We start from the raw sequence: 41449 nt of genomic DNA on the forward strand, positions 1-41449 counted from the left end.
TTTTCAGCCGGCATTTTATTAATGTTTGTCTATTGTTTTTTATCTGTATTAATGAGCTCGGCAATGCCTCGGTTTTGTTACTTTTTGATGCCAAAAAGTAAGAGCCCTTCGGCGGCGGTAAGCCGAGGCAAGACTGGGCTGTATGGCATAAGTAATTAGTTACGTCATTTATATTGATTTTTATACAATAAATTATCCCTCAGGATGGCAAATATAATAGGTAATTATTTAGGCTCCCATAGTTCAATCTTATTACCTTCTGCATCCATAATATGGATAAATTTTCCATAGTCATAAGTGGCAATTTCATCGAGTATCGTTACACCATTTTCTTTAAGTTTTTCCAATAGCGCTTCAAGATTTTGAACGCGGTAATTAATCATAAATTCTTTTTTTGAAGGAGAAAAATATTCATCACCTTTTTTAAACGGACTCCATTGAAGCGAATCGACTTCATCAGGGTTATTGATATTCCGGGAATCAAAACTCACAGCACCCCATGCATTGATTTCAACGCCCAGGTTCTTGGCATACCAATCTTTTATTTCCTTAGGATTGTCCGATAAAAAGAAAATGCCGCCAATTCCTGTCACCTTTGGTGAGGTGTCGCGTGTTGTAGTCTGGTTTTCGGTGTCTTCCATATTTTTGTCGGTTGAGGTTTTTTGGAAAATATTTTTTGTAGCCCTAAGGTAGCAGAAAATCGTTTTTATTGTTTACCATATTCAATAATATATCCGAAATTGCTAACGAAAATCAAATTTTAATGTTCGGTAAAATAATCAGGTTTATTTTCTTTGGAAACTACTTTGTAGGAATCCTGGCAGTAGCCCTTACGCTTGAGGCTACCCTTCAGTTAAGGCTCCCATTTAATTCTCTCAATTATTACCTGTTGCTGTTTCTTGCACCCACCATTTATTATACTTACGCTTACAATAAGGTCTCTACAGCGCCCTCCACTACCAATCCGCGTACCCAGTGGTATTTCAAACATAAAACTTTTATTAACTGGAGTCAGGCTGTACTTTTTATTATTTGCATGCTGCTGGCCATTAACTTGCTCGATCAGAACTTTCAGCATATTCTGGCCCTCCCGCTGACTTATTGGTTAGCCATAATTATTATTGTTATTGCAGGCGGCTTGTATTATGGTTTACTCCCGAAATCTTTTATTAAGTTCAATCTCCGAAATACCGGTTGGCTTAAAGCTTTCGTTATTGGCTTTGTATGGGCCTGTTGTGCCAATGTACTGCCCTTAATTATGCTTAAAATTGAAACGGGAATAGGTTATCACGATTCGGTATTGTGGACCTGGTTGTTTGTTAAAAATTGGATGTTTTGCACTGTAAACGCCATCATTTTCGATATTAAGGATTATCCTACCGATGCAAATAAACACCTGCGGACATTTGTGGTACGTTATGGTTTACGAAGGACCATTTTTAATATATTGATTCCGCTTTTAATTATTGGTTTAATCTCTTTGGGCGTATTCGCCGGTTACAAAGGTTTTGGAATACCACAGGTTTTATTCAATGTTCTCCCCTTCATATTGACGATTTATATTGCTTATTCCATGCATAGAAGGAAAAATATCCTGTATTATCTGATGGTAATTGATGGACTGATTTTATTTAAGGCCATATGCGGAATAATAGGAATGCAGTTTGTAAGGTAGGGGTTAACTGATGAAATTGTTTAACTGGTTAATTGATGGTTATATTCAGTTAGGCAATTTGTGCCTTTAAACAAATAACTCTATGAAGCTAATGTCAGACTCAATTAACCAATTTCAACGATTAAGCGATTAACCAAATGAACAACAACTACGATAAAATAGCCAACCATTACGATACCTTAAGCCGTTTGGTGTTTTTTAAATCGCAGGTTAATGCTCAGGTCGATCAACTTCATCATATTCCAAAAAATAGCGAAGTTTTAATTGCAGGTGGCGGAACAGGATGGATTTTAGAAGAAATTGCCAAAATACATCCAGGCGGCTTAAAGATTGTTTACGTGGAGATTTCAGCTAAAATGCTGGCGCTTTCTCAAAAGCGGGATTATAAAAACAATCAGGTGGAATTTGTGAATCTGGGTATTGAGAATTTTAACACCGATGTATTGTTTGATGTCGTTTTAACTCCATTCCTTTTCGATAATTTTGCTGAACAACGGGCTGCGAAAGTATTTGAACAATTAAATTCGTATTTGAGAGGTGGCGGACAATGGTTAATAGTCGATTTTTCGCTTGATAAAGGCGTTGGGAACTGGTGGAAATGGTTGCTGCTTAAATCGATGTATAGCTTTTTTAAATTACTTGGAATTGTAGAAGCCAATCAACTCATAGACATGGATCCTTATTTTTTGAACAGGGGTTATCAAATTTTGGAACAGCGCTTTTACTATCGTGATTTTATAAAAGCAGTTATTCATAAAAAAATAAAATGACATTAATATAATGCATCAATGTTGCATTTGGTATTTGAATGCTGATCTTTGTTTTAAAAGATAAGCGTATGGATTTTGATGTAATTATAATTGGCGGCAGCTATTCGGGTTTGTCTGCCGCATTAACTTTAGGGCGTTCCACCCGGAATGTTCTCGTGATAGATGCTGGTAAGCCGTGCAACCGACAGACGCCGCATTCCCATAATTTTTTAACACACGATGGCGATCGGCCTGCTGATCTTGCCAAACGGGCAAAAGAAGAAGTGTTGAAGTATCCGACTGTCAGGTTTTTGGAAGGAGAAGCCATTTCAGCTGTGCGCATAGTTGGAGGGTTTAGTATTGAAGTAGAAAGTGCGGGAAGTTTTACGGCCAGGAAAATCTTACTGGCCACAGGTTTAAAAGATGTGTTGCCTGATATTAAAGGATTGGCAGCGTGCTGGGCCATTTCGGCAATACACTGCCCTTACTGCCACGGCTATGAGGTTAAGAATGAAAAAATAGGTCTGTTAATGAATGGTGAGCATGCTTTCGAAATGGCTAAAAACCTTCATCTTTGGAATAAAGATTTAACCATTTTAACTAATGGCAAATCACAATTAAATACAGAACAGACTGAAAAACTGAAGTCTAAATCGATTACGATTTTGGAAGAGGAAGTGATGGAACTGGAACACCACAACGGTCAGCTTGAAAATGTTGTTTTCAAAAACGCAGAGAGATTAAACTTGAAGGCAATATATGTAAAGCCCGATGTTGAACAGCACGTAAACTTTAGCGCACAACTTGGATTTGAATTAACAGATTTGAAAACTATAAAGGTAAATGAGCAGCAGCAAACCACTGCCGAAGGCGTTTATGCCGCAGGAGATTGTACTACCCTGTTGAGGTCGTTGTCTATCGTTACAGCTGCCGGAACAATGGCTGCAGTAATGATTAATAAAGAATTGATTTCTGAAGATTTTTGATCAATCATCGGAAATTAAAATAGTATGGCACCAATAATTGTGACAATAAACATCACTGCCATCACAATTCTATCCGCAGTAATCCATTGATCTCTGGTAAGTGGTGTGGCAACTTTTTTGATGGTTTCAGCTTTATGCCTCGAAAGCCTGAAAATCGATGTGTCTAATTTAATAATCATGGGATGATGTTTTTAATAGGTTCGATTTTATTAGGACAAATCCCAAGCCAATATCTAAAAGAAATGTTAAAATGTGGAAAACTAATAATTTTTCTTAATGAATTGATATTTATATGGTTGTAAATACAGCTCATCATTAATGAGGTCAATCGGGCTGTTGGATATTGCCTACATCCCGATTGATCCATGTGTATAGTAAATGTTTTTATTGCAGGTCTTTGTCCGGTTTTTCTGCATGATTCAATTTACTGTGCTGTTTGCCATAACCAAAGTAAATGGCTAAGCCGATAATCAACCAAATGGCAAGTCTTAACCAGGTCTCCCAAGGTAAAAATACCATCATGGCGATGCAGGTTAAAATGCCCAAAATTGGGATTAATGGCACCAAAGGAACCTTAAATGGGCGTTTGGCTTCAGGATTTGTTTTTCTTAAGATCAGGATGCCTACACAAACCATTAAAAACGCCAGTAAGGTGCCGATACTGGTCATTTCACCTACCACGTTCATCGGTACAAATGCAGCAAAGAGGCCGATAAATAGACAAAGGATAATATTAGATTTATAGGGTGTTTTAAATTTTGCATGCACATCAGAAAACATTTTTGGTAACAATCCGTCTTTGCTGATGGAATAAAACATCCGGGATTGTGCCATTAAATCGATCAGGATTACGGACGTATAACCGATCAGAATGGCCAGAATAATGGCCTGGCTTAACCAGGCATACGGTGTTTTTTCGATGGCTATGGCTACCGGTGCACCACTATTGGCAAATTCTTTATAATTAGCCAGCCCGGTCATTACATGTCCGAATAATCCAAACAAAACCGTACAAACCAACAGCGAGCCAATGATACCGATGGGTAAATCGCGCGCCGGATTTTTGGTTTCCTGTGCGGAGGCCGCAACGGCATCGAAACCGATGAATACAAAAAATACCAAACCTGCACCGCGTAAAACGCCGCTCCATCCAAACTGACCAAAGGTTCCGGTATTTTCTGGAATGTAAGGATGATAATTTGTGGGATCGATATATTGCCAGCCCAAAGCGATAAAAACCAACACTACGCCCACTTTAAGAAAAACAATAATCCCATTTACAATTGCAGAGCCTTTTGTGCCGCGAATCAGTATGGCCGTCATCAATACCACAACCAATGCCGCGGGGATGTTGATGATGCCATGAACGGTAGAACCGTCAGCAAGTTTAGCGGTTTCAAAAGGGGAAAGGGTTAGCTGTGGAGGAAGATAAATATGCAGGCTGGCTAAAAACCTGGTTAAATATTGCGACCAGCTAATGGCTACTGTAGCGCAACCTACAGAGTATTCCAGTACCAGATCCCAGCCGATAATCCAGGCGAAAAGCTCGCCCATGGTGGCATAAGAATAGGTATAGGCGCTGCCTGCCACGGGAATCATAGAGGCAAATTCAGCATAACATAATGCTGCAAAACCACAGCCTAAAGCCGCAATTACAAATGATAAGGTTACCGCTGGACCGGAATGATTGGCTGCTGCTAGGCCTGTGATGGAAAATAAACCTGCACCAAGCGTTAAGCCTACACCAATTAAAATCAGGTTTATTGGGCCTAAGGTTCTTTTAAGCGTTCCTTCGCCGCTTTCATTCGCCTCGGCAACAATGCTGGCAATAGATTTTTTCATGAAAATAAGTTAAGAAGCTGCAAAATTATTAAAATATATTAAATCTATAGTATTTATATGTTTAATTCCTGTAAACCTAAAATCAGATATGCACCGGCTAACTTTAGAGAACATAAAGCAGTTTTTGAAAATGTACGTGCTGTTTTTCATAGGTACTGTAGTCCCGCCATCGCTTGTAGTCCTCGTTACGCTTTGCTTCACTGTGGGCTACCCGCTCTGTCGGGTTTATCTACAAGGGGCTGTTCCAAAACCCAAAATAATAATATCAGCCCTCTCCAACTAAACCTGATAGAACCAGATAGCTCCCGATTTTATCAAATATTTTATATTTAAACCGGTATCTAAATCGGGACTATAGGTGATAGCAGGACTGCAGAAACCAATATATTACCAGACCTTGCTTTTCAAAAAAAAATCGAAAATTCTTATATTCTACTAATTTTTTTCCAAAACACAAAATTTTAACTAAAATTATTTATCTAATAATCAGTTATTTATGATTTAATTCTGAATTATTTTAGTACTATGTATTGCATGGTAGTGTACAAAACATATATCTTTGTTATATGATAGCAGAAAATACGCAAACGCAAATGCGGAAAGGGATTCTGGAATACTGTGTTTTATCCATCATCTCACGGGGCGAAATATATGCTTCGGATATTATTGCCGAATTAAGATCGGCAAAGCTGTTGGTGGTTGAGGGCACCTTATATCCATTATTAACCAGGCTTAAAAACAACGGTTTGTTAAGCTACAACTGGGTAGAATCTACCTCAGGCCCACCGCGTAAATATTATACCTTAACCGAAGATGGTCGGGGCATTTTATCACAATTAGATCAAACCTGGCAGGAGCTGGCTTATGCTGTAGGTGTTTCACAAAAAGGAGCCAATTCATAATTAGTAAAAACAGAAATGGAAAAGACCATCATCATCAATATAGGAAACACGATTATTCACATTGAAGAAAGTGCTTACGAGCTCTTAAAAGCATACTTGAACGAAGTAAAACAATATTTTGCCAACCATGCCGACGACCTCGAAATTGTAACGGATATTGAAAACCGGATTGCCGAACTGTTGACTGAACAACTGGAAGAACAGAAAAAACAGGTAGTAGATTCAGCCAATGTAAATTCGGTAATTGCACAAATGGGCAGGGTTCAGGATTTTGACAATACAGCAGAAGGTGGGGAAGAACCTATAATCGATAACCACTATCAATATCAATATACAGAGAAAAAACTCTACCGCGATATGGACGACCGGGTGGTAGCGGGTGTTTGCGCGGGTATTGCACATTTTGTAAACGCAGATCCGAAATGGATCAGGTTAGCAACAGTACTGATCAGCTTAGCCGGGGGATTCGGCTTATTGGTTTATGCCATACTGTGGATCATTATGCCAAAAGCCAAATCGCGTGTAGAAAAAATGGAAATGAAGGGCGAACCTGCCAACCTTCAGGGATTTCAAAAGAACCTGGATGAAGAACTACAGGCTGTTAAAGAACGTTTAACTGAAGTAAATAAACATGCACAACCTTTATTCGCACGTTTCGGGATTTTTATCGGCGAGTTTTTCGAATGGTTTGGCCGTTTTATATCAGGTACCGGAAAGGTAATTTTTAAAGTAATCGCTGGTCTGATCGTCGTAGCTGGCGTACTGTTTTTACTGGCATTAATTATTGGTACAGCAGTATTCCAAGGGTTTTGGGATGCAAGCATTTACGAATATTTCCCATTCTCCATTGTTAATGAAAGTAATAGAGGGATGATTTTGTTAGGTGCATTTGTCGTATGTTTTGTACCGGTTTTGGCTTTGGTGTTATTCTCGATCAGAATTGCCTTTAACAAACAGATAACTAATAAAACACTTTCTTTTGCCTTGTTGATTATCTGGTTGGGAGGTGTGGCAGTTACAGGCTACCATGTCGCAAAGATTTTATCTGAATTTAAACAGCATGCGGAGTTAACACAAACAACCGACCTGAAATCTTTTCCTACTTATACTTTGAACATCGATAAAAGCAAATATTTCACTAAAGAAGACAGCTTAGCTTACCACATTGATGCCAACAACCGCCATCAGATTGTGGTTGATGACATGGAAGACGGACCATTTGTTTCGCCAAGCCGGATCCGTATCGATATCAACAAAAGCGAAAACGGTATTACCCGTTTAACACAAAAATATGAATCGCAGGGCAAAACCTTTCAAAGCGCCTTGCAAAATGCACAGAACATCAGCTACAATTATATAATGAAAGATTCGGAGCTGGTTTTTAGTCCGAGGTTCCAATTGAGAAAGGGAAGCATTTGGAGAAACCAGGAAGTACGGTTAACTCTTGAAATCCCCGTGGGAACCAAACTAATTTTAAAGCAGGATATTTATCGCTACGTGAATAACTACTGGGCCTGGGAGTGTAACGACAGCGAAAATGACCAAAATGATTACAGTGTTTGGGTGATGACGGATGATGGGCTGAAATGCGTTGCGAAATTAAAAGAAGAAGCATTAAAAAGGCAAAAGCTAAAAGGGGAATTATACGATTTAGAATTGTTACAAAAGAATAAAACTGATGATGTGATTTATCAGGATTCCGTTTCAAACAGGATCAGGGAGGTTAAAGGAGAGTTGGGGATAGCGCCATAATAATATTCGTCATTTCGAGCGGAGTGCAGCGCAGCCGAGAAATCTATTTAAACAGATCTCTCCCCGCCTGTACGGGCAGGCGTTCCGTTTCACTTCAGTCGAGATGACGTAAAATTTAAAAAGAAAAAACCATGAAAACATTATTAACGCTAATGGCATGCCTGGTGGTGTGTGGGGCTTCTTTTGCCCAAAAATTAAATAAACTTTCCGGAAAAATTGTAGATGAAAAAACGGTCCCGGTGTCGTTTGCGGTGGTTCGGGTGCTGAATTATCCGGATACCACTATTGCCAAAAGTGTATCAACTAATATAGACGGTGAGTTTAGCGTCGACGAGTTAAAAAGCGGCGATTATGTTCTCTCCATATCTATGGTAGGTTTTAAAAGCAAAAAAACGGATCGCTTTTCAATCAACGAGGATTTAAAATTACCTGCTATTGGTATAGAAAGTCTAACCAAACAGTTAAAAGAAGTAAGCGTTCAGGGCAAGAAACCATTTATTGAACACCAGATTGATAAAACGGTACTAAATGTCGAAAATAGCATTACAGCAACAGGTAGCACTGCTTTAGAGGTTTTGGAAAAAGCACCTGGTGTGCAGATCGACCGGCAGAATGATCAGATTAAGCTGAACAATAAAAACGGAGTGACAGTGATGATCGATGGCAAATCCAATTTCCTTTCCGGTGCCGATATTACCACGCTATTGAGTAATATGAGCAGCGATCAGATTGCTACCATTGAGCTGATTACCAACCCATCTGCCAAATATGATGCCGCGGGAAATGCCGGGATCATCAACATTAAGCTTAAAAGGAATAAAGCTTTTGGTACAAATGGTACGCTGGCACTAAACACCGGTCAAGGAATTATGCCTGATTCGCCGGGTGATCTATTTCGCGCAGGTGTAAATTTAAATTTAAATCACCGCCAGGGCAAATGGAATATTTTTGGAAATGGCGCAATGGTACGCAAAGCCCAGTTTAACAATACGTTTCTAACCCGTACCACTTTATCGGATGGTTTGGCCAGTTCATTAACACAAAATTTCGACAGGAGAAACAAGGGGGTTGGCTTCCAGGGGAAACTGGGTACAGATTATTATGCTTCGGAAAAAACGGTTTTTGGGGTCATGTTGGATGCCAATACGGTAACGACTAAACTCAGCAACTTGAGCAATACAAATATCAATGCAATGCAAAATGGCACTTCGAGTCTGAATTATATTTTACAGGATGCCAATTCGCATTCGCCGGTGGCCAATTTAACGGCTAATTTTAACATCAAACACGACTTCGATAAAAAAGGAAAGAGTCTTACTTTCGATATGGATTACTCGCGTTTCAGCAATAAAAAAGATGAAAACTTCCTTGCCAATTATTTAAATGGTAGCGGCAACCCCACCAACCAAACCACCTTGAGGAACAATACGGATGCAGAAATAAACATTTATGCAGCAAAAACAGATTTTACCTTGCCGATTTCGAAAACGATGAAACTGGAAACAGGCCTGAAAAGTAGCTATGTAGTTACCCATAACAACTTTATCTCCGAACAGTTGATCGGAGGAATATGGCAGAATGACCTGGGCAAATCGAACAATTTTGTGTACAAAGAAAACATCAATGCCATTTACGGAAGTTTCTCCAAAGAATGGAAGGTATTTCAGGTTCAGATCGGTTTAAGGGGCGAACACACGCACTCTAATGGTACTTCGGTTACCGACCAAAAACAGGTAAACCGCAATTATTTTTCCTTGTTTCCAACAGTATTTGTAAATCAAAAGATCAGTGAAAACCACAATATTCGTTATTCATATGGCAGAAGGGTTGATCGTCCGAATTACCAGCAGTTGAATCCCTTTGTATTTTATATGGATCCACTGGCGGTTGATCAGGGAAATCCTTATCTTAAACCTCAATTTACGGCTAATTATCAGATCAGTTATAGTTTTAAAGAGCTTTCTTTCTCGTTAAACTATTCTGATACGCGCGATATGATTACGCAGATCAGTAAACAAGACGATGCCACAAGGATTATCAGTGTGATCCGCGAAAACCTGGGGCGCTCGCGGTATTATTCGGCCGATTTATATATTCCGGTTAAAGTAACCAAATGGTGGAATATGCAGAATAATATCAGTGTATATTATAACAAATTTAACGATGGCAATATAGAAGGTGCTGCTTATAGCGCAGGTAAAGCGGCTGTGAACCTTTTTACTTCTGATACCTTTACGCTTCCACAGAACTTTAGTATTGAAGTGAGTGCCTGGTTAAATTCTCCGCGGGTAAACGGGGTAGAGCAAACAACCATTTATCAGGGTGCTTTAAATGCCGGGATCCAGAAATCTTTAATGGATAAAAAGCTTAAACTGCGCTTAAGCATGGATGATATTTTACTCACTAACCATTGGGAAGGAAAATTGGTTTATCAGAATGTTAACATGAATGTGGTAAACCATTATACCAGCAGAAGAGCAAATTTTAGCATCAGTTATAACTTTGGAAACCAGAATGTAAAATCGGCCCGATCAAGAAATACCGCTACAGATGATATTAAGAACAGAGCGGGAGGGTAAGGGAGTTTGGAGTTGGGCGTTCGGAGTCGTGAGTCTGAAGTCTAGGGTCTTGAGTTTTTAGTCCGGAGTCCGGAAAGTCAGAGGTCAGAAGTTTGGGCGGTAAAGCCTCAGTTAACCAATAACAATGAAAAATATCTTTTACAGTATCGCAATTTTATTTACCGCTTTAAGTTTTGGGTGCCATAGTAGTGGAGGTTATTTATCAGTAAGTACGATAGACAACCAGTCTGACTTTAAATTTGAGGCAAATTATGCCGACAGTAAAACGGATAAGCTGGAGAAATATCTTGATAGTGCATTGAACAATGAACTTCCATTAGATCAGAATATTGATCTGTTTGTAAACTTAAATGGTAGTGATAAATTTAATCTTAAAGCCAAAAAGGGCTGGCTCGAGATCAACTTTGATAAAAGGAACAGTACAGCCGCAGGTTATATGAAATTGAAAAAACTTACTGAAGGGATTAAAAAGAAGTTAACGAAGTAGTCGTGTTTTAACCGCAAAGGACGCAGAGATAAGGCGCAAAGAATGCAAAGCCTTGGGGTTATCTTTCGGACCTTCCACTTTTCAACACAGAGTTGCACGATTATTTTTTCGCACATTATCTTCTGACTTTGGTCTCCCGACTTTCGGACTTAACCTTAAAGCAATCTTTTATGAAGCATTGCAAAAAAAAATACCTATTACATTTACCCATTATTGAATTACAAAAAAATCATCCATCAATTCGCCAGCAGTTGTAAAGACCAATTTGTAATAACCAATTTTATTATTGTTTTGATGGACTGTACTTTTAAAAGTTATGGTATTTAAATCACCTACTTCAGCCTCAATGTTTTCGGTATCAACTGATATATTTTTATCTGTTATATCTAAAACTTCACAAGTATTTTGATCCAATAGTGATTTAAAAGATTGAATGAAAATATGATGGATGTTATGGGCTGCTACAAATTTTTTTATATGTAAATTGTTTGACATTTCATTTATGATCATTACAGGTTAATATTTTCATTCGCAATTCACTAAATCTTATATCTGTATTAGCAGTTGCGTTAGATTATACAATTATTTAACAACAATGCTATCAACCCATTTTTCTCTACCGCCTTCATTCATCGAAATTATGCTGGCAGATAGATGAATGATATGTTTATTAGGTTCGTAGCTAACTTTTATCTCTGGATAGGTAATTACGTTGTAATATTCCTTTTGGATTATTTGGTATTCGAAAACAGGTAACCATGCAACAGTTTTATAAATTTCTACACGTTTGCCCCTGTAATCGGAAATGACATTGCCGATGGAATGTTCCCTATAAATAATACCATTGCTCAATTTTTTTTCTGCATCGGATTCGAAATCTGCGACAATAAATCCTACTCCCAAAATACCAAGTGTACCCGAAAGATAACCTATTCCAAAAGTACTTATCATTAAAAAGGTGCCGATAATTTTTAAGAATTTATTCGGCTGAAATTGCGACCACCACAATATAAGCGATAGGCTTAGGTAGAAACCCGAAACTAATAACCAGTTTAGAGGTACCGATATAGTTGAAACTTTAAAAAGTAAAGCAAGAGTAGTTGAAACAGTTAATGCAATTGAAATGCTGATCGCCCATTTCCTTGTTTTTGGTTTCCTTTTAGTTAATGCAAAAAAGATTAAGCTTAAAATAGGATAGGTCCAAAGCGCTGTTAAGGTAATAGAAAATGGATTCATGGAGCGTTAAGGTTGATTGAGTTATGGTATCATTCCAACGGTGATAAGCGTTAGGCATACCTTGTTTTCTTTAGTCATTTATTAAACCAATCATTTCGCTAATTCTTCTCTCAGCTTCCTGTTTTGTAATTCCTCCATAATAATCCTGAACAAATTGATGCTCAAAATCCTCATGTGGAATAACTAATGGACGATTATTGCCTCGCTGGGTGTAAACTGTTGTAGGAATACTCAATGTGTCCTGGTAACCTGGTATGTTGTTGCATAGCCAACCGAAATAACTTACTTCGTAGTTTTCGTTGTTAAAATTTTGCTTGTAAGCTTCGAAATTCTTTTCACTTAACGATACCCACAAACCGTATTGCAGGTCTTCACAATGATCGTTAACAGGTTGGTATAAGGTGCAGCGGATAAATCTGTCAATATCTTCGCCATGCGCTATCGTGCAAAAATCTGAGCTTAAAGTTGCAATAGCTTCTTTATCCTGATCATTTAGTTCATTATAATGCATAGGAGAATTGAAAGCCAATGCGGGCCAATCATTATGTATTTCACCACAGGTATGGCATATATAAGTGGAGCGCTGACTCATTAACACATTAATTTAAATTGACTGAAAGATATGCATTATGCGTAACAGTACAAAGCAGTAGATATAGATTATGAAATGATTTTAGAGTTTGATGAGGTCGATTTATAGGAGAATTGATCTAGAAATGAACGCTTTGGCTCTCGAACCCAACTTCATCAGACTTGTTTCTTAAGTCACAAAAAACGCCCATACATTTCTGCATGAGCGCTAGTTGTTGTTTATTATTTTTTAGTGTTTAGCATCAGCTGGCGCATTGGTAGTCGAATCGGCTACTGAATCGGTGCTGGTACTATCCACCACCTTATTGGTATCGGTGTATTTATACATGCTGTCGGCATTTTCCTGATCGGCTTTTTTACCACTACATGCTGACAACGCTAAACCAAATGCAGCCATTAAGATTATTATTTTCGTTTTCATATCTGATGTTATTGGTGTATTTATATAATAATCCTTTTCCATTAGAATTGTTTTGGAAATTGTTGAATTAGTCCGGTGTCGGATGACCGAGGTCGGAAGGTTTAGGCAGCTTTTTTAACCGCAAAGAGCGCGAAGAAGGGGGCGCAAAGATCGCAAAGTTAGGTTGATCTTATATTAAGCTCCAGTTGTTCGTCATCCGATAGTTATCGGATCTCGCGCATGCGGGAATCTTAATGGTATTACGTTTTATCGCCAAGAGTACGAAGAGTTGATCGTCATCTCGACTGTAGCGCAGCGGAATGGAGAGATCTTTGAACTATGGTAAAAGATTTTGCTGCGCAGAGCCTTCGGGTTCTCCACTGCGGTCGAAATGACGATGCTTTGAGACTATGCTCGCGCAAGTCTTAGTTTGGTTATTAATAATTAACTTGCCTGCTTCGTCCTTGCGAACGGAAGGGCAGGGCAGTTGTGATGGCGTGAAGCAATCTTGTTAGCAGATATTGAAGGTGATCGTCACCCTGAATTTATTTCAGGGTCTATCCGGTAGTTAATATATCTGTATACAAATTTAATTCTTCTTTTAGTTTGTTTTTAGCAGCTTAATTACAAATTTTTGCTATATTTATATCGCGAACACAGTTGGGCATGTATTTAATTTTTTTAAAATGCACCTAACAAAAAATCAAATTACTTTAGCTAAACTGGAGTTTAGTTATCGCAGACTCAAAAGGCCTTTTAATGTAAACCTGGTCCAAAATTCAATTCAATTTTTAAAACAGCTCCGCGGCAAACCATCATCTGGTAAAGAATGCGATTGGTATGTGCTGTTTGTAAACCAAAACCACGAGGTTTTTTGCTGGCACAAACTCAAGCAACAGGCCAAACCAATTAACTGCATACAGCAACTGGCGGGCTTGGCTGTTGCCTGTAATGCTTATGGTGTACTGGTGGTAAACTATTGCGATGTGAAAAGCATTAAGGTTAACCCCCTCGATGAGCTTTTTGTAAGCACCTGTTTTACTACCTGCTCAAAGCTAAACATCGAAATTATTGATTATGTAATCTGTAATGCACAAACGCATTATAGTTTTAGAGATGGGTATAGGGATTAAAATACTACTGGGCTGTTGAGAGACAGCCCAGTACATGTATGTTTGTTTATAAGTTATTTGTCGGCCAATCGTCATTGCGAACCGAAGGGTATGGGGATTAAGGTGGCGTGAAGCAATCTCTTAGAATGCGATATCTTATGAAAATTAGCTTATTAAAGGATGAAATTCGAGGAGGCTTTGTAATGCAACTCGTGGTATCCAAGGTGTCTGAATTTTTATGTTTAGCAATTGAGATTTCATAGGCATATGAGTGCGCTTGCAGAGGATAATACCCACTAATATCCATAGTTTGCTAATTCAATCTATTTTTTTAGCAGATGCAATCGCTTCATTTCTTCGTTTTATTTCATCGACTTTTTTATCGATATATTCCCTATTTACTTCTATCTTATTGGCTATATAAGTAAATTTTAATCTTAATTCTGGATCTACAAACCATACGTCAGAATGACTGACATTATATGGTTTTCCAATTTCTTCTTGGTTTTTTGGAATAGGTGTAAAATTAATTGAGGACACTCCTTCAATCATCTTTATATCTTTTACATTTAAACTTAGTAACTCAAAATCGGAATGATTTTTAAAATCGGTTTTACCTGTTTTGTAAGTTAATCCGACGCGAATAATACATTCATCAGGTGAGGTATATTTATCCCAATCTACAGACATTCCCCCTTCGAAGGCAAATGCTCCGGCATTAACCATGCCATCTCTAATAAATTGCTTATGGTAGTTTCTATAAAGATTGCAGTTATTTGTAAAATCGCCGTTTAATATGAGAGTTGTTACTTCAGATTCTGCATCCATTTCATTAAATGTTCATAAACTTTATCAGTGGGGACATTCCCCTTTATTGGAATCTCGTTATTTTGTAAATCTCCATAGTAGTGTCCTAATATTCTATTTTGAACATACTTGAAGTTGATAAGCATTCTGGCATTATTTAGTCTCCAAGTAAAATCAATCGAGCCATCACCTACTGGATCAATAGATGGCGACTGTATTACAAAAAATTTATCATTATAAACAGCTTCAATGTAGTCAGATATACATTTGCAAGCTCTATTAAACAATATTGGGTCTATAGGACTTGCAATGTCTCCATCCCAACCTTCTTCGAGATCGAGCATATATTTAGCTTCCTCGATAACTATATTGAATGCTTCTAGTGGTTTGTATCCAAAAGATAGAGTAGTCCAAAAATCTGAATAATTTTTCCCTTTACTTGATTTCCTCGGAAAGGCCTTTGTCCTATCAAATAATTCAATTTTATCACCACTTCTAATTTTGAAATAATCGACTTCAGATGGGGAAATGAATTTTATTTGGGTGCTTTCTGCAATAGGTCTTCCGAATTTCTGATGGTCATCGTAATTTTCGTTTAGATCATATTTGGGCGCAAAAGGATGTATAGCACAATCTGTACTTTCATCTTTTTTTGTTAATCTTAAAATTTGATTCGACATATTAATCTCCTATTTCTATAATATTAAATACTTCAGAATAGTCGTTTTTTAATATTTTTTCTTTGCTAATGGCTCTATCAATTTGATCGCGTAGGCTTTCCAAATCTTGTCTATCTGCATTAACGTATAGAACTTTTTCTTCTCCGTTTTCCGAATAAACAAGTTTTATTTGTTGTGATATTATTGCATTCCTACGTGCATCACTTATGTCATCTGCAAAAACCATTCTGATATCACAAATGATGTTAGATTCTCTGAATATATTAGGCACATCAGTAGCAAGTGTCATTGCCTTGTAAGAGATTTTGACGTTAACAGCACTGATGAAAATGCTCACTAATATAGTAATGTAGTGATTTTCTTTATCAGGATTTGCATTATTATCTTCATCAGCTAAATAAGACTTAACAAGTCCATTTGCTATATCTTCAATATTCTTCGACCTATCGATTAATATATTTCCGAAACTATAAATCGTTGAAGCAATCTCATCGATGTTTGCAATAGGTAAATCATGAAGGAAGTCTACTAAGCTATAATGGCCCCCTCCAATAGGAAAGTTTGAAAGCCTATTAGTTAGTAATTCGAGAGATGCGTTATCGAGTTCAATAAGGCTATTGAAGCCCGATCGAAACCTCGCAGGAATGTGGTATCTTGCCATTTTTGGGTAAAGATTTAAATCTTCAATTATTGCGTTTGTTGATGATCAACAAATCGTATTAAAAAATTTAAATAATGTTCAATTATAATACTTTTTTAGTAATTGGTTATTGTACAACACTAATATAATACAAAAATACTTAAATATCGTTAATTTGGAAACATTCTAGATTATCCCTTATTTAACACCATTCTTAGTAGATTGGATATTAGAGTAGGTTGACTTGTGCTTTCCAGAATTTGGATAGATAGATTTTTACCTTAGAGATTATTTTAAAGCACATTAAGTCCTTAGCACCTACCTGAGACGCTAAGGCTAAATTGAAGTTATTAATATTAATGCCTCCTTGGAGCTGACCTTGTATGTGGACTTACATAAGTTCCGTTTTTCCGCGTATAACCTTTTACATGGACGGTTCCTCCTGATGAGTTACTTGATCTACCCGTGGAAATGGATGATGAAGATACGCTTGATGGATTATTTTTGATTAGTTTACCATATCGATATTGTATAACAGGTATTCCATCATACACGTAACCATACTCATTCGTAAATGTAAGATTGTCAACTTGTTCTTTAGATAGCTTCTTTAATTTCTTCCAGGTTCTAAGTTTCGCGCTATAGCCAGTGATGAATCCATATTTTATAAATGCATTTTTTGTACCGCTTACGTAAACAAAAGCTTTGCCCGGCGCTATCGACGATGATTGATCTATTCCATCTAACGCACTGGATATTGGAGTTTCTGCATCAGAAACAGTGAGGCAGTAATTTGTTGTACAGCTTGACAGCATCAGAAATGCAGCAAAGAATAAGAGGTTGAAGTGTTTCATATTAAATTAGTTATTATTAAGTCCACTAATGTAAATACCAAAAAGAATGCGACAATACGGGAAACCGTACGCCGCATTTTCCCTTTCCCTCCACACCCTCCTCTCCGTTGTGTTCAGCGCAGCGTCACTACGGAGTAACACATAAGATTAAGTTATGAACACACAATTACTCTTCTAAAGTCCAAAGAACAAAACAGTATCTGGTTTTTACAGTCATTTACTATGCATGCATTGTAAATCTATTATCTTTGCGGCTTTTATCAATTATCCGCATTCATTAACACATTCATGGGCAAAAACAGCATCGGCTCTACCATTTCGTATTTCTTTTTAGGTGAGTACTTTTCTGATGCCCTGCGCACCACCATTACCGTGGTATTGCCCATTATTTTATTCTTTTACCTGGGTAACCCTGAGGCAGCAAAAGGAATAGGGGTTGGGACTTTGCTGATCAGTCTGACCGATTTACCCGATAACCGGCTGAATAAACTGAAAACTGCCCTGTGGAGTATCATGGTCTTTTTCGCGACTACGCTGGTGGTTTCATCCGTTTTAGATGACGTTTACCTTACCGCAGTTGTGGTGGTCATTGCTGCCTTTAGCTTTTCGATGCTGGCCGTATACGGGCAGAAACTCTCGCTCATTGGTACCATGGCGCTGATTGTGTGTGCTTTTGTGATGGGGCTTCATCCTGCAAATCCACTTTATTTTAGCAGTTATATGCTGGTGGGCGGGGTTTGGTATTATATGATCAGTTTAATCCAAACTTTACTGCGGCCTTACCGCTCGCTGCACCATGCCATTTTCGAATGCCTGATGAGCAGCGCGGTATTTTTAAATGCCAAAGCCAGAAATTATGATGTGGATGTGCCGCTCGATCTGCAGCAGAAAGAGGCGATAAAGCTGCACATTAAGGTGAACCAGAAACATGAGCTGATCCGCAATTTGTTGCTCACCGATAAGTACGCCATGGACCCCGATAATCCCAAAGGCCGGCTGTTGTTGGAGCGGGCCAGGTTACTGATTGATTTATATGAGCAGTTGAATGCGGTGCATTATGATTATTCGCTGGTACGCAAAACTTTGGCTACTGGTTCGAGTCTGAAACTAATTGCCAGCCTGATTAAATTACTGGCCAAAGAGCTGGAGCAGTTGGGCAGGCACGTGCGTTCGGCAAAGGCTTATAAAGGCGAGGTAGCCACCAACATCGAATACCAACAGCAACGTGTGTTGTTATTGCAAGAGATGGAGCGTTTAAACGAAACGCAACGTAAAATTGTACTCAAGGTGCTTTCTAACATGAACGACATTGTGCGGATTATCGAAATGATCAGGGGCAACGAGCGCGTGCCGGAAAAGGAGCAGCAAGAGTTAAGCGGTACCATCGCTTACCCGCTGTTTATTACCGGCGACCGTTTTTCCATTAAGGAACACCTGACTTTAAAATCGCCTATCTTCAGGTTTTCGCTGCGGCTGGCCATCTGTTTCCTGTTTGGTTTTTTGCTCATTGCGCAGCTGGAACCCAGCAAATACAGTTACTGGCTTTTTCTTACGCTGGTGATCGTCGCGCGGCCCAAATTCTCCATCACCTGGAAACGGAATTTACAGCGTTTAAAGGGCAGTATGGGAGGGGTGGTTATTGGTTTGGTACTGGTTTACCTGATTAAAAGCCCGGCGGTACTGTTGTCTTTCTCGGTTGTTTTCTTATTGGGTTTTTATGCCTTTAACCGCTTAAATTATACCATTAGTGTGCTGTTTATTACCCCTGCGGTAATTTTAACACTCGGCAGTTACCAGGGGCATTTCGATCATATTGTGCACGATCGGATTATTTTCACCGTACTGGGCTGCGTAATTGCGATTTTTGCCACCTATTTGTTTCCCGTTTGGGACAGCCAGCAGCTAAAGGCTAAAATGATGGATGCCGCTAAAGCCAGTTTGAATTACCTGCAGGTGGCCATTCAAAATCGCACCGATAGGGATGAAAATCAATCGCGCATGGCGCGGAAAAACGCCAATTTAAGTTTATCGGCCTTAAGCGAAGCCATTGATTCGGCCAGTCAGGAACCCATGCGGAAACACATCGATTTTAACGGGCTTTATGATGTACAGGCTATTATTTATCAGATCAATGCGATTATCACTTCCATATATCTTTCTGTTAATCATACCGAAGGTCAGGCCGATCACTTACTGGTTAAACAAATTTTAAGTAATCTAAGTCATGAAGTGACACTTAATGCATTGTCAGGGATTGACGGCATGGACGTTAATCATGATGATCATTCTACCGGGCAGAAACTGGCGCACATCGCCGCTTTATCGTTTGAATTTAAAAGGTTGAGTGCTGGTTTTTAAGGCTGAGTTTGATGGCTTGTCAGTCTGAGCGGAGTCGAAGACCGTATCGGTTGTTAATTTTCAAAATGTATTTACACACAAAAGATCCTTCGACTACGTTCAGGATGACAGATTTCTATAGAAAGCTCCGTCATTGCGAGGCACGAAGCAATCTTAATGCGGACGCGAGGTAGCGATCGTTGTAGGATTGCTTCGTCGGCTGAAAAAGCCTTCTCGCAATGACGATTTTTTTCTTTGGAATCTGTTAGGTTTTGAATAACAGGGCGTAATAAATTTGATTGAAATGGTCTTGCAAAATAGTATATCGCTATATTGTGAGCCTTAATCTTTATTCGTATGAAAAAATTATTTCTAAGCTTCTTTTTGATTGCTTTTTTAGCCATAACCGCTTTTGCCCAAAAGAAACCCAACTTCTGGGAGGATGTACAGGTGATAAAGAAGTACGACAAAATGTATAAACCGCCTGTAAACCCTGTGCTGTTTGTGGGGAGTTCATCTATCCGCAAATGGGATGATTGCATGCAAATTTTTGCCAAATACAACGCCTTAAACAGGGGGATTGGCGGTGCCGTTGTTAACGATATCACCTATTATTTAAATGATATTGTTTTTCCATATCAGCCAAAACAGATTGTACTATATGTGGGCGAAAACGACCTGCCAAATGAAACGGTAACACCCGATACAGTTTTAAACCGCACCATCAAGTTATACCAGGTCATCAGGGCCAAACTGCCAACTGTGCCAATTGTGTATATCTCTATTAAACCGAGCCCAAGCAGGGATAAATTTAAGGAGAAAGCAGTAGCATCTAACGCATTGATTAAAAAGTTCCTTGCCGGAGAGGCCAATACAACCTTTGTTAATGTGTATCCTTTAATGTTAACCAAAGATGGAAAATTAAGGCCCGAACTTTTTGTAGAAGATATGCTGCACATGAATGCCAAAGGTTATGCGATCTGGAGGAAAGCGGTTGAACCGCATTTGTTGAAGTAGATTTTAGTCGGAAGTCCGGTGTCAGCGGTCAGAAGACTAAAGTTGAATACCAAACAAAAATCCGTCATTTCGATCGAAATACAACGATGTGCCCGCCTATGCGGATAGGCCCGCCCGTACAGGCGGGGAGAAATCTACGGTAAGGATATTGAGATTAAAATTCATTTGTAATAGGTAACAAAGTGTATTGGAGTAGTATACAATGCAATCGTTATGTTATATGCACGCGTTGGAAACGCGCGCAAGCCTGTTGATATAAAGACTAAAGCTGAAAGACCAAAGCTCAGCTATTCAACAATGTTTTGGGGTGATAAAAATATTGTTTCGCCTAAAACGATGCAATCGTTAAGCTATTGATGCACGCGTTAGAAACGCGCGCAAGCCTCATTAGGAATTCCAAAGCCATATTTATTTCTTGCAGATAAGAAGTTAGCTAGCCCCGATTGAACGGAAAGCCCGGAGCGTAGCGAGGACTTGCAGGGAAAGCGGGACCGAACCTATGCCATTAACCACAGGTAGTGCGCTTCAAAATAATAGGAAGACTAAAGCTGAAAGACCAAAGCAAAAAGATTAGATGTTCAAAGATGTCTTTACAAATGGTGCGCATTAAAACATACAATCGTTAAGCTATTGATGCACGCTTTTGAAACGCACGCAAGCCTGAACCAACCGCCAAAAGATCCCTATCAATTTTACCATGTAAGACATATAAGAACATATAAGCTTACATGCTCTTAAATTTCTTATATGGTTAAAAAACTTTTTTTGCACATGGCTTTGAAAAAAGTAACCTTTTTTTCTCAACGCCTTATAATACTTAAGTATTAGTTTTTTCGCCTTTTGCACAGCTAAAAGGAAATTAGCTAATAGTTGTATACAAGGTTAACCGGAATTAAAATTATATATTTATCATTGCGTTTTAACCTTCACTAAACCAAATGAAGAGACCTTTACTGGCTATATTATTCCTTTTAATCGCTTATTCTACCCATGCACAGGTGCTATTAGGCATTCCACAGGTGGTTAATTACAATAACGAGCAGTATAATGGTGGCATTCAGAACTGGGATGTAGAGCAGGATAAAAATGGCATCCTTTACTTTGGTAATAATGAGGGGCTGCTTACTTTTAACGGACGTTACTGGAACCTGTTCAAGTTACCCAATCGTACTTCCGTACGCTCGGTAGGGATCGATTCTAAAAACCGCATTTATGTAGGCGGACAAGATGAGTTTGGTTATTTCTACCCCAATGCGCAGGGCGTTTTAAAATATACCTCGCTGTTAAACCTATTGCCCGAAAATATGCGGAAACTGGCCGATATCTGGGGTGTTTCAATTGTTCGGGATGAGGTATTTTTCAGGTCTATACATGCTATTCTACATTATAAAGATGGGGTAATTAAGAGTTATAAAACCAATACTAACTGGATGTTTATGGGTACTGCAAAGGGCAAAATCTTTTCGCAGTCGTCTGATTCGGGCCTTATGATTTACGATCATGGTATGTGGAAACCATTTTGTAAGGATAGTATTTTAAACCGTTCCGGTATTACCGCTGTATTGCCCTATAGCGGCGATACTTTATTGGTTTCGATGTTAAAAAAAGGATTATTCTTACTTATTAATCATCAACTAAAACCTTTAAGTGGCAGTTTAAACCAGGTTTTTTTAAATGAACGGATTTATTTTGCGACCCAGATCAGTTCAGATTTATATGGTGTGGCCACCACTTCAGGTGGGGTGTACATCATGAATAAAAAGGGCGATCTGGTACAGAAATATAACTACAAAGAAGGTTTGCAGAACAATAATGTAAGGGGTATACTGCTGGATAAGGATAAGAATATGTGGCTGGCTCTCGATGATGGCATAGCTTATGTGGCCATTAACAGTGCGGTAAAAAGCATTTCTCCCGATCGCAATAAGCAGATTACCAGTTATGCTTTCCGCAAATATGGCAAATCCATTTATATTGGTACCTCTAACGGTTTGTACCATGCCAAAATTAATACGGCAATGCCCGATTTAAGCTATTCTCCCGCCAATTTCGAAGAGGTAAAAAATAGTAAAGGGCAGGTATGGGGACTGGATGAGATTAACAACCAGCTCCTGATGGCGCATGAAGATGGAACTTTTCTAGTAAAAGAAAATACCGCCACTCCGCTGTACAGCTCAATTGGCACCTGGATGTACCAGCCCATAGATCATGTTTATCCGAGCAAAGAGGTAATAGCGGGTACTTATGCCGGATTGCAGGAAATCACTTACGAGGGAAGCCGATTTATAAATGGTGGTAAAATTGCCGGTATTAACGAAACGCTGCGTTTTATTGTAGCTGATAATAATAATCCTGATCAGATCTGGGCTTCGCATCCTTATCACGGTGTATATAAAATAGAACTCAGGCCTGATCATAAAAGCATTTTACGTACTACGTTGTTTTCTGATCGGGATGGTTTACCAACCAAGCTTTATAACTATGTATTTCATATCAAAAACAGGGTTGTCATTGCCACTACAAGCGGGATTTTTGAATACAATGCCTCAAGCAAAAAGTTTAGCCGTTTTAAATTATTCGGCGCTGCCCTTAACGGTATACCTATTCAATACCTCAAAGAAGATAATGATGGAAACATCTGGTTTATAACCAATAAAAAGGTAGGTGTAATTGATTTTCATAGACCCAGTGGGAAAAATCCATTCAGTATTTTATACCTGCCCGAGCTAAATGGCAAAGTGGTTGGCGGTTTCGAATCGATATACACACCCGATAGCAAAAATATATTTATCGGGGCCAATAAAGGAGCTTACCATATCAATTACCAGAAATACATTCAGAATATTACCCGGCCAAATGTGGTATTGGGGACCGTAAAATTAATGGGGAATAAAGACAGCGTGGTTTTTGGAGGCTATTTCGTAGACAAAGAGAATATTGTGTCTAAGCAGGATTTGCACGAAATACCAGCGTATGAATACAGCTTAAATTCGATCCATTTCGAATATGCCTCTACGCTTTTTGAACATGATAAGAACATCAAATTCAGTTATCAGCTTGCCGGCTTTGATAGTGAGTGGTCTGCCTGGGGCATTAAAAGCGAAAAAGATTACACCAATTTGCCTGCCGGAAAATATACATTTAAGGTTAAGGCGAGTACCGGTATCAGTAACGAGTCGGAAGTAATAAGTTATACTTTTGTGGTGTTACCAGCCTGGTACAATACCATTTGGATGCGAATTGTTTACCTGATTGTAATTGTAATGAGCTTGAGATTCATTATCAGGTGGCAAAAAAAGAAACATATTAAGGAGCAGGAACGCATGAGTTACCTGCACCAGCTGGAACTTGATCGAAATGAAAAAGAAATTGTGCGATTGCAGAATGAAAAGCTTGAAGCCGATGTAAATTATAAGAATAAAGAACTTTCTACCATGACCATGCACCTCGTACAACGTGGAAAGGTGCTGGCCAAAATTAAGGAGGTCATATCTGCGGTAATTAAAAACCACGACCTCAACGAAAGTTCGCCAAGTTTCAGGCACCTGATCAGGCTGATTAAGGATGTTGAAAAGAAAGACCAGGAACTAGATCACATGAGTGTGCATTTTAATCATGTAAATACAGAATTTTTTAGCCGTCTTAAAGATCTTTATCCAGACCTGAGCCAGAATGACCTGAAATTCTGCGCCTATTTGTCTATGAACCTTTCTTCAAAAGAAATGGCCCAGCTGATGAACGTGACGATTAAAGCAATTGAAGTAGGCCGTTACCGCCTTCGAAAAAAACTCCAGCTAAAACCAGAAACTAACTTATACGAATTCCTAATTGAAATTGCACGGCAAAAAATGCCTTAAACGTATGTTTTTGTTACAAAAGCGTTTATTTCTGTTGTAAATGTTTAAATATCTTTAATACAGCACTTTATAACTATCCTGTAGGGCTTATGTAGGCCTATTCTTCTCATTATTTGGCCCTTTTTAAGGCTGCTGTATGGTTGGTGTAGTAGTAGTAAATTCTGCTATTGTGTAACACGTGTATAGATTTGATTCATGAAACAGCAACCAGTAAGACTGTATCATGAACTAACCAAATTCATTAACTTAAAAGTAATTTCTATGAGAAGAAGATTTACGTTCGTATTCTTCATTTACTGTATCCTCGCATTCCCGTTGGCCTTATTGGCACAAGACATTCCCGTTACAGGAAAAGTGACAGAACAAAACGGTAGTCCGTTACCGGGCGTAACCGTTCGGCTAGAGGGCACAACAAAAGCTGCATCTACTGATGCCAATGGTGTTTTCAGTATTCAGGCGCCTGTAGGTGGAAAATTAAACATCAGTTTAATTGGTATGACCACACAAACGGTAACGGTTCCTGCTGATGGCCGTGTTAATGTATCGCTGTCTGCCAATTCAAAAGATTTAACAGAGGTAGTAGTTGTGGGTTACGGTACACAGAAAAAAGCACTCGTAACCGGATCGATCTCCAGTGTAAAAGCGAAAGACCTGGAATCGATGCCCATTAACAGAGTAGAGCAAGCCTTGCAAGGAAGAACATCGGGTTTAACGATTGCCAGTGGCAACGGACAGCCTGGTTCTGCCTCAACAGTTAGGGTAAGAGGTTTTACCTCTTTTGCATCTTCTGGCAATAATGATCCGCTTTGGGTAGTGGATGGTGTAATTGTAGATAATGGCGGTATTGGCTATTTAAACCAATCAGATATTGAATCTATTGAGGTTTTAAAAGATGCAGCCTCGCAAGCCATTTACGGTGCCAGAGCAGCCAACGGTGTAATTATTGTATCTACCAAAAAAGGTAGAGAAGGTAGGTTATCTATTAATTACAATGGATTTTACGGTACTCAAGCACCTGCTAAAAAGTTAAAACTGTTAAATGCTACCGAATATGCTACCATCAGGAATGAAGCTTATGCAAACAGTTACAACGCAGCAACCGACGGCACTTTTACACTTCCATATGCCAATCCATCTGCTTATGGTGAGGGTACTGATTGGCAATCGGTTGTTTTTAATAACGATGCCCGCAGACAAACCCATGAGTTTAGCGTTTCAGGCGGGACCAATAAATCAACCTTTTATACTTCCTTCGGTTACATCGATCAGGAAGGTATTGTATCCACGCCTATCTCTAACTTTAACCGGGCAAACATTCGTCTGAATTCTACATTTAAGCCTGCCAAGTGGATCAGCTTTGGCGAGAATTTGGGTTACAGCCATTCGGTTAATAAGTCTTTAGGTAATACCAATAGCGAGTTTGGTGGTCCTTTAAGTTCCGCTATCCACTTAGATCCAATTACTCCGGTTATTCAAACCGATCCGAGCCTGATTAGCAAATCTCCTTATACCATAGCCAATATTATAAGAGACCCCGCAACTGGATTTCCTTATGGTATATCTGGTCCCGTTGGTCAGGAAATGAGTAATCCTCTAGCCTACAATCAAACCAGACTAGGTAATTATGGTTGGGATCATAACATTGTTGGTAATGCTTTTTTGGAAATTGAGCCTATCGAAAATTTAAAATTCAGGTCATCATTAGGAACTAAAATTGCTTTCTATGGTTCTGAATCTTACACCCCTTTATTTTGGTTAAGTCCTTCCAATACCAACAGCAAGGCGAATTTCTATCGCGAGATGAACATGACTTTAAATTATAACTGGGAAAATACCATTAGCTATTCTAAAAGTTTCGGTAAACACCACGCTTATGCTATTTTGGGTCAGGGGTATTACATGGATAACAATAACCGTGGTTTAAATGTAAGGTTTAATAACATCATTGCTCAGGATTTTTATCAGGCCAACTTAAATTATAAGCCGGCAACTGCCGATATTCAGGGTGATGGTAGCGATGCTACCTTGCATGTGGTTAACTCGTTATTTACCCGTGTAACTTATGATTACGATGAAAAATATCTATTTACGGGTATTATCCGTCGTGATGGTTCTTCACGCTTCGGTACCAACAACCGTTTTGGTTATTTCCCTTCAGCATCGGTGGGCTGGGTGCCTTCAAAAGAGGCTTTCTGGAAAGAGAACAAGGTGGTTAACTTCTTAAAATTGCGTGGTAGTTATGGTATTACCGGAAATGATGCCATCGGCGATTTCAGTTACGTATCATTGGTTAATAGCGGACGTAACTATACTTTTGGTACCACTGATGTAAGCACCATTGGATGGAGTCCGGCTGCCTTATCAAACCCAAACCTGAAATGGGAAGAAACCCATCAAACAGATATCGGTTTAGATGCCACCTTGTTTAATGATTTTAGTTTGAGCGCTTCTTACTTCAAAAAGAAAACCATTGGCGTATTGCAAACCCCATCCATTCCACTTTATTTGGGTGCAGCAGGTGGAGCCGCAGAAAATGTGGGCGATATGCAAAATACGGGTATAGAATTCGAATTGGGTTATCGGAAAAAAATCGGAGAACTTAATTTAGGTATTAATGCCAATATCTCTACCTTGAAAAATAAGGTAACCAAGCTATTGCCTGGAAGAGAATTTATTGAAGATAACGCACAAAGCTTTCAAGGGATGGGCAACTTTACCCGTACCGGACTTGGACGCGCATTTAATGAATTTTATGGGTATGAAGCGCTGGGCATTTTCCAGTCGCAGGCAGAAATTAACGCTTACAGAGGTCCGGGAGGCACCATATTGCAACCAAATGCAAAACCAGGAGATGTTAAATTTGCCAATCTTGATGGAAATGAAACGATAAATGGTAGCGATCGTACCTATTTAGGCAGCCCGCTTCCAAAATATACTTATGGTATTACCATTAACCTGGCTTATAAAAACTTTGATTTTGTTGCCTTCGGAAACGGGGTAGGCGGAAACATGATTTTCCAGGGTTTAAGACGTTTGGATGTAACTTATGGAAACTGGCAACAATCCATTCTGGACAGGTGGACACCAACTAACACCGCAACCGATGTTCCTCGTGTTGCAGACAAAGATCTTAATGGGAATTATACCAAATTCTCTAAAAACTATCTCGAAAAAGGTGATTATTTCCGATTAAAAACCCTTCAGGTAGGTTATAATCTTCCGGAAAATGTGATCAAAAAAATCGGCGCACAAAAAGTTAGGGTGTATCTGATGAGTGAAAACCTGTGGACCATTACAAAATATACAGGTTACGATCCAGAAATCGGCGGAACGGTATTGGGTGTAGATCGTGGCGTTTATCCGCAGGCACGTTCGTTTATGGTAGGTTTAAATGTTGGATTCTAAGAAAAATTAAAAATGAAAAAGAATATTTTAGCTATTGCAGCCCTTTTAACCGCTTCTCAGCTTATCGTTTCTTGTCAAAAACAGCTTGAGGTAAATCCAAGAGAGCGTATATTGGAGACAAATTATTATCAGACGCAACAACAGGCATTTACAGGTTTGGTAGCGGTTTACGATCAATTGGGTAATCAATCGAGCGGTTACCTCACTAAACTTAATTTATTCAGCTCCGCATCAGATGATCACTATGCTGGTGCCGATTCTCCATCAGATTTGGGAGATATGCAGGCCATGAATAATTATACAGTGAACTCTTTATCGGGTGCCCCAAGTTATTTATGGAGTAAAGGCTTTACCGGTGTTTATCGTGCAAATGTGCTATTGAAAAAAATAGAAGGCATTAACATGGATGCTTCAACCAAGGCAAGGTATATTGCTGAAGCTAAAGCATTAAGGGCTATATTTTACTTTGATTTGGTACGTATTTTCAAAAATATACCGCTAATTCTGGCGCCGATAGAGCCTTCTGCTATGTTCGATGTTACGCAAGTTGCGCCGGCAGATATATACAAACAGATCGAACAGGATTTAAAAGAGTCGTTACCGGCTCTTCCGGTAACCATCCCTACAGCAGATGCCGGACGTTTAAACCAAGGTGCAGCACATGCGGTTTTAGGCAAGGTTTATTTATGGCAGGAAAAATGGGCACTGGCGGCGGCAGAATTTGCTGAGGTTAATGGTACAGCACCCGGCGCAAGCACCTATGGCTATAAATTATTGCCAAAATTTGCCGATTTGTGGAACTGGAAAAATAAATTTAATTCAGAGTCGATTTTAGAACTTAGTTACAATACCACCTCTAACATGGGTTGGGGTAACGTTGGCAGCCGTGAAGGTAATGTGATGGGCATCTTGGTAGGGCCTCGTAACTATGTACCGGTGATTGCTGCACAAGCACCGGATTATGTATCGGGCTGGAGTGTAATGCCAATAACCAAAGAATTATTTGATTTAATTCATTACGATCCGCGTAATAAACCTACGGTGGCCAATTTAGATAGTTTGGAGAAAGCTGGTATTGTAACATACAAGCATGCTAATGATAATACCGGATATTTTGTTGAAAAATATGCTGGCAGGGTTTCTACAAAAGCTGCTGTTGGTCAGTTGGAATTAAACTTTGGTCAGAATATGTATGAGATCCGTTTAGCCGATACCTATTTAATGGAAGCCGAAGCTTTGTTGAGAAGCGGTGCTGCAGTTGGTGCAGGTACCCGGGCCTATATTTTCTTTAATGCTGTAAGGGCACGGGTAGGTTTAAATCCTGTGGCGGTTACCATGGATAATATCATGAAAGAAAGACGTCTGGAGCTGGTAGCCGAAGGCCAAAGATGGTTTGATTTGGTGAGATGGGGACTGGCGCCTACTAAACTGGCCTTTAAAGGATTTCAGGCCAATAAAAATGAAACCTTGCCTATCCCGCAAGCGGAGTTAAACAATACCAAAATTGTACAAAGTAAAGAGTGGGGTGGCACTAAATAAATAACTAGCGTCTGTATATCCTTAAAGTTTAATTGTTACAGGGAGAGAGCGAAGTCTTTCTTCCTGTTTTTTATCTGCTTATTTTTCTTATATGCTATTTATCAAGTCCGTTGGACTCTTAATGGGTTGTGCTTTTACTTTTTCGGTTATGGCGCAAAGCCAGCCACAAGTGTGGTTAACCAAAGCCGATCGTACAGCCTTGTTTACCCGTCAGGCAACAGGTTTAAAGTTGTCTACAATTCAAAATAAACAACCTGTAATTGCAATAAACGATAAAAAAATTTTCCAAAGTATAGATGGTTTTGGCTATGCATTAACCGGGGGTAGCGCGCAGCATATTATAAAAATGTCGGCGCCGGCAAGGGCCGCATTGCTTAAAGAACTTTTTGCAACCAATGGCAATCATATTGGTGTAAGTTACATCAGGTTAAGCATTGGTGCATCTGATTTAAACGAAAAAGTATTTTCTTACAACGACCTTCCGGAAGGGCAAACCGATTTGGAACAGGCTAAATTTGATTTAGGACCTGATAAAGCAGATGTTATTCCGGTAATGAAGGAGATCCTGGCCATTAATCCTAAAATTAAAATCATGGGTTCGCCATGGTCTCCTCCCTTATGGATGAAAACGACATATGATGCCAGGGGCGGGATGCTTAAACCAGACTATTATGCAGCTTATGCCAAATATTTTGTGCGTTATGTACAGGAAATGAAAAAGGAGGGAATACCTATCGATGCAATCACGGTGCAAAACGAACCTTTGCATCCTGGTAATAATCCCAGTTTATTTATGGCTGCACCTGATCAGGCGCTATTTGTAAAGAAATTTTTAGGCCCTGCTTTTGCAAAAGCCAACATTAAGACGAAAATTATTGTTTATGACCACAATGCCGATCGGCCAGATTATCCGATCAGTATTTTAGATGATCCGGAAGCCAAAAAATATGTCGACGGATCTGCTTTTCACCTTTACGGTGGAAAGATTGAAGCGTTAACCGATGTACATAACGCCCATCCCGATAAAAATATTTATTTCTCTGAGCAAATGGTGGTAGAAAAGCCTGGTGCTACAACCATTGATATCATCAATCCGGTATCGCGTTTAATTATCGGTGCCACGCGCAACTGGGCCAAAAATGTATTGGAGTGGAACCTTGCCGCAGATCCGGAAAATAAACCTTATACCGATAGGGGAGGTTGTTCCATGTGCCAGGGGGCAGTTACCATTAATGGAGATGACTACAGCCGTAACCTGGCCTACTTCTCTATTGCCCATGCCTCAAAATTTGTAAGGCCGGGCTCCATGCGGGTTTTTTCTAACGAGCCAGATGCTTTGGCCAATGTTGCATTTAAAACACCCGATGGGAAATACGTACTTATTGTGGCCAATACAGGCAAAACAGCTGCAGCATTTAACATCAGCCTGAAAGGCAAAACCTACGCTGCAGCGCTCGATAAAGGTTCAGTAGCTACTTATATCTGGTAAATTCAATCCATTTAATTATGTTTTTAAAAAAATCACTCTTATCTGTTTTTTTGTTCAGTAGCATTTCGTTAGCCGGTTTTGGTCAGGGGTTTTTAAAAGCATCGGGCACAAAAATTATTGACGGTAAAGGCCGGAACGTATTGTTGCGCGGCATTGGCCTGGGTGGCTGGATGTTGCAGGAAGGCTATATGCTCAAAATCAATAATGAATCGCAACAGTACCGCATCCGCGAAAGGATCACCGACCTGATGGGACCTAAGCAAACGCAGGAGTTTTACGATGCCTGGCTGGCCAACCACATGCGTAAAATTGATGTTGATTCGATGAAACGCTGGGGTTTTAATTCTATCCGATTGCCCATGCATTATAATCTTTATACCCTGCCGGTTGATCAGGAACCGGTAACGGGTAAAAATACCTGGCTTGAAAAAGGTTTCGCCTTAACCGATAGCTTGCTCAATTGGTGTAAAGCCAACAAAATGTACCTCATTTTAGATTTACATGCCGCACCTGGCGGCCAGGGGAACGATTTAAACATAGCCGACCGCGATCCGTCGAAGCCCTACCTCTGGGATAGTGAGGCCAACCAGGAGAAAACCATAGCCCTATGGCGTAAGCTGGCCGAACGTTATAAAAATGAACCCTATATTGGCGCTTATGATATTATAAATGAACCCAATTATGGTTTCAGTAATCCAGACGAAGATAAAAACGGTACTAAAGAAAAAGTAAACGCTCCCTTAAGAAAATTGATGGTGGATATCACCAAAGCTATCCGTGAGGTAGATCAGCAGCACCTTATCATTATTGAAGGTAATGGATGGGGCAACAACTACAATGGTATTTTTCCGCTGTGGGACAAAAACATGGCCTTGAGTTTTCATAAATACTGGAATTATAACGATCAGGCTTCGATAGCACACATCATTAAAGCCCGCGATGAGCAGAACGTACCGGTTTGGCTGGGCGAAAGTGGCGAGAACTCTAACGTTTGGTTTACCGATGCCATTCACCTTTTGGAAAAAAATAACATCGGCTGGTCGTGGTGGCCTTTAAAGAAAATCGGAGTCAATAACCCGATGGAAATTAAATCGAACCCCAATTATGAGGAGCTGGTTAAATACCTGAACCAGGGCGGCAATAAACCTAAAGATAGCAATGTGTATAGCGGCCTGATGGAGCTGGCCATTTATTCGAGATTGGAAAACACCATCATCCACCGCGATGTAATTGACGCAATGATCCGCCAGCCTTTTAGTAATGAAACCAAGCCTTTTAAAGCGAATATCATCCAGAACAAAAGCATCATTTACGCGGTTGATTATGATTTGGGAAAAAACGGATTTGCCTATTTCGATCATGATACGGCTGATTACCATACGGTAACCAATAAGCGAACGGCCGGAAACCGTGGCATGATTTACCGTAATGACGGTGTAGATATTGCGAAAGATTCACTTCAGTACGAAAAATATTATGTAAACCATATCGAACAAGGAGAATGGCTGCAATACACGGTTAATGTTGCTCAAAAAGGTAACTATACTTTAAAAATTAATGCAGCAGCCGATCAGGCCAACGGGCGGATTACCATTTTAATTGATGGTAAAACCATTGCCGGCGAAGTAGTGGTTCCCAATACCGGCAGCATGAAAAAATTTGCCACTTTCGAAATTAAAAATGTGCCTTTAAATGCAGGGTGGCAAAAAATCAGGCTGGTGACTGCTAATGGGGGTTATAATTTTAGTTATATTCAGTTCATAAAATAAAGGATAAACACATTTTGAAAGGTATAAATCGGATCCTGATTATTTTAGGTTTGGTTGTAGGAGCAGTCATGATCCTTTCAAGATGCATGAATGTGGCCGATGCATTACCAAAAGATATTAGGGGTGAAGCGTACACCGGTGCGGCCACCTGCATAAAGTGCCATCAGCAGATTAAGCTATCTTTTGCGCATAACGCACATGGTTTAACTTCTAAACCTGTGTACGACCAGGAACTGTTAAAGGTTTTTCCCCCTGATGCTAATGTTTTTAACTTTGATGCGCATCAAAAGGTAGTTATTGAGAAAAGGGCTGGTGGTGTTTTCCAGGTTGCGTATGTAGACGGGAAAGAAGTACGCGCCGAAAAGTTCGACATGATATTCGGTTCGGGCGAAAAAGCTTATACCTATGCTTATTGGAAGGGTAAAAAGCTGTATGAGTTACCACTTTCCTATTTTTCTGAAATCCGTAACTGGGCCATTAGTCCGGGTTTTACCAATCAAACCTTTTATTACGACCGTCCCATCGGCAGCCGTTGTTTAGAATGCCATGCTTCTTACGTAGATAAAAAGATAACCCAAACTTCAGGCATTACCACTGATGAGGAAATGGAGCGTGGTGCTTTGCTTTATGGTATTGATTGTGAACGTTGCCATGGACCGGGCAAGCAACATGCGGTTTTTCATCTCGAAAATCCAGCTGAGAAAACCGCTAAGTTCATCACCATTTATAAAACATTAAGCCGTAAACAAAAGATGGATGCCTGTGGCGTGTGCCACTCCGGAAATGCCTTGGTTGCTCAGAAATCGGTTTTTGGTTTTACTCCAGGTGATAATTTAGATGACTATTACGCACAGGATTTTGTGGGTTTTGGCGGCGGCAATCCGGATGTACATGGTAATCAAAACACTATGTTAATGGGAAGCAATTGTTATCGGAAAAGCAAAGACATGACTTGTCAATCTTGTCACAATACACACGAAAATATTAAAGGTAATTTAAAGATTTACTCGGAACGCTGTATCAGCTGTCACCAAAGTACAAAGCACAGTGAAGTTACTTTGGCAAAGGGATCGCTCAGCACAAATTGTATCGATTGTCATATGCCTAAAGAACCTTCCGAATTAATTACCTTTCAACAGGCGGGTAAGGCTCATTTGAGCCCGTACCTTTTACGTTCACACCGTATTGCTGTTTATCCCTAGATTAATCTATAAAATCCCAAAATTTATTAAGAAATCCTCCATTATCTAATAATAGGAGTTGAATTTCGTACATTTGGTTTCTACCTTAAAATTCAGATAGTAGCCGATATGCCCATAAAATACTTAGCATTATTCTCTTTCCTTTTTCTTGCAACCTCTGTTTTTGCTCAAAAGAAATTTACCCTGAGTGGCACCATCCGTGATGCAGGTACCGGCGAAACCTTAATTGGCGCAACGGTAAGGATTTCCGGTACTTCCAATGCAGCTACTTTAACCAACAATTATGGATACTTTGCTTTAACACAGACCGAAGGAACTTACACTGTCGCGGTAAGTTATACCGGCTATACCTCAATTGTTAAAACCATTAATTTAACAAAAGATACCAAGTTAAATGAGGAATTACGAAGTGCAAACGATCTGGCTGATGTAACTGTTAGTGCCAATAACCGTAAAAATGAAAATGTGAAGAGTGCGCAAATGGGTTTGGAAAGAATTGATATGAAAACGCTTAATTCCATTCCCGTATTGTTAGGCGAAAAGGATATTTTAAAGACGATTCAATTGTTGCCAGGTGTAAAATCAGGTGGCGAAGGAAACACCGGTTTTTATGTTCGTGGTGGTGCCGCCGATCAGAACCTGATCATTTTAGATGAGGCTGTGGTTTACAATTCTTCACACTTGCTGGGCTTTTTCTCTACTTTCAATGCTGATGCGATTAAAGATGTCAGTTTATACAAAGGCGGCATGCCCGCGCAATATGGCGGCCGTTTGTCATCCGTTTTAGATGTTAAAATGGATGATGGAAACAACAAAGAGTTTAAATTTCAGGGCGGTATTGGTTTAATAGCTTCGCGTTTAAAAGCAGAAGGGCCGATTGTAAAAGACCGTGGCTCGTTTATGGTCAGCTTTCGTCGTACTTATATTGATCTGTTTTTAAGGGCTTCGCCAGATTCTTCTGTAAATGGAAGTACCTTAAATTTTTATGATATCAATGCCAAGGCGAATTATAAAATCAACGATAAAAATACCATTTATATTTCGGGTTATTTTGGTAAGGATAATATCGGGGTGAAGGATCTGTTTGAGAATAACTGGGGCAATGTAACCACTACCATCCGCTTAAATCACATTTTTAACGATCGCTTATTTTCAAATACCTCATTGATCTATAATAATTACAATTATACCGTTCGTTTGTTGAATGATGCGACTAATTTTAAGGCCACCTCACTAGTTCGGGATTTTAATTTTAAAGAAGATTTTCAGTATTTCAGCAACAAGCATATCCTGAGGTTTGGACTAAATGCCACCCAGCACCGCATTTCGCCGATAGATATTGACAGTGATGTTGCCTCACAGGTAAATTCCCTTACGCAAGAGCGTCGTTATGGAATAGAATCTGCTGCTTATATTGCTGACGAATGGAATGTAAACGAGCACCTCAACTTTTTATATGGTGTAAGGCTGGCTGCTTTCTCTTTAATGGGGCCTGGTAATTTTAACACCTACAATGCGTCAGGCGAAATTACTTCCACAGAAAATGTAGCCAAAGGCAAATTCTATAAAAACTATTTCAACCTCGAACCCCGTTTTTCAGTGAGTTACCTGCTAAATGAACAAAACTCAATTAAAGCATCATACAACCGCAATACACAGAATGTTCACATTTTAACCAATGCCACTTCCAGTTCGCCCACCGATCAGTATGTGTTGAGCAGCAATAATATCAGACCTGAAATTGCCGATCAGGTGGCGCTGGGTTATTTTAAAAATATTAAAGAGAATACCTACGAACTCTCTGCTGAAATTTACTATAAGTGGCTGCAAAACCAGATCGATTATAAAAATGCTGCCCAGTTGCTGGCCAATTCGAATGTAGAATCGGAACTGATTTATGGCATAGGTCGCGCTTATGGGATGGAGCTTTTTTTTAAAAAGAAATTTGGCAAGCTGAACGGCTGGATCGGATACACCTTATCGCGTACCGAACGTAAATTTACCGAATTGAATAATGGCAATTATTTTCCGGCCAGGCAAGACCGTACACATGATCTTTCATTGGTTGGTATTTACAACATGACCTCAAGATGGACATTTTCATCAAGCTTTATTTACAGTACAGGTAATGCAGTTACCTATCCGGCAGGTAAATATACCGTTGGCGGGCAACCAGCTTATTATTATACCGAACGCAATGCAGGCCGTATGCCTTACAATATGCGCTTAGATGTAAGTGCAACATTAGCGGGAAAGAAAAAAGGGAAATACCAATCGAGCTGGAATTTTGGTATTTACAATGTGCTAGGGCGTAAAAATCCTTATTCCATAGAATTTATTACCGATCCGGAAAATCCGAATAAAACTGCTGCACAGCAAACTTCGCTTTTTGGGCTTATCCCTTCTGTTACCTGGGACTTTAAATTTTAATACCATGAAAAAAATAACGATATATTTTGCCTTATTTGCGCTGTGCCTGGTTTCCTGTAAGAAAATTATTTCCATTGATACGGAAAATGCCGATCCCCAAATTGTTATTGAAGGGATCATTAATAATCAGTTGATCGATCAAGAAATTAAAATCAGCAAAACGATAGGCTATTCTGAGGAAAATATTTTTCCTAAAATTTCTGGTGCTGCGGTTACCGTAACCGATAGCAAGGGAAATACGTTCATATTTAAAGAGGGAACTAAGCCAGGGACTTACATTAACCGAATGAAAGGTGAGCCTGGTGTTACCTATAATTTAAATGCAACTATCGAAGGAAAAAACTACACTGCTAGTTCCAAAATGCCTAATGTGGTTAAATTGGATTCCATCGGCATCATTAATAATGTTTTTTTTGGCCGCGATCGTAAAACAGCAGCAGTCTTTTTGAAAGATCCGGTTAATGAAGTCAATTTCTACCATTTTAACCTCTATGTAAACGATGTACTGTCTAGACGTTATTATGCTTATAACGACAGGTTAACCAACGGTAACGATTTACGGATCCAACTCTTTTTTAAACCCAACAACGATCACGATAGTGATGAACTGAATACAAACGATAAGGTTAGGATTGAAATGGAATGTATTGACAGCAATATTTTCGACTATTGGTATGCATTAAGCCAACAGTCAGACCGCGGCCCCAACCAGGGTACCACACCAGCCAATCCCACATCAAACATTAGCAATAATGCCCTGGGTTACTTCAGTGCAAATACCTATCAGGTACTTACCACTACTGTAAAATAAGCATAATCAAAACTCCTGCTGCGGGTTTGCTGTTAAATGAATATGAAAGTATTTATCAGCGGCAACATTGCTCCGGTTGGTTTAAAGCAACTGGAAGAAAATAATATTACTGTTACCCAATGGCAAGAAGACAGACAGATTACGGCTGAAGAACTGATTAAAGCCTGTAAAGATCAGGATGCATTGATCAGTGTAGGTCCCAATAAACTGGATGCTGCATTTTTAAATGCCTGCAGGCATTTAAAGGTGATTGCGTTACATTCAGTAGGTTTCGATCAGGTTGATTTAGATACCGCTAAAAAATTAAATATCCCAATTGGTAATACACCGGGCGTTTTGAGCGCAGCAACTGCCGATACTGCTTTTTTGTTGATGCTGGCCGTATCGCGAAAAGCCTTTTTCGCACACAAAAAAATCATTCAGGGCGAGTGGAAAAATTATGAGCCCTCGCCGGAATTAGGGATTGAAATAAACGGTAAAACCCTCGGCATTTTTGGGCTGGGTAAAATTGGTTTAGAAATGGCCAAAAAATGCGCTGCTGCCTACCAAATGAAAGTGATTTACCACAACCACTCACGGAACGAAGAGGCTGAGAAGGAAATTAATGCCAAGTATGTATCCTTTGAAGAACTGTTGAAACAAAGTGAAGTGCTGTCGGTGCATACGGCCTTAACTCCCGAAACCAAAAATAAATTTACTTTAGATGTGTTTAAGCAGATGAAACCCAATTCGATTTTCATCAATACGGCCAGGGGCGGTATTCATAACGAAAAGGATTTAATTAGAGCTTTAGAAGAGAAAATGATCTGGGGGGCCGGTTTGGATGTAACCAACCCTGAGCCCATGGATCAAAACAATCCTTTGCTAGCCATGGAAAATGTTGCCGTTTTACCACATATTGGCTCCGCTACCGAAGAAACAAGGGCTGCCATGGCTAAAATTATTGCAGAGAATATTGTTGCGGGATTAAAAGGAGAAAAGTTACCGTTTGAGGTGAAGTAGAATGACGTAAGATGTAAGATGTAAGATGTGAGATGGAGGATGGGTAAGGATCCAATTCCATCATCCACCTTACATTTTCCATATAGGCTATTAAAAATTTATGAGTGGTGAGATGGATGAGGGAAAGAATTCAATTCCATGATCCATCCATCTTACATTTTCCATCAATCCGCTATTTTACTGTGTATTTAAATATCGATCTCCCTAAATTACCATTGGCATCTATACCTTCAATAATTACTTTGTACTGTCCCTTACCATCAGCATTGTAGTATTCAAAAGAAGCATTACCTGTTGTATCAGTAACCACTTTAGGATTCCAGTAAATGGTAGTTCTTAAATCGCTGCGGTTCATGCTCGCCGGAACATCATATTTTGGGGAGTAAAACTGTTTTTCTTTGTTATAACCCTGTGGCGAAAACGTAAGCTCGTAGTATTTAGGAAGCATATCCATCAACTGCGCTTTCGAAATCCTGGTGCCTTTAGGCGCTTTTTTCTGGTTAAATACAATCACACCATTTACATTGTTGGCGCGGTTTACCAGGCCTAAATCATCTCTTAAAAATACTTCAACCGACTCGAGCAGGTTAACATCTATGGTATTAATCTGGTTTACATCCACATTCATACCGTTTATGAATATACCCATCGGGATTTTTTTGCCTTGATTGTAATCGCGGGTTACGTAAAAGTTATTGTCGGCAAAGGTAACTCCTGCCAGCATACCCTGTAAACAGTTAATTAATAAACCACAGCCTTTAAACCGATCGCCGCTCACTTCATGGTCGGCCATTTGGCTAAGTCCGCTCAATGCCGGGTAATCTTTATGGCTCACTTTTGGAACAACGGTGCCTTTAATGTTAACATCTTTCAAGGTATGTAAATAAGCATATTGTTTTTTACTGTTATCTAAATAACTGCTTAAAGTGCTATCAATGTTTAAAACCTCTTCGGCTGCACTAAAGTTTCTGGTTAGTGTAGGTACAGGTGCACCATTTAAGCTCAAGGTCATGTTTTTATAGTTTGGATTATACTTGGCAGTAATGGTTACTTTCGATGAATCGTTAAATACGAGATTGGAGAATTTAAAGTTTCCTACCGGATCTGTAGTGCCTTCCTGGTTAAAACGTTTATCAGGGATGCTTAAGAGCAAGGCCCCTTTTCTAACCGGAATACCATTGTTCTGACGTAAAATACCCGAAATTTCAATACCCTGTTCTGGTAAAAAATTAATTTTTGGCAATTTATTGGCAATGATGTCGGTATATTTAAAACTGCGATAACCCTGGGTAAGGAGTAATACATCTAAATCGGCATTTTTCCTGGCATCTGGTGCATTAAAATAATAGTTGGCTTTTTCAATATAACCTTTAACATCGCTGCTTAACAACAGGCCTGTTAATATCGTACTGGTGGCATCCTCGCTCGAAGGAACTTTGGTTTCATCTACCACAGCGACAGAAAAACTGCCTTCTACAGGAGCACCATCTTTTTTCGCTGCCACATTGATCTTCACCTTTTTCTTGATTCCATAAGTAGTTGCCGCACTGGTTAGTGTTACTGTCATGGTGTTTTTGTGCTGTACAAAAACCAATCGTTCACTTAATGGTTTGCCAAATTCGTTAAACAGGGTAAACTGTGCAATTCCATTTGGAAATTTAGATTTGAGCACAGTGGTATTATATTCTGTGTTTGATAATGCTGTTTGTGCACCATAACAGATCACGCCCTTGCTCTGTGCTATTAAATAAAGTTTTTTACCTTGATTCTGTTCAAAAAAGGCATCATTAGCTAATATTTTTATGGCTATCTGATCTGCATTACTATTATCTATCGTTACAACAGCGCCATTAGCCGCAACATTAGGTAAGTTATAAGTCTGAGTGTTGCCATCTGCATAAGTAACGGCAGCCTTGTAAGTTTTTCCAGCTTCTGCCAATAAGTTAAAACTGCCCATTCCTAAATGCTGAGCATTAAAGGTGGCAACGGTTTTACCATCATTATCGGTTACTGTACCTTTTGAGTTAATACCCAAACCATCACTTTTAATGGCTTTAAAAGCTACTTTATTGTTCAGGCCAGCAATTAAACTTCCGCCCTCGGGGAAAAATTGAAAATCTTTGCTTACGATTGCATTTTTCAGCTGGAAGCTGCTGCTTGCCAAATCTTTATCAGTGGTGTTAATGCTTGTAATCAGTTCGCCTTTTTGTAATTGATATTCGGCCTTTTGTGCGTTACTCATCGCAATCGTTAAATAACCGTTGGTATCGGTTGTACCCCTGCCTTTGGCAATTACCGTAAAACTGGTCACTACCTGCCAGCTCACATTTTTATTGGCATAGGGTTTATTGCTGGCATCTTTAAATTGTATCCGCGCATCAATTTTCTCTAACTTATCTGTAGAGGTATTTTTGTAAGTAATGTGGGTTTTTAGCTCCTTATCAATGGCTTCGCCAACATAAAAAGTTTTGTTAAAATAAGCCGGGTCATCACTGTTGAGCATCCATAAAGTGTAAGCCCTGATGTGGTAATTGCCTTGTTTATAGTTGATCTGATCTAAAGGAAAGCTGCCATAGGCAAATCCACCGGTAGTGGGTAACTTCAAAGTTTGGATCAGCGAATCTTTCTGATTGATCACATCCACATAAATGATCTTACTGATGCCCGATAAAAAATTCTGGTTTTCGGTAACATAAGCTTTGAACCAAACCGTATCGGCTACTGCGTAATAGGGTTTATCAAAATGAAGGTAAATCTTTTCAGCAGGGTAATCACTTAATACCTTATTTGTTTTGGTAATGATGCTGTTGATGCTGATGGTATCGGTTTGAGCCGAAGAAGAAAAACTTAGTGATGATAAAAGTGACAGTATGATAAACGATAATCTAAAAATCTTCATGGATTGGATATTAAAGCTCGTAAATATATCCAATTATAAATAGCTGTCCTAAATTGTACGCAGGTTTAACATTTTTTTACAAAAGTTTATAATTTCCTGTCATAGTTTTTGCGAGACTAGGTAGGTGCAATCTGAAGCAATTTATTTATGTAATGATCGTCAAAAATGCTCACGCTCGTTTCTTAACGGGCGTGGAATATTTTAACGCTTTTAACGCGGCCTATATGCGATATAATGGCTACGCTATTAAAGCACGCGTTAGAAACGCGCGCACAATGTCGTTAAGTTAAGCTATATCCCTCTGTACATCAAAGGTTTTCTCTTTTCTTTATAGACCTTAATTCTTTTGAAGCTTCTATTGGATCTAACTATATCCGTGCAATTCTTTAATAACTTTAGG

At 39.3% G+C, this 41449-nt stretch carries 31 protein-coding genes; 19 read left to right on the forward strand and 12 right to left on the reverse strand.

What is annotated here, in order from left to right; translation table 11 throughout:
- Positions 1–224 precede the first annotated feature (224 nt).
- Positions 225–641, reverse strand: coding sequence for a VOC family protein (locus QZ738_RS06185; RefSeq protein ID WP_293785709.1), 417 nt, complete (start codon positions 639–641; stop codon positions 225–227).
- Positions 642–763: 122 nt separating this feature from the next.
- On the opposite strand from QZ738_RS06185, the gene QZ738_RS06190 reads away from it, so the two are divergent.
- The 3 genes from QZ738_RS06190 (at position 764) to QZ738_RS06200 (ending at position 3410) form a co-directional block, all read left to right on the forward strand.
- Positions 764–1675 carry a UbiA family prenyltransferase gene (locus QZ738_RS06190; protein ID WP_293785711.1) on the forward strand — a complete coding sequence of 304 codons (912 nt, stop codon included), beginning with the start codon at positions 764–766 and terminating at the stop codon, positions 1673–1675.
- A gap of 137 nt (positions 1676–1812) precedes the next feature.
- Complete coding sequence (locus QZ738_RS06195) at positions 1813–2445, forward strand: class I SAM-dependent methyltransferase (RefSeq protein ID WP_293785713.1); 633 nt, start codon at positions 1813–1815, stop codon at positions 2443–2445.
- A 68-nt stretch (positions 2446–2513) separates the two neighbouring features.
- A complete protein-coding gene (locus QZ738_RS06200; protein ID WP_293785715.1) occupies positions 2514–3410 on the forward strand; it encodes an NAD(P)/FAD-dependent oxidoreductase in 897 nt (298 codons plus the stop codon).
- Between the two features lie 14 nt (positions 3411–3424).
- On the opposite strand, the gene QZ738_RS06205 is transcribed toward QZ738_RS06200, so the two are convergent.
- Entirely contained in the window at positions 3425–3589 is a 165-nt protein-coding gene (locus tag QZ738_RS06205; RefSeq protein WP_293785717.1) for a hypothetical protein, read from the reverse strand.
- 205 nt (positions 3590–3794) lie between these two features.
- Entirely contained in the window at positions 3795–5252 is a 1458-nt protein-coding gene (locus QZ738_RS06210) for an amino acid permease (protein ID WP_293785719.1), read from the reverse strand.
- Positions 5253–5818: 566 nt separating this feature from the next.
- Here QZ738_RS06210 and QZ738_RS06215 point away from each other — a divergent pair.
- The 4 genes from QZ738_RS06215 to QZ738_RS06230 all read left to right on the forward strand — a co-directional run bounded on the left by QZ738_RS06215 (position 5819) and on the right by QZ738_RS06230 (position 10972).
- Complete coding sequence (locus QZ738_RS06215; protein WP_183767890.1) at positions 5819–6154, forward strand: PadR family transcriptional regulator; 336 nt, start codon at positions 5819–5821, stop codon at positions 6152–6154.
- A gap of 15 nt (positions 6155–6169) precedes the next feature.
- On the forward strand, positions 6170–7906 hold the full coding sequence (locus QZ738_RS06220; protein ID WP_293785722.1) for a PspC domain-containing protein: 1737 nt from the start codon (positions 6170–6172) through the stop codon (positions 7904–7906).
- A gap of 131 nt (positions 7907–8037) precedes the next feature.
- Complete coding sequence (locus QZ738_RS06225; protein ID WP_293785724.1) at positions 8038–10485, forward strand: outer membrane beta-barrel family protein; 2448 nt, start codon at positions 8038–8040, stop codon at positions 10483–10485.
- A 124-nt stretch (positions 10486–10609) separates the two neighbouring features.
- The gene (locus QZ738_RS06230) at positions 10610–10972 is read left to right on the forward strand and encodes a hypothetical protein (RefSeq protein WP_293785726.1); all 363 of its coding nucleotides are present in this window, start codon (positions 10610–10612) and stop codon (positions 10970–10972) included.
- A 210-nt stretch (positions 10973–11182) separates the two neighbouring features.
- Here QZ738_RS06230 and QZ738_RS06235 read toward each other — a convergent pair whose 3' ends face one another.
- The 4 genes from QZ738_RS06235 to QZ738_RS06250 form a co-directional block, all read right to left on the reverse strand.
- Positions 11183–11467 (reverse strand): hypothetical protein, encoded by a 285-nt coding sequence (locus QZ738_RS06235; RefSeq protein WP_293785728.1) that lies wholly within the window; start codon positions 11465–11467, stop codon positions 11183–11185.
- A gap of 87 nt (positions 11468–11554) precedes the next feature.
- Positions 11555–12208 (reverse strand): hypothetical protein, encoded by a 654-nt coding sequence (locus QZ738_RS06240; protein ID WP_293785730.1) that lies wholly within the window; start codon positions 12206–12208, stop codon positions 11555–11557.
- Between the two features lie 70 nt (positions 12209–12278).
- Positions 12279–12800 (reverse strand): DUF2199 domain-containing protein, encoded by a 522-nt coding sequence (locus tag QZ738_RS06245; protein ID WP_293785732.1) that lies wholly within the window; start codon positions 12798–12800, stop codon positions 12279–12281.
- Between the two features lie 228 nt (positions 12801–13028).
- Positions 13029–13220, reverse strand: a complete 192-nt coding sequence (locus tag QZ738_RS06250) for a hypothetical protein (protein WP_293785734.1) — start codon at positions 13218–13220, stop codon at positions 13029–13031.
- Between the two features lie 665 nt (positions 13221–13885).
- On the opposite strand from QZ738_RS06250, the gene QZ738_RS06255 reads away from it, so the two are divergent.
- Entirely contained in the window at positions 13886–14332 is a 447-nt protein-coding gene (locus QZ738_RS06255; protein WP_293785736.1) for a hypothetical protein, read from the forward strand.
- A gap of 297 nt (positions 14333–14629) precedes the next feature.
- On the opposite strand, the gene QZ738_RS06260 is transcribed toward QZ738_RS06255, so the two are convergent.
- From QZ738_RS06260 to QZ738_RS06275, 4 genes are all read right to left on the reverse strand, one after another.
- Positions 14630–15139 (reverse strand): hypothetical protein, encoded by a 510-nt coding sequence (locus QZ738_RS06260; RefSeq protein WP_293785738.1) that lies wholly within the window; start codon positions 15137–15139, stop codon positions 14630–14632.
- Entirely contained in the window at positions 15118–15798 is a 681-nt protein-coding gene (locus tag QZ738_RS06265; RefSeq protein WP_293785740.1) for a hypothetical protein, read from the reverse strand. The genes QZ738_RS06260 and QZ738_RS06265 overlap by 22 nt, the downstream gene beginning before the upstream one ends.
- Position 15799: 1 nt before the next feature.
- Positions 15800–16459, reverse strand: coding sequence for a hypothetical protein (locus QZ738_RS06270; protein ID WP_293785742.1), 660 nt, complete (start codon positions 16457–16459; stop codon positions 15800–15802).
- A 335-nt stretch (positions 16460–16794) separates the two neighbouring features.
- On the reverse strand, positions 16795–17292 hold the full coding sequence (locus QZ738_RS06275) for a hypothetical protein (RefSeq protein WP_293785744.1): 498 nt from the start codon (positions 17290–17292) through the stop codon (positions 16795–16797).
- 288 nt (positions 17293–17580) lie between these two features.
- Between QZ738_RS06275 and QZ738_RS06280 the strand changes: the two genes are divergently transcribed.
- The 11 genes from QZ738_RS06280 to QZ738_RS06330 all read left to right on the forward strand — a co-directional run bounded on the left by QZ738_RS06280 (position 17581) and on the right by QZ738_RS06330 (position 38150).
- Positions 17581–19650 (forward strand): FUSC family membrane protein, encoded by a 2070-nt coding sequence (locus QZ738_RS06280; RefSeq protein WP_293785746.1) that lies wholly within the window; start codon positions 17581–17583, stop codon positions 19648–19650.
- Between the two features lie 336 nt (positions 19651–19986).
- Positions 19987–20646, forward strand: a complete 660-nt coding sequence (locus QZ738_RS06285; RefSeq protein ID WP_293785748.1) for a GDSL-type esterase/lipase family protein — start codon at positions 19987–19989, stop codon at positions 20644–20646.
- A gap of 938 nt (positions 20647–21584) precedes the next feature.
- Complete coding sequence (locus tag QZ738_RS06290; RefSeq protein ID WP_293785750.1) at positions 21585–24503, forward strand: triple tyrosine motif-containing protein; 2919 nt, start codon at positions 21585–21587, stop codon at positions 24501–24503.
- Positions 24504–24764: 261 nt separating this feature from the next.
- Positions 24765–27908 carry a TonB-dependent receptor gene (locus tag QZ738_RS06295; RefSeq protein ID WP_293785752.1) on the forward strand — a complete coding sequence of 1048 codons (3144 nt, stop codon included), beginning with the start codon at positions 24765–24767 and terminating at the stop codon, positions 27906–27908.
- Positions 27909–27920: 12 nt separating this feature from the next.
- Positions 27921–29447, forward strand: coding sequence for a RagB/SusD family nutrient uptake outer membrane protein (locus tag QZ738_RS06300; protein WP_293785754.1), 1527 nt, complete (start codon positions 27921–27923; stop codon positions 29445–29447).
- Between the two features lie 91 nt (positions 29448–29538).
- On the forward strand, positions 29539–30936 hold the full coding sequence (locus tag QZ738_RS06305; protein ID WP_293785756.1) for a glycoside hydrolase family 30 beta sandwich domain-containing protein: 1398 nt from the start codon (positions 29539–29541) through the stop codon (positions 30934–30936).
- A gap of 17 nt (positions 30937–30953) precedes the next feature.
- A complete protein-coding gene (locus QZ738_RS06310) occupies positions 30954–32705 on the forward strand; it encodes a cellulase family glycosylhydrolase (RefSeq protein WP_293785758.1) in 1752 nt (583 codons plus the stop codon).
- 14 nt (positions 32706–32719) lie between these two features.
- Positions 32720–33907 carry a hypothetical protein gene (locus QZ738_RS06315; protein WP_293785760.1) on the forward strand — a complete coding sequence of 396 codons (1188 nt, stop codon included), beginning with the start codon at positions 32720–32722 and terminating at the stop codon, positions 33905–33907.
- A gap of 108 nt (positions 33908–34015) precedes the next feature.
- Positions 34016–36337: a TonB-dependent receptor gene (locus QZ738_RS06320; protein ID WP_293785762.1), complete on the forward strand. Its 2322-nt coding sequence runs from the start codon at positions 34016–34018 to the stop codon at positions 36335–36337.
- Positions 36338–36341: 4 nt separating this feature from the next.
- Complete coding sequence (locus QZ738_RS06325; protein WP_293785764.1) at positions 36342–37148, forward strand: DUF4249 domain-containing protein; 807 nt, start codon at positions 36342–36344, stop codon at positions 37146–37148.
- Positions 37149–37190: 42 nt separating this feature from the next.
- Positions 37191–38150, forward strand: coding sequence for a D-glycerate dehydrogenase (locus tag QZ738_RS06330; RefSeq protein ID WP_293785766.1), 960 nt, complete (start codon positions 37191–37193; stop codon positions 38148–38150).
- 172 nt (positions 38151–38322) lie between these two features.
- On the opposite strand, the gene QZ738_RS06335 is transcribed toward QZ738_RS06330, so the two are convergent.
- A complete protein-coding gene (locus QZ738_RS06335; RefSeq protein WP_293785768.1) occupies positions 38323–41049 on the reverse strand; it encodes a carboxypeptidase regulatory-like domain-containing protein in 2727 nt (908 codons plus the stop codon).
- Positions 41050–41449: the final 400 nt, after the last annotated feature.

This window comes from uncultured Pedobacter sp. (assembly GCF_913776295.1).
In the GTDB taxonomy this organism is placed as follows: domain Bacteria; phylum Bacteroidota; class Bacteroidia; order Sphingobacteriales; family Sphingobacteriaceae; genus Pedobacter.

Bases quoted from the DNA above. Each gene is read 5' to 3' on its own strand.
- QZ738_RS06190 (WP_293785711.1), top strand. From the start codon at position 764: ATGTTCGGTAAAATAATCAGGTTTATTTTCTTTGGAAACTACTTTGTA.
- QZ738_RS06320 (WP_293785762.1), top strand. From the start codon at position 34,016: ATGCCCATAAAATACTTAGCATTATTCTCTTTCCTTTTTCTTGCAACC.
- QZ738_RS06280 (WP_293785746.1), top strand. From the start codon at position 17,581: ATGGGCAAAAACAGCATCGGCTCTACCATTTCGTATTTCTTTTTAGGT.
- QZ738_RS06195 (WP_293785713.1), top strand. From the start codon at position 1,813: ATGAACAACAACTACGATAAAATAGCCAACCATTACGATACCTTAAGC.
- QZ738_RS06235 (WP_293785728.1), bottom strand. From the start codon at position 11,467: ATGTCAAACAATTTACATATAAAAAAATTTGTAGCAGCCCATAACATC.
- QZ738_RS06305 (WP_293785756.1), top strand. From the start codon at position 29,539: ATGCTATTTATCAAGTCCGTTGGACTCTTAATGGGTTGTGCTTTTACT.
- QZ738_RS06295 (WP_293785752.1), top strand. From the start codon at position 24,765: ATGAGAAGAAGATTTACGTTCGTATTCTTCATTTACTGTATCCTCGCA.
- QZ738_RS06225 (WP_293785724.1), top strand. From the start codon at position 8,038: ATGAAAACATTATTAACGCTAATGGCATGCCTGGTGGTGTGTGGGGCT.
- QZ738_RS06250 (WP_293785734.1), bottom strand. From the start codon at position 13,220: ATGAAAACGAAAATAATAATCTTAATGGCTGCATTTGGTTTAGCGTTG.
- QZ738_RS06270 (WP_293785742.1), bottom strand. From the start codon at position 16,459: ATGGCAAGATACCACATTCCTGCGAGGTTTCGATCGGGCTTCAATAGC.
- QZ738_RS06275 (WP_293785744.1), bottom strand. From the start codon at position 17,292: ATGAAACACTTCAACCTCTTATTCTTTGCTGCATTTCTGATGCTGTCA.
- QZ738_RS06310 (WP_293785758.1), top strand. From the start codon at position 30,954: ATGTTTTTAAAAAAATCACTCTTATCTGTTTTTTTGTTCAGTAGCATT.
- QZ738_RS06335 (WP_293785768.1), bottom strand. From the start codon at position 41,049: ATGAAGATTTTTAGATTATCGTTTATCATACTGTCACTTTTATCATCA.
- QZ738_RS06245 (WP_293785732.1), bottom strand. From the start codon at position 12,800: ATGAGTCAGCGCTCCACTTATATATGCCATACCTGTGGTGAAATACAT.
- QZ738_RS06260 (WP_293785738.1), bottom strand. From the start codon at position 15,139: ATGGATGCAGAATCTGAAGTAACAACTCTCATATTAAACGGCGATTTT.
- QZ738_RS06330 (WP_293785766.1), top strand. From the start codon at position 37,191: ATGAAAGTATTTATCAGCGGCAACATTGCTCCGGTTGGTTTAAAGCAA.
- QZ738_RS06205 (WP_293785717.1), bottom strand. From the start codon at position 3,589: ATGATTATTAAATTAGACACATCGATTTTCAGGCTTTCGAGGCATAAA.
- QZ738_RS06325 (WP_293785764.1), top strand. From the start codon at position 36,342: ATGAAAAAAATAACGATATATTTTGCCTTATTTGCGCTGTGCCTGGTT.
- QZ738_RS06210 (WP_293785719.1), bottom strand. From the start codon at position 5,252: ATGAAAAAATCTATTGCCAGCATTGTTGCCGAGGCGAATGAAAGCGGC.
- QZ738_RS06185 (WP_293785709.1), bottom strand. From the start codon at position 641: ATGGAAGACACCGAAAACCAGACTACAACACGCGACACCTCACCAAAG.
- QZ738_RS06215 (WP_183767890.1), top strand. From the start codon at position 5,819: ATGATAGCAGAAAATACGCAAACGCAAATGCGGAAAGGGATTCTGGAA.
- QZ738_RS06290 (WP_293785750.1), top strand. From the start codon at position 21,585: ATGAAGAGACCTTTACTGGCTATATTATTCCTTTTAATCGCTTATTCT.
- QZ738_RS06265 (WP_293785740.1), bottom strand. From the start codon at position 15,798: ATGTCGAATCAAATTTTAAGATTAACAAAAAAAGATGAAAGTACAGAT.
- QZ738_RS06255 (WP_293785736.1), top strand. From the start codon at position 13,886: ATGCACCTAACAAAAAATCAAATTACTTTAGCTAAACTGGAGTTTAGT.
- QZ738_RS06200 (WP_293785715.1), top strand. From the start codon at position 2,514: ATGGATTTTGATGTAATTATAATTGGCGGCAGCTATTCGGGTTTGTCT.
- QZ738_RS06220 (WP_293785722.1), top strand. From the start codon at position 6,170: ATGGAAAAGACCATCATCATCAATATAGGAAACACGATTATTCACATT.
- QZ738_RS06300 (WP_293785754.1), top strand. From the start codon at position 27,921: ATGAAAAAGAATATTTTAGCTATTGCAGCCCTTTTAACCGCTTCTCAG.
- QZ738_RS06285 (WP_293785748.1), top strand. From the start codon at position 19,987: ATGAAAAAATTATTTCTAAGCTTCTTTTTGATTGCTTTTTTAGCCATA.
- QZ738_RS06240 (WP_293785730.1), bottom strand. From the start codon at position 12,208: ATGAATCCATTTTCTATTACCTTAACAGCGCTTTGGACCTATCCTATT.
- QZ738_RS06230 (WP_293785726.1), top strand. From the start codon at position 10,610: ATGAAAAATATCTTTTACAGTATCGCAATTTTATTTACCGCTTTAAGT.